A 57,058-nucleotide genomic window follows, 5' to 3' on the forward strand; every position below is an offset into this window, starting at 1 on the left:
CAGGAACACGACCATCGCAGCGTAGATGAACTGCTGCCAGAGCTCCTCGTGGAACGTCACCTTCTCCCCTGCCGGGTCGAAGATGGCCGCCACGCCGCTCGGATCGACCGCCCCGCCGGTCGACGTCGCGGCCTTCTCGAGGATCGCGAGCTCGGGCTCGAAGCTCGCGTACTCGCGCGGGTACGGGTTCGAGACGTGGCCGTAGCTGACGGCGACGGGCCGGAGCGAGCCGTCCTCGGCCTCGCGAAGGTGCTCCGCCCGCAAGAGGAACGAACCGTACCGATCCAGCGCAAGCGCCGTCTCGTAGCGCCCCGGCGCGGTCTGACGCATGTCGACGACCCGCGTCGCGCCGCCCGGCTCGGGCCCGATGATGCTGAGCCGGGAGGTCAGGTTGTTCTCGAACCGGTCGTCGGCCCCGAACGCGTCGACGGACGCGCGCAGCTCGCCGTCGACGATCTCGGCCTTCATGTCGAGCTCGCGCCGGTGCTTCTGGCGCATGTGCTCGTGGACGAGCTGCCCCCAGAATTTCTCGAAGCCTGGCCACCTCAGCCACTCGACGGCCCAGCGCGCCTTGACGTCGGTCGTCCAGGCCAGCGTCCACCCGAGGCCGACGCGCCAGCGCGCGAGGATCGGCTCCTCGGTGTCGCTCGTGAGCAGCTCCTGGGCTGGCGGCGGCTTCAGCTTGGTCGAGACGTAGCCGTGCAGGTTGGGCGCCGTGCGGACGTCGACGCCGCGGAGGAACGCCGCGTCGCCGACCTGGGTCACCGGGAACCACTCCTCGACGGCGGCGGCGCGCGCCACCATCTCGGTCTCCTTGGTGAAGATCCGCGGCAGGTTGTTCGGATCCGGGACCGCGTGGAAGCGCCCCCCGCCCACGTCGGCGATCATCTTGAGCAGCTGCTCGTCGAGATCGTTCCCGAGGCCCACCGTGGTCACGGTGATCGACTCGGCGATCATGGCGGACACGAGGTCCCGGATGCCGCCCGTCGACGCCTTGCCGTCCGTGAGGAGGATGACGTGCTTCTTGCGCGCCTGCGTGACGGTCATGTCCTGGTAGGCGGCGTCGAGCGCGGAGAAGATCTCGGTCCCGCCGCCCGGCTGGATGCGCGCGATCTCGCCCGCGATCCGCGAGCGGTTGCGCGCGGGCTGCATCTTCACGTAGCGCGTCGGCGCCGAGTCGAACGCGATCACCTCGATCAGATCGTCCGACGACAGCACCCCCGCTGTCGCCTTCGCCGCGGCCTTGGCCATCTCGAGCGGCAGCCCGGTCATCGATCCCGAGCGATCCATGACGAGCGCCATCGCGACGCTCGGCATGTCCTTCTTTCGCTCGTTGTCCATCCGAACGGGCAGGATCCGCTCGATGGTGGTGCGGTACCAGCCGCCGAGGCCGTACCCCGACTCGCCGCCGGCGAAGAGGAAGCCCCCGCCGAGATCCCGCACATAGCTCTCGATGATCTCCTGCCCCTGCAGGCTGAGCGCTTCCTTCGGGGTGTCGGACACGATCAGGAAGTCGTAGCGCTCCATCTCCTTGAGGGAGCCGGGGAAGCCTGCCGGCGGCCTGACGTCGACGTCGAGCTGCTGCGCGGTGAGCGCGCTCGAGAGCGGGCCGGCGTGCTGCGGCGTCCCCTCGACGTAGAGCACCGACGGGCGCCCTGGCACGTCGATGGTGGTCGCGTACCGGTTGTTCTCCTTGAACTTGTCGTCCGCGATCTGGTCGAGCTCGAGCGCGTAGGTCACCTGCCCCGCGATGCGCACGACGCTCTTGAACACGACGTCGTTCGGCCCTGCCTTGAGCTCGAGGTCCCGGATGCCCTCGAGGCCGTTCAGCGCCTCCCCCTGGAAGAGCCGCGCGCGCGCCTTGGTGGCGCGGCTGGCGTAGATGTCGGCGTGGATCTCGAACGTCTCCCCGACCTTGACCCGGTCGGGCATCCTGAGCTCTCGCACCGCGACCTCGGGCGGCGCGGGCCGCCGGTACGGGATGGAGAACAGCCGCACCCCGACGTCGCGCGCCCGGTTGGCCTCGGCGAGCACGTCGCCGTCCGTCTGCACGCCGTCCGACATCAGCACGGCGCGCTTGAGGTAGCCGGGCGGATACAGCCCGTACGCGAGCTGCAGCGCGGCCTGGAGGTTCGAGCCCGCGCCGAGATCGCCGCGCTGCCCGTTCGCGTCGGCGTGGCGAGCGATGGGCGGCGCGCGCCGCTCCTCCTCGCGACCTGCCGCCTCGCCGGCCGCGCGCTCGGCGAGCCGCGGCCGCCGCGCGAAGGTGATCACCTTGATGACGCCGTCCTCGGGCTTCTCGGCGAACGCCTTGTCGAGCGTCGCTCGCGCGTCGTCGAGCGCCTCGTCCGTGACCGACTCGGAGACGTCGATGAGGTAGATGGTGGCGACCTTCTCCGTGGTCGCGGACCTCGCGAGCCGCGACAGCCCGAGCGCGATCAGCGCGACGAACGCGACCCGCAGCAGCACCGAGAGCACGCGCTGCGGCAGGGGGAGGTCGGCGAGGGATCCCGCGAGCACCCCGACGAACCAGGGCGCGAGCAGGATCGCGCCGAGCATCTTCGGGTTGAGGAGCTCGTACGTCACCCCCTCGCGCACCCACGTCAGCGTCGGATCCGGGTGCAGGAGGACATACCTCCGGTACGCCCAGAACAGGATCCCACCGAGGGCGGCGCATGTGATGGCCCACGCGGCGATGCGCAGCCTGCGACCACGGAACGCGCTCACACCGTCACCCTCCTGTGGTACGTGAACCACTCGATCGCGGTCACGAGGAGCACCGCCGCGAGCAGGTAGACCCAGAGCTCACGGCGGACGCCGATCTTGAACTCGCTCACCGCGCCCGCGCCGCGGCCGTCGACCTTGAGCTCGGCGGCCGGGGCGATCGCGCTCTCCTCCGGCGCCGAGAGGTTCGCGGCGAACATGCTCTCCTCCTGCGCGCCCGCGGCGCCGACGCGCAGCGTGTAGAAGCCGGCGTGCTGCCCGAGGAACACGGCGCGCCCCTCCTGGATGGGGACCGCGCGCGTCGTCCCGTCCGGCTGCTCCAGGCTGGCCACCTCCGCGGACGAGGAGGCCGGGATGTGCCAGACGGAGCCCGTGCGGAACGAGGAGATGTAGCTCGTGTCCTCCTCGACGAAGTTGTTGATCGCGTTGAGCAGGAAGAGCGGCCAGGCGATGCGGAGCGGGAAATCGCTCTCGCGCACGTCGAAGCCGAGCGCGACGAATTTCACGCCGCTGCGCCGCCCCTCGAGCAGCAGCGGGCCCTTGTAGCTCCGGCCGACGACCCTGTCTTCCTTGTTGCCCTTGAGCACGCGGGCGCGCGCGACGTTCACGTCGCTGAGCGCCGTGTAGCGCAGGAGCGGGTGCTTCGCGTCGAGCTCGTCGAAGCCCAGGCGGTAGTTCGGGTCGTCGTCGAGGACCTCCTTGCCCACCTCGAACGGGACGCTGGTCCCGGTCGGGTTGAGGTAGAGCAGGCTCCCGCTCCCCGGCGCGACGCTCGGCGCCACGCCGTCGAAGATGGTCACGTCGAACGACGAGGCCGCCGGGTACCGCTGCGGATCGACGAAGGTCACGTCGAGGTACTCGTCGAGGAGCAGCGCCGCCTCGAGGAACATGTTCCCCGCGGAGACGACCTGGACGCGCGCGCGGCGCCGCTCGGGGAGGAGCGCGTAGGCGCGGTTGTCCGCGGGGAGGTCGTCCGAGCTGCCGTCGGCCAGCGCGAGCTTCGCCTCGAGCGTCTTCGACGCGCCGGAGAGGTTCGGGTAGAAGCGGGGCAGCTTCTCCTTGGGCTTGAGCCGGATGCGCGTCAGATCGGTGAGCTGGCCGTCGCCGAGCAGCGACAGCTCGAGATCGAGGGGCTCGTCGCTCGTGTTGGTGACCTCGAGCATCACCTCGTAGCGGCTCTTGTCGAGCGGGTAACGCCGCACCGAGAACTCGGTGATGGCGGCGTTCCTCGATCCCTTGCCGATCGGCAGGTACGAGAGCTTGATGTCGCCGAGGCGCACCTGTCCGCCGGCGTCGGTCGGTTCGCCGAGCGCGCCGTCGCTCACGACGATGACCTCCGGCGACGGGAGCCCGCTCAGGGTGTCGCTCGCGAAGCGGAGCGCGCGCGCGAAGTCGGCGGTGGCGTCGGTCGGCCTCACCGCCGCGACGGCCGCCTCGAGCTCCGAGATCTCTCCGGTGAGCGTCGACAGGGGCGTGATGGCCGCGTCCATCTGGGCCAGCAGCATGCGGTCGCTGCCGGAGAGGCCGCGGACCATCTTCCTGACCTCTTCCTTCGCGAGCTCGATGCGCGAGGGCGCGACGTCGATGGCCTGCATGCTCGCGCTCGCGTCGATGAGGACGACGATGTTGCGCCCCTCGACGAGGTTCGCCTGCGGGCGCGGATCCCCCAGCGCGAGCAGGAGCAGCGCGAGGAGCGCGAGCTGCAGCAGCAGCGACAGGAGCCGCTTCAGCTGCGAGAACAGGCTCGTCGCCTCCTTGTCCCGGAGGATGCGCTCCCAGATCCTCGAGAAGGGGACCGCGACGGGCCGCCGGCGCAGCTTGAGGATGTAGAAGACGACGACCACGGCCCCGGCGAGGGCGCCGATCTGGAGCAGTGTCTGCAGCGGAACGCCGGTGAAGTGCAGCATCGCTACCGGAGGAAGCCGCCCCTGCGGAAGACGCGAAGGATCAGCTCATCGAAGGGGACGGACACGTCCGCGCGGAAGTAGCTCACCTGCCGCGACGTGCAGAAGCGGCGGATCTCGTCGAGGTACTGCCCGTAGGCCTCGGCGTAGCGCTCGAGCACCTTGGGGGTCACCGTGACCTCGCGCTCGTCGCCGGTCTCGCAGTCGTAGACGCGCACGTCCCCGCGCAGCGCAGGCCGGGCCTCGCGCGCGTCGACGAGATGGAGCACGAACGGCTCGAACCGGTTGTACCGGAGGACGTTGATGCCGCGCTCGAAGCCCGCCGGATCGTAGAGATCGCTGAGGATCACGGCGAGGCCGCGCCGCTTGTGCTGCGCCACGAAGGTCTTCATCGCCTCGCCGAGGTCGGTCGGGCCCTCGGCGCGCGCCTGCCCGAGGAAGCGGAAGATCCTGAAGATGCGCGCCTTGCCGCGGGTCGACTGCATGCGCCCGCTGATCTCGTCGGTCGCGGTGACGATCGCGATGCGGTCGAGGTTGGCGAGCCCCACGTACGCCAGCGCCGCGGCGAGGCGCTTCGCGTGCCGCAGCTTCTCGCCGTCGCCGAACGCCATCGACGCCGACGTGTCGAGGATGAAGTAGATCGAGAGGTCTTCCTCCTCCTCGTAGAGCCGGATGAGGAGCCGGTCGAAGCGCTGGTACGCGGCCCAGTCGAGGTACCGGAAATCGTCGCCGGGCGCGTAGTCGCGGTGGTCGGCGAACTCGACCCCGGAGCCGGTCTTCTTGGTCCGCCGCTCCGCGCGCATCGCCCCCGAGAAGACGCGGCGGCTCACCATCGCGAGATAGTCGAGCTTGCGCTGGAACTCGTCGTCGAAGAGCTCCTCGTCGGGGGCGCTCGCGGAGAGCGCGGAGAAGCGGCGCAGCGGCGCGGCGGCCCTCTTGAACGCGTCGAAGAGCCCCATGCTACCTTCGACGGCGCCTCATTTGCTCTCCGGAAGGTGCTTGAGGATCGCCTGCAGCACCTCGTCGGTCTTCACGCCCTCCGCCTCGCCCTCGAAGTTGAGCAACACGCGGTGCCGGAGGGCGGGGAGCGCGCACGCGCGCACGTCGTCGACCGACGCCGCGAACCGCCCCTCGAAGAGGGCGCGGATCTTCGCGGCGAGCAGCAGCGCCTGCGCCCCGCGCGGCGACCCGCCGAACTTCACGAACCGCTTCACCTCGTCGAGGCTGCCTCCCTCGGCGGGGTGGGTGGCCTGGAGGAGCCGCACCGCGTAGTCCTGGACGTGCTTCGCCACGGGCACCTCGCGGACGAGCCGCTGCATGGCGATGATCCGCTCCTTGTTCAGGACCGGCCGCACCTCGATCGCGTCGGTGCCGGTCGTCCGCTCGAGGATCGAGTTCAGCTCGTCGCGGCTGGGGAACGGCACGTGCAGCTTGAAGAAGAACCGATCGAGCTGCGCCTCGGGCAGCGGGTACGTCCCCTCGCTCTCGAGGGGGTTCTGCGTCGCCAGGACGAAGAACGGCTCTTCCAGCGTGTAGCTCTGCCGCGAGACCGTGACCCGGTGCTCTTGCATGGCCTCGAGGAGCGCGCTCTGCGTCTTCGGCGTGGCCCGGTTGATCTCGTCGGCGAGGACGATGTTCGCGAAGATCGGCCCCTTGCGGAACGAGAACGACCGCTGCCCGCCGGCGTTCTCATCGATGACGGTGGTGCCGATGATGTCCGCGGGCATCATGTCGGGCGTGAACTGGATGCGCGAGAACTGGAGCTCGAGCGCCTCGGCCATGGTGCGGACGAGCATCGTCTTGCCGAGCCCCGGCACGCCCTCGAGCAGCGCGTGCGAGCCCGCGAGCATGCACGTGAGCACGCCGTCGACCACCTCGCGGTTGCCGACGATGACCTTCCCCACCTCCTCGCGCAGCTCTCCGATGCTCGCGCGGAACTCGTCCACCTCGGCCCGCGCTGCTTCCTTCGTCTTCTCGGCCATGACTTCCTGCTTCGCGCCCGCTGTCGCGGAGCGCCTGGTGAGGCGCGGTCGCGTTCGAGCCGCCGGCTCGACTCACTCGCGCGGCCTGATGAGCTGGAAATACCGGTTCACGTAGAACCGGTATCCATCAGGGATCTGATCCTTGTTGATCTGCTGCTCTGCGACCGTGTGATAGTCGGTGAAGACCTTCTTGTAGCCGGTCCCCTTGAACCCCCGCTCGGCCGCGCTGAGGATCACCTCGCTGTTCGACGGCCCTTGCTGCGTGTCGAGCCCCTGCGCCTGGACGTCCTGGGTCCCCATCTTCGGGTCGGTGCGCTTGCCCGCGACCTCGCCGCCGCGGCCGGAGCCGACGCCGTCACCCCCGGGCTGGTTGCCGCCGTTGCTGTTGCCCTGGCCGCTCCCCGACCCCTCCTGCCCCTGCCCCTGCCCGCCGCCGGGCATCAGGATCTTCTTTCCGCCGGGCCCGATCACCAGCTCCTGCCCCTGGCCTTGCCCGCCCTTGCCCTGACCACCCTGGCCTTGCTGGCCCTCCTGCCCTTCCTGCTCGCCGTCGCCCTGCCCCTGCTGGCCCTGCCCCTGCTGCTCCTCACCGCCGCCCTGGCTGCCGCGCGCGCGCTTTCCGAAGCGGAGCATCCTGGCCATCCGCTGCTTGCCCCCCTGCCCTTGCTGGCGCACGAGCTCCCGGAGCTCCTCGAGCCGCTGGCGCAGCTCTTCCTTCTCCTGCTCGGACATCTCCTCCTGCTGCATCCGGTTGATATCCTCGGCCGCCTGCTCGAGATCGTCCGCTGACATCCCGAGGTCGCGCATCAGATCCTCGGCGGCCTTGGCGAGCTCGCGATCGAGCCGGTCGAGCTGGCGCCCGGTCCGCTCCTTCTGCTCGGCCTCGCGGTCGAGCCGCTCCAGCTCCCGCTCCTTCTTCTTGAGCAGCCTCTCCTGCTCGGATCTCTGCTGATCGTTCGCGGAGGCCTTCTGCTTCTGCTTGAGGAGCTGCTCGCGCGCCTCGGCGCGCTTCTCGTTGATCGCGGCGAGGGCCTCCTTGCGGCGCGACGCCGCCTCGGCGAGCGCCTTGCGCAGCCGCTCGATCTCGGCCTTGTCGAACTTCTGCTTCTTGTCGCGGAGCTTCTCGGCGAGCTCCTTCAGGTCCTTCTTCGCCTTCTCGAGATCCTTCTTCTCGAGGGACTCCCCCACGCCCTTCGCCAGGTCGCTCTTCTTGAGGTCGAGCCCCGTCTCCTTCAGCGCCTCTTCGAGCGCCTTCAGGTCGGCCTCCGCGCCCTTGAGGAGCTCTCGCTCGAGCGCCTCCATGCGGCGGAACGCCTCGGTGCGATCGAGGCGCTTGTTGGCGATGTCCTCGATGAGCTGGTTGAACCGCTCGACCGCGGACTTCATCTCCGGGCTCTGGTCCTGCCGATCGAGCGCCTTGGCCGCGTCCTTGAAGAGCTCGATGTCGTCGGGCGACATGGTGAGCGCGTCGATGGTCGCCGCGACGGGCGCCTGCTTCCGCGGGGTGCGCACCTCCAGCAGCGCCACCGCCAGCACGCCGAGGCCCACCGCGGCGGAGGTCCAGAGCTCGCGAGGGAGCGCGAGCGGCGCGGCGCCGGCGGGGCGCAGCCCTGCCGCGTGCTCGCAGGCGTCGTCGATCGCCGCCTCCATCAGGGGGGTGCGCTGCGCTGCGGGCAGCGCGTCGAAGGTGAGCGCGATCGTCAGCCGGTCGTGGAGGCCGTGGTGCCGATCGAGGGCGATGGTGCCGGCGCGGGGAGGCAGGCGGCGCAGCATCGCCACGACGAGGGTGGCCAGCACGAGCAGCCCCGCGCCGAGGAGGAGCTGGCGCGCGCGCGGCTCGCCGAGGTACGCCGGAAGCGCCTTATGCACCGCGAGCGTCCCGGCGGCGAGCGCGAGCGCCAGGGTCAGCGCGCTCGGCAGCGCGCGCAGCGCGCGCCCGAACCGGAGCCTCAGCTCGACCGCGAGCGCGGCGCTGCGAATGCGGTCCAGTTGCTTCGTGCGAGAGTCGCTCACGGTGCTCAGCGCTCCGGGCGCCCCCCGCGGGGGCCCTCGAAGGGGAAACGTCGCAGCATTGTACCTGCTGACGGGTCAGGCGCCCGAAAGTTCCTGGGAGGCTCCGCGCGACGTACGTGGGAGGCTGCGCGCGACGTACGCGGGAATGACGCACGGCGAGCCCTGATGATTCCCGTGCAGGGCAGCCTCTGCGCTCAGCGCGCCGCCGGCATGGATGCGCGTTGCCGGTGGTGGGTGGGGGTCTTCCCTCGAGGCGCAGATCGGACGGCTCTTCTGCGCCCGGCTCGGCGGCGGCACGCGTACGTTGCGTGGGAACAAGGTGACGGGCCGCTGCGCACGGCGCCCGCCTCGGATTGGATCACTTCATCGACTTCTTCTTGGACGCCGCCTTCGTGGCGGCCGGCTTCTTCGCCGCGACCGGCTTCTTCGCCGCCTTGGCGGCCGGCTTCTTCGCCACATCCGGCTTCTTCGCCACAGCCGGCTTCTTCGCCGCAGCCGGCTTCTTCGCCGCCTTGGCGGCCGGCTGCTTCGCCGCAGCCGGCTGCTTCGCCGCCTTGGCGGCCGGCTTCTTCGCCGCAGCCGGCTGCTTCGCCGCCTTGGCGGCCGGCTTCTTCGCTGCAGCCGGCTTCTTCGCCGCGGCCGGCTTCTTCGCCGCCTTGGTGGCCGGCTTCTTCGTCACGGCCGAGCGCTTCGCAGCCGCCCGGCTCGCCGTGGCACCGTTTGCCGCCGACTTCTTCGCCCCCGTCGCCCGCTCTCTGGAAGACGGCTGCGCCGCGGCTTCACGCTCCTCGCCAACCGCGCCCGCCTGAGCCCTGGCGCCGTTCGCATCGGGGACCTGCTTCGCATAACGCGCGAGCGTCTCGCGCACCCGCGCGTCCAGATCCGCGAAATCGAACGGCTTGTTCAACCAGGCGTCCGCGGCGAAGAGCGGCGAGGTCATCTCGTTCAGGTTCTCGCCGATCCCGGTGAGCATGATGACGCCGGTGCTCGCGAACGGCCGTCCGTCGGACGTGTCGCTCTTCAGGCGCTTGCAGATCTCCCAGCCGCTCATGCCGGGCATCATCACGTCCAGGATGACCAGATCCGGCTGGTGCTCACGCGCGAGCTCCCAGGCGGCATCGCCCTCGGAAGCCTCGATCACGGAGAACCCTAGGTTCCTCAGGTGACGCGCAACGAGGCTCAACATCGCCGGTTCGTCTTCGGCCACCAGGACACGGGGCGGCATCGTGCTCGCGGAAGGCATCGTGGATGCGGATGAGAGTACGTGCGCGCGAACCGGTCAAGAGAGAACGAGAGCGCGCGGCCGCGGCGAGCGCTCTTCGTCGTCGCCGCCCGTCGCCGGGCTCCCGAGCGACCCCGAGCGCCCGGGAGGATGCGCTCACGCGGCGCGCGCGAGGGCGATCTTTTCCGTCTGCCCCGCCGCATAGAAGCGTCGCAGCGCCGCGAGCAGCTCGGCATGACGCCCGTGGCGGGCAAACTCGGCCTCGAGTCGCCCCGCGAACCGCGCCGCCAGATCGTTCGCGATCCGGTAGCGATCGCCGGTCTCCGTGCCCGGTGGATCCATGAAGGTGACCCGCTCGAAGAGATGGGCGCGGATCCGCGCGGCGCGCTCGGGCTCGAAGCGCCCCGCCCCATGTGGGGCCGCCTCGTGGCGGCGCCGGAGCGGCTCGACCTCGTCCGCCAGATCGCCATGAACAAGCAGCACGTATTTGTCGACCTCGGCCTGGAGCTCGAGCTCGAGCTGGGTCGCCGGCAGCTCCCTGCGGGCCCGCTCGGCCACATAGAGGAAGTGGCTCACGCCCTCGACGATCTGGCAGATCTCGTCGAACGTCCGCTCTCGCCCCGGCGTGATCGCCCGGCGGGGCAGGTGCAGCGCGATCTCGATATCCCCGTCGGCGTGCCGGATCAGCAGCGCTTCGCGTGCGCTGCCGTCCGTCAGCCGGATGAAATCGTCGACCGCGGGCGCGTCATCGAGCGCATAGGTGCGCGCCAGGTGCTGCTGGATCCGGGACGGGAAGGTCGCCCCCTGCATCAGTTGAGCCCGCCCGTACCACGGCTCGGCACGAGCCCTCGTGCCCCGAGCTCATCCGCGAGGCGGCTCGATCCCGTACGAACCCAGCGCTCGTACAGCCGGAGCACCGAGCGCTCGTCCCGAGCCCCCGACGCGAGCGTACCGTCGGCCACATCGTTCAGGACGCTCACGAACCGCTCGAATTTCTCGGCCATCTCCGAAAGAACGTCGGGCCCCTGGCCGACGCGCGCATTGAGGCGCAGCATAGCGGCCGCATGGTGGTAGGCGGTCGACCCGACCCCGACCACGTAGCCGCGATCGACCCCCTTGAGCTCGATGTGGCCGCCGAAGAAGCCGACCACGTAGAGCACGCTGTCTCCCAGGTTACGCAGCCGCTGGAAACGCTCGGCTCCGGAGGCTTCCAGCGCGTCGCGCAGAAGAAAGGTCAGGGGCTGGTTGAAGGCAGACTCGGCATGCTCGTCCGGGTGAGCAAAAGCACAGAGCAGACCGACGAGGTAACTCGACGCCGCCTCGGTGGCAGCGACGTTCCGAACTCGGAGCGCCTCGTCCACAACCTCCTGGAAATAGCGGGTCATGCTCGGGGAGAGAGAGATCGCTTGGCTCACAGCGGCACCTCACTTTTGCGGGTGCCCTGGATACCGACGTAACCCGGGCCACCGCGCGCTCAGGTCAACCAGACACGTCCTGACGGCCTCCCTCGGGCTGGAGGCCCTGAGGGCATCGCGTCACTGTGCTGCCGCAGCTTTGCCCTCATAAGCGCATTTTAGCCGAGGGGCTCCGCCGAGCCCAGCCTTGCGCCACGCACCTTCCCCTGCGATCTCCAGGACTTACAGCCACCTCTGCGCCTGGCTGCCAACGCGCAAAGTGCCGGCCTGGGGCCACTCTTGACACCCTCCAGGGGGTGGCTATCTTCGGCGCGCTCGCTAGCACTCGCCATAGGTGAGTGCTAGCAAAGTGCCCAGACTGCAATCGTAGGGGGCCTTCCGGTGCGCTCCGTTGTGCCGGCTGGGTCCGCCGTTCGTGGGACGCGGCGCTCGTCCCCGGAGGACTTGCAAAGATGAAGATTCGACCGCTCCAGGACCGCGTGATCGTTCAGCGCGTGAAGGAAGAAGAGAAGACCAAGGGAGGTCTCTACATTCCGGACACCGCGAAAGAGAAGCCGATCGAGGGGACCGTCGTCGCCGTCGGCAACGGCAAGGTCGCCGAGGACGGTACCGTGCGGAAGCTCGACGTCAAGGAGGGCGATCGCGTCCTCTTCGGCAAGTACTCGGGCACCGAGGTCAAGATCGACGGCGAGGAGCACCTCATCCTCCGCGAGGACGACATCCTCGGCGTGATCGAGAAGTGACGCGGGCGACAGAAGGAACTTAGGAGAGACACCATGGCAGCCAAGGAAATCATCTACAACGAGTCCGCCCGCAGCATGATCCTCGCGGGGGTCAACGCCCTCGCCGACGCGGTCAAGGTCACCCTCGGCCCGAAGGGGCGCAACGTCGTCATCGAGAAGAGCTTCGGCTCGCCGACGGTCACCAAGGACGGCGTGACGGTCGCCAAGGAGATCGAGCTCGAGAACCGCTTCGAGAACATGGGCGCCCAGATGGTCCGCGAGGTCGCCTCGAAGACGAGCGACATCGCCGGCGACGGGACGACCACCGCGACGGTGCTCGCCCAGGCGATCTACCGCGAGGGCTCCAAGCTCGTCGCGGCCGGGCACAACCCGATGGAGATCAAGCGCGGCATCGACAAGGCGGTCGAGGCGATCGTCGAGCACCTCCGCGGCTCCGCCAAGCAGACCAAGGACGCGAAGGAGATCGCGCAGGTCGGCACGATCAGCGCGAACGGCGACGAGACGATCGGCAAGCTCCTCGCCGACGCCATGGAGAAGGTCGGCAAGGAGGGCGTGATCACGGTCGAGGAGGCCAAGAGCGCCGACACGACCCTCGACGTGGTCGAGGGCATGCAGTTCGACCGCGGCTATCTCTCGCCGTACTTCGTGACCGATCCCGAGGCCATGAAGGCGAACCTCGAGGACTGCTACATCCTCATCTCGGAGAAGAAGATCTCCAACATGAAGGACCTGCTCCCGGTGCTCGAGGCGATCGCCAAGAGCCAGAAGCAGCTCCTCATCATCGCCGAGGACGTCGAGGGCGAGGCGCTCGCGACCCTCGTCGTGAACAAGCTCCGCGGCACGCTGCACTGCGCGGCCGTCAAGGCGCCGGGCTTCGGTGATCGCCGCAAGGAGATGCTGAAGGACATCGCCACCCTGACGGACGGCCAGGTGATCGCGGAGGAGCTCGGCCTCAAGCTCGAGAACGTCACGATCAGCGATCTCGGCCGCGCCAAGACCGTCATCATCGACAAGGACAACACCACGATCGTCGGCGGCCAGGGCAAGAAGGACAAGATCAAGGCCCGGCAGCAGGAGATCCGCGCTCAGATCGAGAACACGACGAGCGACTACGACCGCGAGAAGCTCCAGGAGCGGCTCGCGAAGCTCGTGGGCGGCGTCGCGGTCGTCAAGGTCGGCGCTGCGACCGAGACCGAGATGAAGGAGAAGAAGGCCCGCGTCGAGGACGCGCTCCACGCGACCCGCGCGGCCGTCGAGGAGGGCATCGTCCCGGGCGGCGGCGTGGCGCTCATCCGCGCGCAGAGCTCGCTCGAGAAGCTCAAGGTCAACGACGAGCAGCGGTTCGGCGTGAACATCATCCGCCGCGCCATCGAGGAGCCCCTCCGCCAGATCTCGGCCAACGCCGGGGAAGAGGGCTCGATCGTCGTGCAGAAGGTGCGCGACGGCAAGGACTCGTACGGCTACAACGCGGCGTCGGGCGACTACGGCAACCTGCTCGAGATGGGCGTCATCGATCCGGTCAAGGTCGTCCGGTCGGCGCTCCAGAACGCGGCCAGCGTCGCCAGCCTGATGCTCACCACCGAGGCGCTCATCGCCGAGCGGCCGAAGGAGGAGAAGCCGGCGGCTGGTGGCGCCCACGCGGGCCACGGCCACGACTTCTGATCGCGACGCGCCGCGCTGACCGCTAAGCCCGGCGGGCGAGGGCCGACTTCCTCCTCAGGAAGTCGGCCCTTCGCCATTTCGACTTCCGGCGGGCCGCGGCGCGTGATCTGATCCGGCGCAGGTTCGCGATGAGCACCCTGACTACCGAGCGCCTGGCGCTCACCCCGGTCTCGCTGCCCCTGCTCGAGGCGGTCATCCGCGGAGATCGCGCCGAGGCCGAGGCCCTGTCCGGCGCGCGCTTCCCTGGCGCCTGGCCCGGGCGCGCGCTCGTCGAGCGCGCCTTCAGCTCGCCGCTCGACCGGCTGCGCGACGATCCAGAGGCGTTCCTGTGGGGCACGCGGCTGATGGTGACGCGCGGGCAGGAGGAGCGCGTCGTCGTCGGCAGCGTGGTGCTGAACGGCCGGCCCGACGCGACCGGCACGGTGGAGATCGGCTACGGCGTCGAGGGCAAGTCCCAGGGCCAAGGCTACGCGACGGAGGGGTCGCGCGCCGTCCTGCACTGGACGCTGCAGCAGCCGGGCGTGAGGCGCGTCATCGCGACCACGCCGGCCTGGCACCGCGCGTCGCTCCGGGTGATCGAGAAGCTCGGGATGCGCCCTGCTGGAACGCTCGATCACGACCTCCTGGGCGAGCTCCTCGTCTTCGAGCGCTACCCCGAGTAACGCGCCTCCGCCCACGGACGGGGCCCGCCTCGGCGCCGCTCACCCTCCTGCGCGGCTCACGCCGCCGCGCGGGTCGCGCCGCCGAGCCCACTCGCACAGGGTCATGCCCGCCGCGATCGCCACGGGGTACGAGTGGTTGATCCCGTACATGGGGATCGCGATCACGTCCTCGCACGCGTCGAGCAGCGCCTGCGGCAGCCCGTCATCCTCGCTGCCGAAGAGGAACACGAGCCCGCGGGGGAACGGCGCCTCCCAGAGGGTGCGCCGCGCGTGATCGCGCTCCACGCCGATGAGCGGGCGGCCGCGCGCCGCTTCGAGGAAGCTCGCCTCGTCGGGGCACTCGACGATGGTCTCGTACTTCTGCATGCCCATCGAAGCGCGCTCGTAGTAGGGCTCGGTCCCGATCAGGAAGATCTCCCGCACAAGGAACGAGTGCGCGACGCGGATGATGGCGCCGATGTTGAACGGGTTCTTCGCGCGGCAGACGGCGACGGAGAAGTCGTTCCGCAAGGGGGCGAGCTCTTCGCGGATCTCCCGGGTGGTGAGCCCGAAGGGCGGGATCTTCACGGCGCGCTGGCTCCCCTACTCGGCGGCGAAGCGATCGAACAGCGGATAGATGGGCCCTTCGTGGACCCTGATCCGCTCCGTCGTGCCCGTGGCGTGCTTGACCAGGAGCACGAGCCCGGCGCGCGGCACGGCGTCGAGCGCGCCCCGGATCGCCGCGACGGACATGCGCCGCACTGGCTGCCCGGCGATCTCCAGCACCTCGTCGTCCTTGCGGAGCCCGGCGCGCTCTGCAGGCCCGCCCTCCATGGTCCGCGAGATGAATGCCGAGCCGGAATGCAGCTGGTACCAGAGGCCGAGGCCGAGCTTGGCGTGCGCCGGCTGGAACGCGAGCGTGAGCGAGCCGCCCGCGTCGAGCTCGATCTCGATCTCGCCTGCGGCCCGGTGCGTATCGCTCGGACGGCCGATGTCGCGCACCCCGATCGGCTTGTCGATGAGCGGATCCGCTTCCCAGACCTCCACCCGGAGCCGGTCCTCGGGCAAGATCTCGAAGTTTCCGCTGGGTCCTTCGGGCCAGGTCGGCTCGAGCGTGTTCGCTTGCTCCGCCGTCCGAAAGATCTCCGCGCCGTTGACGAAGACGCGGACATAGGGGTCCGGGAGGTCACCGGCGCCGGAATCCCAGGCTCGGCCGTCCCGAGTGCGCTCCGGGATTCTCGCCCGGACGACCCGCAGCCATCGGACGTTCTCGGGCGGCGGAGGATGCAGCTCCTGGTCTGAAGGAGGCTCGTGCAGGCGGGTCGAGAGCTCGGGATAGAGCGCCGAGCAGCCGCCCGCGGCGAGCGGCGTGCCACCTGCGGCGATCAGCAGGATGAACGCGGGCAAGCAGAGCGAGAGCGCGCGATGCCGTTGGAGGACCAAGATGGCGCCATTTTTGGCCGGAGCCGGCGTCAGCCGCAACTAAACCGTGCTATTTCGGGCGCCCATGCAGGATCAGCCCGTCATTGCTACCAGCGACCTCAGCGCGCACGTCGGCAGCACTGTCGTGCTCCGCGGATGGCTCTACAACAAGCGATCGAGCGGCAAGCTCCACTTCCTCGAGCTGCGCGACGGCTTCGGCACCGTCCAGTGCGTGATGGCGAAGAGCGACGTCGGCGACGAGGTCTTCGCGGCCGCCGACAAGGTCACCCAGGAGAGCGTGATCGATGTCGTCGGCGAGGTGAAGGCACACCCGAAGCGCGCCGGGGTCTACGAGATCGCCGCGTCCGGCTTCCGCGTGCTCGGCCCCACCGCCGGCGAGTACCCGATCTCCCCGAAGGAGCACGGGACCGACTTCCTCATGGATCACCGCCACCTCTGGCTGCGATCGAAGCGGCAGCACGCGATCTTGCGCGTTCGTCACACCATCATCCAGGCCATCCGCGACTTCTTCGACGGGCGCGGGTTCACGCTCGTCGATGCGCCGGTCTTCACGCCGAACGCGTGCGAGGGGACGAGCACGCTGTTCCAGACCGACTACCACGGCGAGAAGGCGTACCTCACCCAGTCGGGGCAGCTTTACATGGAGGCGGCGGCGGCCGCGTTCGGCAAGGCGTACTGCTTCGGGCCCACGTTCCGCGCGGAAAAGTCGAAGACCCGCCGCCACCTGGCCGAGTTCTGGATGGTCGAGCCCGAGGTGGCGTTCATGGACCTCGCGGGCGACATGGACCTCGCGGAAGACTTCCTCTGCTTCATCGTCGAGCGGGTCCTCGAGCGGCGCCGCCCCGAGCTCGCGGTGCTCGAGCGCGACGTCGGGAAGCTCGAGGCCGTCAAGAAACCGTTCCCGCGCATCCGCTACGACGAGGCCGTCGCCATCCTGAACGAGGCGCGCGCGGAGAAACGTAAAATGGCCGGAGAGGCTGAAATTCCGGATTTTCCTTGGGGAGAGGACTTCGGCGGCGAGGACGAGACGATCATCTCCGGCCGGTACGATCGGCCCGTCATGATTCACCGCTATCCGGCTCAGGTGAAAGCCTTCTACATGAAGCGCGATCCGACGGACGACCGGCTCGCGCTCTGCGTCGATGTCCTGGCGCCGGAAGGTTATGGAGAGGTGATCGGGGGCGGGCAGCGCGAGGATGATCTCGCCACCCTCGAGCGGGCAATCGAGGCGCATCGGCTGCCCCCCGAGGCGTTCGGCTGGTACCTGGATCTGCGCCGGTATGGCACCTTCCCGCATGCGGGCTTCGGGCTCGGCGTCGAGCGGAGCGTCGCCTGGATCTGCGGTCTGCCGCACGTGCGCGAGACGATCCCGTTCCCGCGCATGCTGAATCGGCTCTCGCCTTAGTGCCGTGCGTCAGAGATCCTGCCGGAAATTCTGGGCGCCGGTTGGCAGCGCCTCGTCCACGGCGCGATGCGCCACGGCGCCGACGCGGCGGGCCGACGCGTGGAAGCGTGGGAGCAGACGAGGCTAGCCGCTCCTCGCGCGCACCCACGCGTCGGAATCGCGACGCTGTGCGAGGAGCGTGAGTAAGAGGTAACGCGATCGGCAAGCCCACGCGACGCGCGACAACGGCGGGCAGTGTGGTCAGGCCGTGCCCGCGCCCCGCCTCGCCGCTGGGGATCCGTTTTTGCTCCGCTTGCAGGGCGACTCTGTCGTATCAAGAAAGCATAGGGCGCAACCCGCGACCCACGCTCACTCGGCCGACCGACGGAGCCACCCCTGCTTGCAGATGAGGGAGCGCTCTACCGGCGAGCCGGACCCTGCCCCCGCCTCCCCGACCCAACTCGCGAGGACAAAGCTATGGCTCGTCTCGTCGGCTTTATCGGTAACCGTCCGGATCTCGGCGCGCGTGCGATCGAGCTCGAAGAACGTGCCCTCACGGTTCGCCGAAGGGAGGGCGTGATCCCTGGCTGGGGGGTCGGCTTCTACCAGGGAGGAGAGATTCTCCTCAAGCGCCGGCCGATCGATGATCGACCGGAGATCAGCCTGGCCGACATGACCAAGGACGTGCGCGCCGACATCCTCGTGGCGCATGTCCGGGCTGCGACCGTCGGCAGCCTGCGCACCGAGAACACGCACCCCTTCCGTTATCGGCAGTGGCTGTTCGCCCACACGGGCACGGTCGAAGGGTTCGCCCGCCTGCGGAACCAGCTGAGCGACTCGCTGCCGCAGTTTCTCCAGCGCGACGTTCGCGGCGAGACGGACAGCGAGCTCCTCTTCCACCTGTTCCTGTCCTTCCTCCACGACAGCGGCCAGCTCGATCGACCCAACGTGGACGCGGCGAGCGCGCGGACGGCCCTCCGCTCCTCCATCGCGCTCGTGGACCGGCTCTGCGCCGAGGAAGGGGCGGGGCCGAGCGCGATGAACATCGTGGTCACGAACCCCGAGTACCTGCTCGCCGCCCACGGCGGCACGTCGATGGCGTACCGCATCTACCAGGGCAGCGACGACATGGAGCGGCTCCTCAGCGACGGCGGGTTGGGCCGAATGCGCATGCCCGACTATGCCGCGAGCCGGTTGACGCTCGTCGCGTCGGACTTCGATGACGACCAGGCCCCCGCGGGGTGGACCCACGTTGGCGAGCGTGCGATCGTGACGTTCACCCGCGCCGATGCTCCCGCGATCGAGCCGATCTGAACGCCCGGAGGGCCCGCAGGAGGCCAGGGCCCATGCACCGCCGGCCGGCGCTCCGGACGCCTCTCGGCCGTCGCGAGCGTGTCCATCGCTGCTCGTCGCCTTGATCGCGGGCTGGTCGCTCCTGGGGTGCGGCCGCGGAGAACCGGCCTCCTTTCCCACCGCCGCCGAGCTCTCCGACGAGCGCCGCCGCCCCGACGGCGTGGCGCTCGATCCGGCGAGCACCCCGCCGCCACCGACGAACCAGGCAGACGTCGAGGACAGCGTCGTGACCCTCCGGACGCCTCTCGGCATCGGCGCCGCGCTGGACGTCGTGGACGAGTTCTTCCGGCGGGTGGTCGCCGAGGACAGCGAAGCCTTGAGCGAGCTGCTGACGCGCGATGCCCTCGCGATCCACACCGGCTCGGGCGGATCGGGGCAGCCGCCGAGCGCCGGGCTCTGGTGGGAGCAGCGGTTCCGGCGACTCGAGTACGGAAAGCTCGCCGGAGAGCCGGTCTATCGGGAGTCGGAGCTCCAGATCTTCCGGGCCGAGGACGTGCTCGCGACGCCGCAACACCCCGCGATCCAGCCCGAGACGCTCGACGACCAGGACGTCGTGATCCGCGTGCCGATCGCGACCGCGCGGGTCGCCACGGATCGCCTGCTCGGCGACGAGATCGTCGTCTGGCTGCGCCGCGACGGCCCGCGATTCAGGATCTACCGGCTGCTCGAGGACTTCCAGTTACAGTAGGCTTTGCGCTTGTGCCATATCTCCGACAAGATCGGGGCTCGATGAGCCGCCTCAAGATCGCGTTCGTGGGCTCCGGAGGAGCGGCGCGAGGCCTTGCGCACCTCGGCGTGCTGAAGGCTTGCGAGGAGCTGGGCATCCATCCAGAGATCTACGTGGGCGCGGGAGCGGGCGCGCTGGTCAGCGCGACGTACGGGCAAGACATCCCGCTCGACGTGCTGCTCGACGCCTACCGCCTCCCCTGGAGACGACGTCACCGCGGGCCTCGCCTCCACGTGTCGAGCTTCTTCGGCGCTCCCGCCCTGCGCGATCTGCTCGACCCGGGATACCTCTGCTCGGGGGTGTTCTCGATCGACAGGCTCGAGCGCTACGTGCGCCGAACGCTGCCGATCAACGACTTCCGGCAGCTGCCGCACGCCGTCTACGTGACGGCGGTGGACGTGGACAGCGCGAAGCGCGTCGTGTTCGGCCCGGGCTACGACGAGGCCACGCCGATCAGCCAGGCGGTGGCCGCCAGCTGCTGCGTGCCCGGCCTGTTCCGGCCCTACCGCATCAACGGCCGCTATCACTTGAGCGGCGAGGTCATCCGGACGCTCTCCGCCGACGTGGCCGTGAATGCCGGCGCGAACATCGTGATCATCTCCAACATCTACCGTCCCGAGGAGCGCGACGGGTCGCAGCGCTCGATCGCGAGGAGCGGCGCGCCCAGCGTCGTCCGGCAGTCGCTCAGCATCCTTCTGGCCGAGAAGGAGCGCCGCGGCGTCGAGCTCCTCTCCAAGCTCTACCCGAGCGTCACCTTCCTGGACGTGGCGCCCGCGATCGGCCGGTACAGCTACATGAACCGGTTCGCCGCCAAGCCGCTCGTCCTGCGCGGCTACCGCACGGCGCTCCGCATACTCGCCGCCGCGAAGGAGAAGGGCGTGTTCGATGCCCCCTCCTCGAAGAGCGCGCTGAACTAGAGCGGAGAGCTACCGCCGCGCGCCCTGGCGTACGTCGACCGCGCCGTCGCGCAGCGACCGAGCGCTACATCCCCGCGACGATGCGGTACCCGTCCTGGTACTCCACCAGCTCCAGCCGGTTGTCGTCGACCTTGCGGCGCCACTCTTCGCCCTTGCCCCCCGGGATGCGGTAGCTCGCGCTGAAGGTGTAGTCGACGTAGATGACGTCATCACCCTTCAGGACGCGCCGGTAGCGGATCTCGTAGCGGATGGCGCGAGCGTCCTGGAACTTGCCGGTGAGGTACGCGCGCAGGCCGGCGTAATCGAGGTCGTCCGCCGCATCGATGTTGCCGCCGTCCTCGTAGTACTTGGGCGACGCGAGCTTGAGCAGCTCGCCCACGTTCTTGCTCTCCACCGCGTTGCGATACTTCTCGCAGAACGAGATGATCTTGCGGTTGTCGTCATTGTCCTCCACGTCTGTGTTCGGGATGTAGTGGGTCGCGCACCCGGCGAGGACGGCCGAAGCAACGACGAGGAGCGAAGCGACAGCTTTTGTTTGGCGGCAGAACATACGCGGACAGGACAACGCTCGGGGGAAGCGGCTGATTCCAGCTGGGAACCTTGCCAGATCGAGGCGCGGATCGGCAAGCGAAGCGATCACGACCACCAAGGATGACGGGGACGGGCGCGCCGCTACGCGTGCTCCTCGAGCCAGCGGAGGAGGGCGAGATGGCCAACCGGCCCGTCGTGGTCGACAGGGAGGTCCGGATCGACCTTGCGCAGGCGCTCTTCGTCGCCGGGATCCGCCTGCAGGAGGAGCGCGACGGCGCCGCTGGCGAGCGCGCGGGGCTGGGCGCCGGTGAGGCCGAGCAGCTCGCGCGCGACCGGCCCCGCGTCGTCGGCCGCCAGGACGACCATGCGGTCGGCGTCCGACGACGCGACGAGATCGGCCGCGGCGCGGAGCGCCTCGAGCGCGCCGCCGAGCCCAGCGCCGACCGCGAAGCTCGGCCCGGTGAGCTGGTACGCGATGGCGCACTCGCCCGCGATCGCGTTCGGCGACGTCGCAGGGAAGAGGCGCGGCTCGACGAAGCGGGCTCCGCGGGCGCGCCGGCGGGCGTCGTACACATCGTTGGTGTCGATCGTGGCGAACGCGTGGCCCGCGACGATGCCGGCCCCCCGCAAGCGATCGGCGCCGACGATGGCGGCGAGGGCTGCCACCGCGGTCAGCCCGAGCCGGCAGAGCGCGTCGAGGCGCGCGAGGCGGTCGCGCGCGATGCCGGTCGCCTCGGCGAGGCGCCCGAGATCGGAGCCCGTCACGTGCGCGTGCGCGCGGAGGACCACGGCGCGCGGGCGCCGCGGGCGGCGCCCGCTGGCCGAGGACGTGAGCAAGAGGGCGGCGTTGGCGCCGCCGAACGCTGCCGAGAGCTTGAGCGCCGAAGAGAGCGGGCGGGGCTCGGCGCGCTCGAGCAGGTGAGCCGGCGCGTCGGGGTCGAGCTCGCCTTCGGAGGCCGCCGGTGGAGCGATGGACGCCTGGAGGGCGGCCGCTGCGGCGAGCGCCTCGAGCACGCCGGCGGCCCCGAGCGTGTGCCCTATCTGAGCCTTGAACGGGTGGACCACCGGCGGAGGCGCATCCGCGCCCGGCAGCGCGTCCGAGCCCTCCACGGCGCCGCGCGGCGAGAGCAGCGCGGCGATCGCGCGCGACTCCATGGCGTCGTTGTAAGGCGTCGCCGTGGCGTGGGCGCTGATCAGGCCGACGCGCGAGGCAGGCCACCCGGCGTCGGCGAGCGCCGCGGCGCCGGCGCGCGCGAGCCCCGAGCCGGTTCGATCCGGGGCGGTGATGTGCACCGCGTCCGTGGAGGCGCCGAAGCCGGCGACGCGGACGATCACCGGGGCGCCGCGGAGACGATCCTCGCGGACGAGGGCGACGACGGCGGCGCCCTCGCCGAGCGCCATGCCGTCACGGCCGACCCGAAACGGGCGCGACCTGGACGCCGTGGTCGCGCGGAGCGCCTCGAAGCCGGCGGCGACGAAGATGCTGAGGGCGTCGTAGCCACCGGCGAGCACGAGATCGCAGGCGCCGCGATCGAGCCAGCGGAGACCGAGGCCGATCGCCAGGGTGCTCGCCGCGCACGCCGCGAGCAGGTGCGTGCGCAGCGGGGTCCGCTCGAGCCCGAACGCCGCGAGCGCGTCGTTGAACGGCGCGAAATACGTCGCGCGCGAGGCCAGCGCGGCGAGCGATCCGGCGTCGGCCCCCTCGGCGCGGGCGGCGAAGAACCGCTCCGCGGTGAGCATGCCGCCGCTGGAGGTGCCGAGGGCGATGCCGATGCGCTCGCCACGAAAGCCCGGACGCACGCCCTCCAGCGCCGCGAGCGTCTGTGAGAGCGCCGCCTTCAGCAGGTCCGTGGCGCGATCGGCGCCTGGAGCGACGCCGAGCTCCGCCGGCGCGCGCGCGGCGAAGGGCCGCAGCAGGCCGGCGCGAGCCAGCTCCGCGTCGCGCGCGATCGCGACAGGCGCAGGCTCGCCAGCCCGAGGGACGCGGTAGGCGAGAGGGCCGAGGCCGAGCGCCGAGACAGCGCCCGAGGCGATGACGCAGGCGTCGCTCATGAGCCGCCCCCCTGCCGGAGCGCGTCGGGATCGACGAACGCGCGTGGATCCGGCGCGCGATCCCGCTCCTCGGCCTCGCAGATCACCGTGATGAGCAGCCCGGTCGAGGCCTGCGCGTAACGGACGTTGCCGCAGCCCATGCCCTCGGCGATCACGACCTCCTCGTCGAGCCGGCGCCGGCGGGCGCCCTCCGCCGTCGACCACGTGGTGCGGCGCGCGCCGATCACGCCGCGGTCGTTGACCCGCAGATCGATCACGGCGTCGCCGTCGCGCAGGACGAAGGAATCCGTGCTCTCGGCGCGCGAGTACCAGAGCAGCGTCCCCGCCGCCGGGTGGAGCATCCACCAGCGCAGGAAATCTACCGGCAGACCGCGGAGTGCGGTCCGCGGCGTCGAGGCGTCGCCGCGCCTCAGCAGATCGAGCGCGGGAACGGCGAAACGGAAGCGATCGCCACGGGCCCACAGGTCGAGCGCGGTGGTGCCGCCCGGGCCGAGGAGGATCATCCGCAGCGCGCCCTCGGGCTCGAGGATGTCGCTCCCCGCCGCGCGTGCGCGCCCTTCGATCGCCGGCGGGGCGACCGCGATCGCGCCGCGCGCCTCGAGCACGTGGCCCGTGCGCGGCTCCCGCAATGCCAGGCGGACGCGGAGCGTGCGCGGGCCAGCCCCCTCGACCTCGCGGCGGAGACCTGCGAGGCGCTCGCGCCCCTCTCGCCACGCGGAGGGGTCGAGCCGCGCGGCGGACGTGCCCGCCGATGGGCCAGGCAGGAGGCGCGCTAGCTCGGCGTCGAGCGCGCCGCCGCGCAGGCGATCGAAGGGCGCGCTCGCGGCGCAGGCAGGGAGGCTCGCGAGCAAGAGCAGGAGGCGCCCGGCGCCGACGAGGTGCCGCGCGCGACGGCGGGGAGCAGGCGGCGACGTCGTCACGCGTCGCCGGGAGCGACCAGCAGGATGGCGTATCCCCGGTCGGGTGCGCCGCCCACGACGAGCACGCTCGCGAGGTCGCGGCTGGCGAGCGCCGCGACCGCTGCAGCAGCGGCGAACCCGCCGGCGCCCTCGTGATCACCTGAGCGCGACGCGAGCGTGGAGCGCCGCACCTCGGCCCACGGTGAGCCCTGCAGGCAGGCGACGAGGCGCTCCTCCTCCCGTCCGACGAACACGGCGGCTGGCGACGGGACGGTGGCCTGCGCTCGCAGGGCGACCTCTCCCGAAGCGCCGAGGCGCGCCGGCGCTGGCGCTCCCGCGAGCATCCCCACGCCGTCACCCCGCCAGGAGTTCCACCAGGACACCATCGCCACCGGGCGCGCCCCTCGCTCACGCACACGCGCGGCGCTCTCGAAGAGCAGCACGGCAGCGCCCTCGCTGCGGACACCGCTGCTGACGACTTGCGAGCAGATCGGACCGAGGCACCGCTCGATCATCGGGCTCGTCTCCTCGACGCTGCCTGCGGCGAGCGCCTCCCCCTCCCCGGCCGTGATGAGCTCGATGGCCGTGACCATGGCCGCTTCCGCGGTCGCTCCGAGATCGGCCATCGCGAACACCGGGCCACGGAGGCCCAGGTAGATGGAGGCATGCCCGACCGGCGACGAGGGGACCAGGTTCGGAAAATCGGCGGGGCTCGCGTACTTCGCGCCCTTGTCGTAGATGCGCCGCATGTAGGCGGTCGAGGCGTCGACGCTGCCAAAGGACGCGCCGACGATGGCGCCAGGCAGGGTGCGGCTCGGCGCGACGTCGGCCGCCGGATCGCCCGCGCCGGCCTCGGCCTGAACCGCGCCGCCGAGCCCGGCCTCCGAGAGGGCCGTGAGGATCGCGGCCGTCGTCAGCCGGCCAGCGCGATCGAGCCGCCTCGCCCGCGCGAGATCGAGGTGCGCGGCCGTGTTGAAGGCGATGGCCCCTTCCGCTGGCGGAGGGCCAGGCTCGAGATACGCGGCGCCGCCGCGGGACGCGAGGACGCCGAGCGGGCCGATCGTCGCGGCCGCCGTCACGACGACCGAGCGCCGCCGGGGCGCGCTGCCGGCGTCGAGCGGCGGAGGAAAACGGTCTGGCTGCGCGAGCACGAGCACGCTGTCCGTGCCGCCGAAGCCGAAGGAGTTCGACATCGCCGACCGGATCGGCGCCTCGCGCGCCTCCTTCAGGTGCGCGAGCTGGCACTCCGGATCGACCTCTTCGAGGCCGCCGGTCGGGGGCATCACGCCGCGCGCGATGGCGAGGGCGGTGATCGCGGCCTCGACCGCGCCCGCTGCGCCGAGCGTGTGCCCGATCTGCCCCTTCGATGAGGAGACGGCGATGCGGTTCACCTCGGGGCCGAGGCAGGCGCGCAGGGCGGCGCTCTCCATGACGTCGTTCAGCGGCGTCGCGGTGCCGTGCGCGTTGACGTAATCGAGATCCGAGGGCGTGAGCGCCGCGCACCGGAGAGCGTCGCGCATGACGCGCGCGGCGGTGCGCCCCTCGCGCTCGGGGTTGGTGATGTGATGCGCCTCGGCGCCGGTCGCCCATCCGCGGAGCTCGACGATCGGCTGCGCCCCGCGCGCGCGCGCGGCGTCCTCGGACTCGAGGAGCAGGAACGCCGCCGCTTCGCCGAGGTTCAGGCCGGCGCGCCGCCGATCGAACGGGCGGCACGGCGCCGGATCGACGGCCGCGAGCGCGCCGAAGCCGGTGTACGTCAGCCGGCACAGGCCGTCGGCGCCCCCCGCGAGCACGCGGGTGGAGAGGCCGGCGCGGAGCCAGGCCGCGCCCAGCAACACGGCGTTCGCGCCGCTCGAGCAGGCGCTGCAGACGCTCCTCACCCGACGGAACGGACCGACGGCGGCGCGGACGTGGTCGGCCGTCGAGGAGAGGGGATGCGAGAGCATCCGCTTCAGGGGGGCGATCGCGCTGGGGTCGTGCGACAGCCAGGCGAGCAAGTCCTCCGTCTCGAACATCCCGGCGGTCGTCCCGCCGACCACCAGGTCGACGGGAACGGCCCTCGGGTCGATGCCCGCGTGTCCGAGCGCCTCGCGGGCCGAGAGCACGGCCATCGCGTCGGTGCGAGACCACCCTTCCGCCTCGCCGGGCGGCGCGACCTCCTCGGGGGAGAGGCCGCGGACCTCCGCGGCGATGCGCCCGCGCGTCCCGGGGATCTCGAACAAGGAGAGCGGCGCGAAGGCCCGCTCTCCTGCGATGAGCCGGTCCATCGTCTCGCTCGCCCCGCGCCCCAGGGGCGAGACGATCCCGATGCCCGTCACCCAGATGCGCACGCCCGAACGGCTCTCTGCGGCGCGTTCACGCCGCTGCGGTCGACTTGACGATGTGGGCCACGAGCGCGTCCACCGATGCGAAGATCGGCCTCGCTTCGTCGCCCTCCGGGATGCGGACGCCGAAGCGCTCCTCCACGCTCATGGCGAGCTGGAGCGCGTCCAGCGAATCGAGGCCCAGCCCCGCGCCGAACAGCGGCGCGGCGTCGTCGATGTCGGCCGGCGTCTTCCCCTCGAGGTTCAGCTCCTCGACCATGAGTTCTTTTAACTTCTGCCGCACGTCCTGCGCGTTCATGAGCACGTCCCTGCGGGGTAGCACAATTCCGCGCCTTTCCACCAGGGGGCAGCGCTTTTTCTGACGGTTTGGTAAAGAGCGCCCATGGCCCTCGTCGACTACGCCACCTCTGCAGGCGTCGCGCTGCTCACGCTCAATGATCCGCCCGTCAACGGCTACACCCACGAGATGATGAAGGACCTCGACGCGGCCATCCTCGAGGCCCGCTTCGACAACGATGTCCATGTCATCGTCATCACCGGGCACGGCGAAAAGTTCTTCTGCGCAGGAGCGAACATCAACATGCTCCGCGAGTCGGACCCGACGTTCAAATACTACTTCTGTCTCCACGCGAACGAGACGTTGAGCCGCCTCGAGCACACGCCGAAGCTCTGCATCGCCGCGCTGAACGGCCACACGGTCGGCGGTGGTCTCGAGATCGCGATGGCCTGTGACCTCCGCATCGCCCGCAAAGGTGCCGGCCAGGTCGGCCTCCCCGAGGTCGCGCTGGGCGTCCTGCCAGGCACCGGAGGCACCCAGCGCCTGGCCAGGCTCATCGGCAAATCACGGGCGATCCAGCTGATGTGCGAGGGGCAGACGTTCGATTTCGAGACAGCGCTCGCGGTTGGCCTGATCAATGACGTCTGGGAGACGGCCTCCCACGACGAGTTCATGGACCGGATCCTCGCGTACAGCCACACGTTCACGCTGCCGGACCGCGCGGCGCTGGCGGTGGGGCGCATCAAGCGCGCCGTTCAGACGGGCTTCGAGGTAGGGCTCGAACAGGGGCTCGCCCTCGAGCGAGAGCTCCAGGCCGAGCTGTTCACGTCGGAGGACGCCCGCGAGGGGCTCGCCGCGTACATGGAGAAGCGGAAGCCGGTGTTCCAAGGCAAATGAGCGAATGAGCGCACGCCGCACGTCGAGCCATGCGCTGCCTCGCCGTTCTTCTCCGTGGGAGCCGGACCCAGGTTGAGGTCGCCTCGCCTCGAATGTATTAAAAATTACATTCTTGATGGCGACGTCGTAGGGGTGGACGATTTTCAAATCAGAGGGGGCTGCTGCACGTAAGTTCAGGCATGCAACAGCTTGCTGAGCATGGGCCCCTTCTGGAGCGGCCCAGCTTCGAGACCGTATACACTGCCGGGCTGTCATTCCTCCGACAAGCGCTCCGCTGGCTCGGGGTGGCAGAGCGCGACGTCGACGACGTCCTGCAAGACGTCATGATCGCGGCGTATCACGCGCTGGATCGCTTCGATCCGAGGCGCTGCTCAGACGAGGCGCGCACCGGGCACCCCTCCTGCGGCCACGCCCCAAGCCTGGAACGCGGGGCGCCACGAACGGCGAGCCCGCTCGGCGAGCCCCTCAGGCGCTGGCTGTTCGGCATCGCCTGGCGACAGGTCGGCCACTACCGCGAGCGCGCCCACCGCCGCCGGGAGATCGCGGTCGGCGCCGGAGCGACCTGGCCGTTCGAGCTCGCCGACCCCGGCTTGACCTCGGAACAGCTGCTCGCGCGCGAGCAAAGCGGCCAGCTCGTCGGCAGGCTGCTCGGCGGGATCGACAGCGAGCGACGCGTGGTCTTGATCATGCACGATCTGCTCGATGTGACGACCGCCGACATCGCGCGCGACCTGGACGTGAAAGAGAACACGGTGCGCAACCGCCTCCGGCTGGCCCGCGAAGACTTCCGCGTGGCGGTGAAGCGCATGAACGCCGAGGACCGACGCGCGCTCCACGATCCGTTGAGCCTCCAGGTCGCCGAGCGCTCCCGCGGGGCGGACGAAGAGTCGCTCATGAGCACCGCCAGGCTCATCCCCGAGGTGCCGGACGCTATCCGGCGCAAGATCTGGCTCGCGGTCACGCGCGCGATCGCCGAGGCGCGCGCGGCAGGCCCGACCCCCAAGGCTTGCGCCGCGCCAGCTCCGTAGGCGACCGCCGCACGCACCGAAAGGAGGCCGGCGCAACCGAGGCCCCGGGGTCGGCCGCCCTCAGCGCTCCAGCATCCTGCCGTAGTGCTCGGCGAGCGCCGTCCCGCCCAGGCGGGAGAAGAAGGAAGAATAGCATATCCAGATCGCCAGCCCGTTCATGTCGTCGAAGATCGGCGGGAGATACGGGGGCGGGCGGATGATCCCGTCGGTCACGTGCGCATGGAGGACAGGGACGTCCTCGTGCGCGACCTTCCCCACGAACAAGAAGGGAATCAGCATCGCCCGATCGTGCTGAATGGCCGCGCGCATGAAGGCGTAGTTGAGGACGATCCCCTTGCAGTAGCAGGCGTCCTTCGTGAACGGCGCCCCTCCCGCAAGCACGCCGCCGCGGAAGACGCGCCTGGCATTCTGGAAGCACTCGTCTTCTTCGTAACCTTCGGTGCGGTACCACTCGAACACGTCGAGGAACGACGCCCCGTCCTCCGCCTTGTCCACCGCGAGGATGCGGTCGTTCAGCTTCTTCGCGCGACGCGGAGTGCTCCTGAAGGTGAGGATCTCCACCAGAACGGCGAGACCTTCCTGCACCGCCGTGGTGCGCGGAGGCCCCTTCGCGAGCCAGCGCGCCACCGGCTGAGCTTGCCCGTTCAAGCTGGTCGCCACGTGCACCCACCCCTCGTGCGCCTCGAGGATGTCGACATCGCTCTTGGCGAACATCGCGCCGCTCCGGATCTTCACGTAGTCGCTGCCGGCGGCGGCGTCCGCGAGGAGCGAGTCGTCCACCTGCACGCGGATCGACGCGCCGCCGAAGAAGCGGTCGAAGCGGGCGTTCAGATCGAGCGCCGCCATCTCCGCCGTGATCTCCCGCTGCTGCGACGGGCCGAGCCGCTCACCGCCGATCGCCGTCAGGAGGTCGTAGAGCACGAACCCCATGTCCCGCACGCTCGTCTTTCCGTCTGGCAGCTTGTCCTTCGGGGATCCGTAGAGCTCGCGGGACAGCGCGTAGAACGCCTTCGTTCCCCGCCCGGTGAGCATGCTCACGACCTTCCGGTACTCGTCCGCCGTCGCGCGGAGGATCTGGCCGAGCCGATCGCGCTTGCCGAGCTCCCGCTCGGCGTCGCGCAGGATCTCCTCGAGCTCGCGCTGCTTGGCCTCCGGGTCGAACCCCAGATCGTCCGAGTAGGCGACCTGCGGCAGCTCGCGTTGCTTCGAGCGGAGAAATTGCTCTTCGACGTCCGCCTCCCAGCGGAGCGCCTGGAGGATGCGGATCGGCCGCTGCGCATCGAGCACGCGCTGAGCCAGCGTCGCGAGGATCTCCTTGTAGGAACGCCACGGCCCGGCGACCGGCGGGAGCGGCGCGTGCGGGATCGGTCCGTCGTGCAAGCTCAGGGACTCGAGCGGCGCCGAGGGCGCTTCACCGCTCTCCGCGCCGCCTTCCCCAGGGCCGCCCTGGCCGCCGATCGCGGCCGCTCCCGCGCCGTCCTCCGCCGCGCCAGCGCTGCCGCCGCGCGGCTCGTCCGCCGGCTCGCGCACCTCGATCTCGCGCTGCGCCTCCACGTCCGCCGCGTGCGCCCCTCTCCTCTCCCGGGCCTCAGAGCTCTGCGCCATTGCGATCGATTGCTAACACCGGCTCACCTGTCCGAGCAAACCTCCACGGGCCAGGACCAGCGCCGCGGGGACAGCCGGCTTCGCCGGATCCTTGTCGACATCGCGGCCTCGGGGTACGAGCCCTGCCCGTATGAGCGATCCCGAGCACAGGAACGACGCCGAGACGACCGCCGAGGAGGAATCGACCGCCCTCTCGGACGCCGCGCTCCTCGAGCGCACGGCGGAGGGGGCCAGGCGGCTCCGCTCGGCGATCGCGGCGGCGGTGGTAGGGCAGGACGATGTCGTCGAGGCCATGCTGATCACGCTCGCCGCGCGCGGGCATGCGCTGCTCGTCGGCGTCCCGGGGCTCGCCAAGACGCTGCTCGTGTCGTCGCTCGCGAGGGCGCTCGACCTCAGCTTCGGGCGCGTCCAGTTCACGCCTGACCTGCTGCCCGCGGACATCACGGGGACCGACGTGCTGCACGAGCAGCACGGGTCGCGGAGCCTGCGCTTCCAGCCCGGCCCCATCTTCCACAACCTCGTGCTCGCGGACGAGGTGAACCGGACGCCGCCGAAGACGCAGGCCGCCCTGCTCGAGGCGATGCAGGAGCGCAAGGTGACCGTCGGGACCACCACGCACGCCCTCCCCGACCCGTTCCAGGTGTTCGCGACGCGAAACCCGATCGAGCAGGAAGGGACCTACCCGCTGCCAGAGGCGCAGCTCGACCGCTTCTTGCTGGAGATCCACGTCACCTACCCGAGCGAGGCCGAGGAGCGCGAGGTGGCGCGACGGACGACCTCGGGGAAGCCGCCGGCGATCGCGGCGGTGCTCAAGGCGAGAGAGGTGCTGGCGATCGGGCGCCTCGTCCCGAGGATCCCGGTGACCGACGAGGCCGTGGACCTCGCGGTGCGCCTCGCCAGGGCGACGCGGCCGGGGGCGGAGCGCGCAGCGCAGGAGGTCCGGGACTACGTGCGCTACGGCGCGGGGCCGCGCGGGAGCCAGGCGCTCGTGATCGCGGCCAAGGCGCGCGCCGCGCTCCGCGGCGAAGCAGCCGCAGACGTGGACGACGTGAGGGCGTTGCTGATCCCGGCGCTGCGGCACCGGATCGTGCTGTCGTACCGCGCCGAGGCGGACGGCGTCCGCGACGTCGACGTGCTGAGCGCCGTGGAGAGATCGGTGCGCTGAGCGGCGCCGCGGCGCGGGCGCCCGTCGACGCCCATCACCGCGCGCGAGGCGCCTGTTGCTGCGCTTCCTTCACCGGCGTGACCGCCTTCATGGCCTTCAGATCCAGCGCGAAGCGCAGCGTCCCCGGCCCGCGCCCGTCCCAGCTCACCGCGACGACGCCGCTCTTCTTCAGGCTCAGGCCGGCCCAGCCGCCGTCGCCGAGCAGCGACGTCACCAGCGCCGACAACGAAGGCTCGTGCCCCACCAGCGCCAGCGGCTGAGCCCCCTGGTGCTGCGAGAGCCGGCGAAGGATCTCGGCCGTGTCGCGCGAGGGAGAGAGCTCGGCGACCACCGACACCTCGTCGGTCAGCCCGGCGGCATCGGCGATGATCTCCGCGGTCTGCACGGCGCGCACGAGAGGGCTCGTCCAGATCACCCCAGGACAGCGGTCCTTCTGCTTCGCGAGCCATTTGGCGACGCGCCGGGTCAGCTTGCGCCCCTTGCCCGTCAACCAGCGACCTGCGTCGCCGAGGTCCGGCGCGTCATCCACGGCATGGCCATGGCGGATGATCAGGATCTCCATGAGCTGACCTTAGCCCGGACGAGCGCCAGCCGGGGAGCGCCGCGCGCGCGAAAGAGGCGGCGGCGCCACCTCGGCGCCCATCAGAACTCGCACTGATGGGTCGCATCGTTGCAGTGCGAGCCCGGCGCCACGAAGGGACAGATGCTCCCGCGGAAGTTCTCGCACGGAAATCCGCAGGTGAATGAGGTGTGCGTGTAGCAGCGCTGCCCCTCGTCGCAATCGGCATCGGAGGCGCATCGGCAGTTGAAATCGTCAGGGAACCCGTTCCCGTTTTCATCAAGGCCGTTGCAGCACTCGGTCACGTAGACGTCGCTCGCGCTGCAGTCCTCGTCGGCGCAGTCCAGCGCGCCGTCGCAGTCGTTGTCGATCCCGTCGGTGCACGCGGCGGTCCCGAACTCGGGGCCAGGCGCGGCGCCGTTCGCGCAGCTCCGGCATGAGCCGAAGGTGGCGCAGCCGGGATCAGCGCAGTCGACGTAGTGATCGCCGTCGTTGTCGAGGTCGTCGTCACAGATCTCGCGCGGGTTCGGGGCGATCTCGACGTTGAGCACGAAGGGGCCCTCGTTCGGTCCGCTCGCGGGATCGATCGTGAAGCCGTCGAGGAAGACGAAATAGGTGCCGGGGTACAGGATGCTGAAATCGAGCAGGGAGGCCCGCGAGCCGCCGCTGTCGTCGTCGCAGCCGATCTCCCGGCCGGAGTTGCAGACGCCCGTGCGGACGTAGAGCGCCGTGTCGAAGGCCGACCCGCGCGAGTCGACGCGCACGCGCGACGGCGCGGTGAGCACGAAGAAGAAGACCGCCTCGCCGGCGTCGCCGCCGCACTCACCCCGGGTCTCGCTCACGTGCCCGGTGGTGTCCCCCGTGTAGGTGCCAGTCCCGGGGATGCGCTTCGGCGACAGGCAGTTGGCCTGCTCGAGCACGCACACCGGGCTGCTCGCGCAGTCCGGGTCCTGGCAGTCGACCAGGGCGTCGCCGTCGTCGTCGACGTGGTTGTTGCACCGCTCCGGCGTCGGCTCGCAGTTCGGCGCGAAGGCGCAGGCGCTGTCCGCGCAGTCGACGCGCTCGTCGCAGTTGTTGTCGACGCCGTCGTCGCAGATCTCCGGCACGCAGCGCGCGCAGGCCGGCGCGGAGACGCACTGCGGATCCGCGCAGTCGACGCGCCCGTCGCAGTCGTTGTCGGCGCCGTCCTCGCACCGCTCCGGCGAGCCGGGCGGCTCGCACGCGCAAGGGAAGATGCCGCGGCAGTCCGGATCGCCGCAGTCGACGAGGAGATCGCAGTCGTCATCCTCGCGGTTGTCGCAGCGCTCGCGCCGGGAGCTGCAGGCGCAGAGCGGCTCGGAGGCGCAGTCGGCGTCGTCGCAGTCGAAGGCGAGATCGCAGTCGTCATCGACGCCGTTGCCGCACTTCCCGGCCTCCGAGGTGGAGCAGCCGCAGGCCGGCGTTCCAGAGCAGTCCGCGTCGAAGCAGTCGACGATCGTGTCGCAGTCGTCGTCGACGCCGTTCTGACAGCGCTCGCCGGCAGGGCTCGGGGTGCAGCCGCAGATCTCCCCCCCTGCGCAGGCGGGATCGAAGCAGTCGCTGACGCCGTTGCAGTCGTTGTCCGCGGCGTCCGTGCAGATCTCCGGCGCGCCCGGGAAGACGGACGGGTTGAGGTCGTTGCAGTCGCTCCCGCCGCAGAACGTCGGGCCGACGCCGTCCCGATCGTCGTCGCGGGGGCGGTGGTCGCAGCGCCCGCCTGCGCAGTCGTCGCTCGTGCAGTCGTCGCCGTCGTCACAGTCCGTGGGGCCGCCGCACGCGTCGAAGCCTCCGACGCCCTCGCCTCCGTTCGATGAGGTCGACATGCTGCCGCTCGTCGCGCCACCGAAGCCGCCCCCTCCAGCGCTGGTGTTCGAGAGGTCGGGGAGGCTCGTCCGGCCGCACGCTCCCGCCAGGGCGCCGAGCGCCGCCCATGCGCCGAGCGCGATGAGGTACCGTCGAATCCGGGAAGGCCGCGGAAGCGCCCCCTCGACCCACGCTGAAGAGCCCGGCTTCATCTCACACCCTCTCGCGCCGGCCGCACGGTGCCTGCGCTTCGGTCCACTTTACAACCCCGAGTTTCCAGGAAAGCAAGTTCCGATCCGTTGGCGCTGTCCGGTCGGCGAGGCGTTGATCTGGAGCGCTCTTCCTCGCTCTGCGCGGTCGGACCGAGCAGCTGCCAGGGCTGCTCACGAGCCGGCCTGCTCGCCGAGCCGGCCTGCTCGCGCCACGGGATCAGTTGCGGGTCGGAGCATCCGCGTGTAACGAGGGCCGGTGGGCGCGCAGCTCCAGATCGAGTACGAGCGGCCGCCTCCTGGTCTTCAGCGCGGGCGTTACCCTGCGCCACAATGGGTCATCCTGGGGATCGGCGCCGCGGTGGTGCTCATCGCAGCCGCCGTCCTGATCTGGCGAGCGCGACGCGCCTTCAGCGCACGCGGGCGAGGCGGACCGCGCTCCTCGAGACGAGCGTGATGGGAAACGGGAAACCAGGCGATCACTTCAGGGGGAGGAGGAATGATCGACCGCGGTGCGATCGCGGGTTGACACCGAGCGGACCGGACCGGTAGGCACCATAGAGGGATGCGCACCCGGTCGGCCGATGTAGAGAGCCGACCGAGCGCGCGACGAGCCTGCAACAGCCGGGGCCCAGAGACGCGGCCCCAATGAGGCCCTTTGGGTCCTGATGAACGCCGCGCAACCGCGGCCCGTGGATACATGGCACCGATCGAACGTGGCGTTGAGCTTGTGCATCGCGTGATCGCGCAACTGAAGAAGCGCCCTTCCAGCCATACCGCCGTGGGAGCGAGCCAGGCGGCTCTCGATGCGCTCGAGTCGAGGCTGATGGTCGAGCTGCCGCCCACGCTGCGGGCGTTCCTCGAGTTCGATTTCACGCTCGATAGCCTGGGCCCGCGTTTCAAGGGGCGGCATCGCTTCGGCCAGGACCCGTCGGCGCCTCGACCGAAGCTCACCTCGGTCCGCAAGCTGGCCGAGGCGAAGACCGACCTCGGCTGGACCGAATCGCGACTCCGGGCCAAGGTCGTGAGGCTGCCCAACCTCCCCGGTCAGCCATGGAACGCGCTCTACCTCGGGGAGGCCAGGCGGGACGGCGAGCTCGTCATCCTCGGCCTCGACAACGAGGACACGAACGTCCGGGTCTTCCCGCGCTACACCGCGTTCGACCTGTACCTCGCCGAGCAGTGCGGCCTCATCAAGCTGCGCGAAGCGCAGCGGCTCGAGGACCTCGAGTCGCACGTGGCGCTCAACCCCGAGCTCGGGACCGCCGAAGAGGACGACGAGGGCGACACGGAGTATTGATCGCGCGGCCGCGACGCCCTCCCCCTGGCGCCGCTCGGCCGTGAACGACGTCCGTGACGAACGCGATGGCTGCCGGTGCAGGAGCGCTCCACTTCCGTTTCCGGGTGGACGACGGCGACCCTCGTGACCGGCTCGACAAGCTCGTCGTCCACCTGCTCGACCGCGCCGGCCATGCGGCCTCCCGCGCGGCGGTGCAGCGGTGGATCGCCGCCGGTCGGGTCCTCGTCGACGGGGAGCCCGCGCGCGCGTCGGTGGCGGTGCGCGCAAGCGCGCTGGTCGAGGTCCGCCCCGAAGAGCCGTCGCCCTCGCCCACCGCGGCCGAGCCCGACGTGGTCATCCCGGTGGTGTACGAGGATGAGCACCTGCTCGTCATCGACAAACCTGCCGGGCTCGTCGTGCATCCGGCCCGCGGCCACGCGTCCGGCACGCTGGTCAACGGGCTGCTCGCCCTGCCCGGGTTCGCCCTGGCGCCCGCCGATCCGCGCGATCCCATGGGCCATGTCCGCCCGGGGATCGTGCACAGGCTCGACCGAGGGACGAGCGGCCTGCTCGTCGTGGCGAAGGACGAGCCCACCCGCGAGGCGCTGAAAGATCGGTTCGCCAGGCACGCGATCGAGCGCGAGTACGCCGCGATCGTCGCCGGCGAGGCGCGAGACGCCACCTACGACACGCTCCACGGCCGGCACCCGACCGACAGGCTCCGGTTCACGTCGTGGATCCGCGGCGGCGCCGGCGCGCCCGGATCACACGTCGCCGCGCCGCGCCGCGCCGTGACGCACGTCCGCGTGATCGAGAGGCTCGGCGACGCGGCGACCGTCGTCGCGTGCTCGCTCGAGACGGGCCGCACCCACCAGATCCGGGTGCACCTCGCCGAGCGCGGCAGGACACCCGTCCTCGGAGACCCCCTCTACGGCAAGCCGCCGAAGAAGCCGGCGGTACGGGCGATCGCGGAGGAGCTGGGCCGGCAAGCCCTCCACGCGCGCGTGCTCGGGTTCATCCACCCCGCCACGCAAAAGCCCGTCCGCTGGGAGAGCGCGCTGCCAGCGGACATGCGCAAGGCGCTCGACCAGCTGCGGGCGCTCGCTACCAGATCTTCGATTTGATGTGGCCCTTGGACTTGATGAGGATGTCGACGAGGGCGCGGTCGTAGAAGTTCTTCTGGTAGAGGTCCGGCGAGACGCGGCTCTTGTAGAGGGCGCGCCCTTCCTCGATCTCTTCGGACAAGACCGTGAAGAGGTCATCCTGCTGGATGCCCTGCACGATCTTCTCCTCGTTGTAGAGCGAGAGATCGCTCGCGATGGCGCGCGCGAGGCGGCGCGCCGCCTCTTCCGTTTCAATCAAGGGCATCCGTCTCTCCTCCAGGTTCGCCAGCCGGGGGCACGCGCTCCCGAGCCGACGGGGGCCTAGGATGCAGCAGCCCAGGCGGCGCTGTCAAAGTAGCTCGTCGTCCGACGACCCGCCCCCCCACCCGCGCGGCGGCGCGAGGGGCGCGGCGCGCATGTGGGGGGTCGCGCCGGGCGCGCCGGCGGCAGGCTACTCCGCTTCCTGGCGCGCCGCGGCGAGGGCGGCGAGCCCCGAGAGGAGCGGGAACGCGACCAGCGCGTAACGCCCGGCACCGAAGAACACGGCGTGCGTCGCCGCGGTCGCAGCGAGGACGGCGAGCGCGGCGCCTACGAGCACCGGCGCCCGGAGGAGCGCGCGGCCCTTGAGCAGCGCGAGGCCGAGGAGCGCGAGGTAGCCAACCCATGCATGGACGTGCAGCGCGGCGACGACCCCCAGCGCGAACAGCGCGAGCCGAGCGATGTCGAGCGCGCGCTGCGCGAGCGAGGGACGGCGAGCTGCGCCGGGCGCCTGCGCGGGCCTGCGCGCCGCCCACACGAGCGCGGCGAGGAGGACGACGCGCTCGAAGACGGTCTCGACGGCGCCGAGCGCGACCTTGTCGGCCTCGCTGAACGCCGACGAGTTCGAGGCGTGGAGGTACCACCCGGCCGCGCCGCAGTAGTCGAACGTCGCCGCGAGCTTCCTGGGCACGAGCCCGAGCCATTCGCCCGGGTGCTCCGCGATGTACCGGCGCGCCTCACGGCCGAAGCAGGCGTCCTTGCCGGCTTCGTCGAAGACCTCGCGGCACGCCTCGGGGACCTGGACCGGCGCCCAGGCGCCGGTGGACGCGGGATCCGCTCCGATGAGGAGATTCCATCCTCCGTTCACGCTCACCAGGGCGCACTGGTTCATCCGCAGGCAGTTGCGCGCGGTCCAGGGCGCGCAGACGAGGAGCGCCGCGATGACGGCCAGCAGGACGGGCGCCGCGCGCGCGGCCCGCGCGGCCAACGAGGGGAGGAGCCGGGGACCGCCCGCAGGCGGAGAGCCCGAGAGGGCGAGGCCGGCGAACAGGGGCGCGAGCAGGAGCGCCTGCGGGCGGACGAGGGTGGCGGCGCCGATGAGCAGCCCGATGACGGCGAACGGGGCCAGCGCGGGGCGGCGCTCGCGCGCCCTCGCGGACGCCCACGCCGCGCAGGCGACGAGCGAACCGGTGACGCCCTCGGTCATGAGCGCCGGGGTATACGCCACGAGCCCGGGGTGGAGGGCGACGAGCCCGCCGGAGAGCGCCGGAACGGCGCGCGACCGCGGCGCGGCGCGGGCCGCCAGGCGATGGACGGCGAGCGCCGCGAGCGCGCCGAGCACGGCGTTCAGCAGCATCGCGACCGCGGGGTGCGCGCCGAGCAGCGCGTACAGCGCGCCGAGCGCGCCCGGATAACCCACCGGGTAGTGCGCGGCGTACGTGACGACGCCGTCCGGCCATAGCCACGTGTAGCCGAGCCCCGCCGCGATCCGCTCGGCGATGCGCTGGTAGTACGCCCCGTCGGCGGTGGGCGGGAAGCGCCCGGCCGCCCAGACGACCATGGCGAGCCGCGCGGCGAGGGCGAGCGCGAAGATCGCGCCCGCGTCGCGCCGACGCGCGGCGACCGAGGCGCCGTCGCTCATGACGAGCGCGCGAGCGACAGCGGGAAGCGCGCAAGCAAGCCGGTGGCCCGCAGCGCAGCGACGACCTCGCACGCGGGCAGACCGACGACGTTCGAGTAGGAGCCGTCGATGCGCGCGACGGCGAAGGCGCCGATCCCCTGAATCGCGTAGGCGCCGGCCTTGTCGAGCCCCTCGCCGGTCGCCGCGTACGACGCCACCTCGCCGTCGTCGAGCTCGCGGAAGCGCACCCGCGTCACGACCGTCTCGGCGTGGAGCGCCTCGGCGAGGCCCGGGGCGGATGCCGTCGCGACGTCGGCCCGATCGCCGCCGGCGATCGCGAACCTCGTCCAGACCTGGTGCTCGCGGCCCGAGAGGGCGCGGAGCATGGCGCGCGCGTCGACCTCGTCCCGCGGCTTGCCGAGGATGGAGTCGCCGAGGAGGACCGACGTGTCGGCGACGAGGATCGCGCCCGCCCCGGCCGCCTGGCGCAGGCGCCGCGCCGCCGCGAGCTTCGCCAGGGTGACGCGCTCCAGGTAGGCAGCGGCGTCCTCGCCGGCGCGCCCCGCCTCGTCGACCTCGGCTGCCGCGACGCGGAGAGGCAGGCCAAGCGTGGTCAGGATCTCTCGCCGGCGCGGCGAGCCGGAGCCGAGCAGGAGCGGGTGTGAGTCGTCGATCATGGTCGTGCGGACGCCGGCGGCGCCGGCCCCGGCCGGGCGTGGTCCTAGCACGGCGCCAGCGCGACCGCGGAGCACGACGCAATCCGACCCAATCCGACGCAAACCCAGCCTCGGACGCCAGCGGATCGCGGCGCGTCGATTGCTCTTTTGACTCTCCCCCCGGCAGTAGTAGAGGGTCGGGCGCGATGCGCGCCAACCGGAGGGAGCCTGCACGATCGAGCCTCCCGCTGCTGGTGGCGTCCGGGGTCGTCACGGCGGCCCTCCTTCTTCCGGCGCCGGTGCGCGCGGACGAGTGCGCGCCCGCCAGCGGGCTGTCGGGCTGTATCGATGCCGACAACCTCTGGCCTCACGCAGGCGGCGGCCCTTTCTTCGCCGTGGGGAGCACAGGGACGGCTCCGAGCGCGAAGGCCTCGTTCGGCCTCGTGGCGAGCTACCTGTCGCGGCCAGTGGGCCTGCGCACCGACTCGCCCGACCCCGAGGGGACGGTCATCCATGCGCTGGACAACATGGTCGACGCGACCTTCCTGGCGTCGTTCGGGCTCACCGATCGCCTGGAGGTCACGGTCGCCGCTCCCGTCACCCTGTACCAGGACGGGGCAGGCTTCTCCGACGTCCTCGGCACCGGCACGGAGCTCCAGCGCAGCGTGATGCGCGACGCTCGCCTGGGCGCCGCGCTCGCGATCGTGCCGCCGGCCCAGCGTGGTCCGCTCGACGGCTTCTCGCTGGCAGCGCGCCTCGATCTGGGCGTGCCGACCGGCGACGGGTCGGTGTTCGCCAGCGCCGGGACGGTGACGCTCGCGCCGAGCGTCACCGCAGCGTACCGGCTCGGCAAGCTCCTGCTCGCGACCGAGGTCGGGGCCCGGCTCCGTGGCTCGAGCACGCTGATCGACACCGAGGTCGGCCCACAGCTCCTCGGCGCCCTCGGCGCCTCGGTCGACGTGCTCCCGGACCGCTGGCTCACGGCGTCCGCGGAGGCGTTCGCCCTCTACACGCTCGCCGAGCAGCCCGCCGGAGCCCCGGCGCTGGTGCCGGCGGAGTGGATCCTCTCGGCCACGAGCGCCCCGCTGCTCGCAGGCGACGTCTCGCTGTCCGCGGGCGGCGGCGGCGCCATCCCGTTCGCCTCCGGCGGCGCGCTCACCGCGCCGCGCTTCCGGTTCAGCCTGGGGCTCCGCTATGCGCCGACGGGGCGCGATGCAGACGCCGACGGCGTCCTCGATCGCGACGACGAGTGCCCGCTCGTCGCGGAGGATCGCGACGGCTTCCGGGACGGCGACGGATGCCCCGATCCCGACAACGACGGCGATCGGATCCCCGACGGTCGCGACAGGTGCCGGGACGAGCCCGAGACGATCGACGGCTTCCAGGACGGCGACGGCTGCCCGGACGCGGACGACGACAGCGACGGCGTCCCGGACGACGCCGACGCCTGCCGGAACGACGCCGAGGACCGCGACGGCTTCCAGGACAGCGACGGATGCCCCGATCCCGACAACGATGGCGACGGGATCCTGGATGCGCGCGACATGTGCCCCATGGGCGCGGAAGACGTCGACGGCTTCAAGGACGACGACGGATGCCCCGATCCCGACAACGACATCGACCAGGTCCCTGACGCCAGCGACCAGTGCCCGCTCGTCGCGGAAGATCGCGACGGCTTCCAGGACGACGACGGCTGCCCCGAGCGCGACAACGACGAGGACGGCGTGGCCGACGCGGCCGACGCGTGCCCCATGACCGCCGAGACGATCGACGGCACGAACGACGCCGACGGCTGCCCTGAGCCGGCCGGCAGGTCCTTGCCGCGGTGGTCCGGCGATCAGGTCGTCCTCGACGGCCTGGCCCGCTTCCCGGCGGCGAGCGCCCGCGTGCCGCCGGCCCTCGCGGCGCAGCTCGGCATGATCGCCCAGCTCATGCGCGGGCGCATGCCCCTCGACATCGTCATCGTGGAGGCCTACGCCGATCGTCAGGGCGATCAGTCCGCGCGCGCCCTCGAGCTCGCGGGCGCGCGCGCGAGCGCCGTCAAGGAGCTCCTTGCAACCGCGGGCTTGCCGGCGGACCGGATCACGGCCGCCGCTGGCGACCCATCAGCCAAGCGCGCGCCTGGCGCGCCCCAGATCGAGGTGACGGCGACCCGCGCTCGGCGCTCTGAAGGCGCTTCGGGTGCTCCGGGCGCAGCCCCCTCGACGACCGGAGAGAAGAAACAGAGATGAATGTCCTCGAGGCACGCCGTGCCCGCCATTTGATCATCCGCCTCGACCGGGGCGAGGAGCTCCCTGCAGCGCTGGTGCGCGCCCTTGATGAGGCCGAGGCGCGCGCCGGCTGGATCGAGGGGGTAGGCTCGCTGGAGAAGGCCGAAGTGGCGCTGTTCGATCAAGCCTCCCGCACCTACGCCAAGACGCGCGTCCTCGACGGCCCGTGCGACGTTGTGGCGCTCTCGGGGAACATCGCGCTCCAGCAGGGAGAGACCTCGCTTCGGCTGTCGGCCACGCTCGCCCGCGAGTCGGGCGTCGGCCTCCAGCTCGCCGCCGGCGAGCTCGTGTGGGCGCGCGTCTACGGGCTCGAGCTCCGCGTCACGGCGTTCGACGATCTGCCCCTGGTGCGGGTGTTCGACGATCGAACGGGCACGATGCAGCTCGCGACCCAGTCGTCCGCCATCCCCGCGCTCGCGGGCGAACCGCCCCGCCTGGCGCCTCCGGCGCACGCCCCGGAGCTGCCGCGCGCGACGCCCCCGGCGCTCGCCGTGGAGCCGCCTCGCGCGACGCCCCCGGCGCCCGCCATCGAGCCGCCGCGCGCGACGCCTCCGGCGCCCGCCGTGGAGCCGCCGCGCGCGGCCTCAACGGGCTCCGCGGAGCTCCCCGTCGCGCCGCTGCCGCAGCGCCCGGCCCGTCCTCGCCAGGAGGACGAGCCCTATCCGGAAGTGGGCGACAGCGTGACCCACTTTCACTTCGGCGACTGCACCGTGATCAGCTCGGATGGCGAGCGGATCCGCCTCCGCCAGGAGCGCGACGGCCGCGTGCGCGAGGTCTCGCTGACGATGCTCCGCATCGAGCCTCCCACCGTCGACGCGGCGACAGGCAGGAAGCAGTTCCGCCTCGCGCGGAAGAACTGAGAGCGACCGCGCCACCTCGGTCGAGAGGTGGCGGGCGGCGCCCGCGCGCTCAGAAGACGCGCTGGGCGATGTGGATCGAGTCCCCTGCCTGGAGCGGCACATCGGGGATCTTGTTGTCGATGATGTCCTCGACCGAGACGGTGGTGAACACCGTCTTGCCCTGAGACTTCCTGCGGATCGTGACCCGATCCTTGTCCGCGATGCTGTTGAACCCCCCCGCCATCGAGATGGCGCGGAGCAGCGTCATGCCGGGCTGGAGCGGCAGGGACCCGGGCTTCTGCACCTCGCCGAGCACCTCGACCCGCTTCGAGTTGTACTCCTTGATGCTCACGCTCACGCTGGGATCGGTGAGGACCTGCCCCTCCATGAGCTTCGCGCGCACGAGCTCCGCGACCTCCTGAGGCTCGAGGCCCGACACCTTGAGCCGCTTCACGTAGGGGAAGTCGACGGTGCCATCCGGCGCGACGGTGAACGTCGAGGGCAGCTTGTCTTCTCCGACGATGCGGAGCTCGAACACGTCGCCGACCCCGATGGTCGTCGCCTCCACCGGCGCAGGCAGGTTCGCTGGCTGGGGCGTTCGCGAGGAGCACGCGGCGAGCGCCAGCGCGAGCACGGCGGCGGTCCACCGGCCAGAGCGCCGCATCACATGAACCAGCGCACGCCCAGGTACGCCTCGAACTGCTGCCATCCGAGGTAGTTCGGCGTCGTCTCACCGAGAGGCGTCAGAGGTTTGCTGCTGATGTTGTTGCCGTAACGCAGCGTCGAGTTGATCCCCAGCGAGTCCCCTATCCGGTACTCGCCGAACAGAGACGCGTCCACGCGGACGTCTGTCCAGGGATTCGAAGACGTGGAGTTTGCGCCGTTCTCCGGAATCGCAGGATACACATGGGCCGCCACGCCGCCATCGGCGATCAGCAGGAAGCGTCCGCCGAAGAAGTAGGTGAGCTTCAGGTAACCGCGATCGCGCTCGTAGTAGGTCGAGAGAAAACTGTCGTGGAAATCGCGCGTGAAGCCGGCCGACAGCGACGACAGCGCGAGCGTCGCAGCCTCGGGATCGGCCGACGGGTTCGGCGTCAGGTACCACTTCAGCTCAAGCTGACCGATGACGCTGTCGAAGTCGTGCACCTCGGCCTGGGTGTCTGACGTGTAGAAGCTCGCGCCCCAGCCGGCCATCGCGAGGAGGCCAAACGACGATGTCACGAGACCGTTGATGCCGAGCTGGGCACGCAGCGGATGAGAGGAGAGCTGGGCGGCGGGGTTCGGGTAATTCACGAACCCGAGCGACGCGTCGTAGATGAGCGCGGTGCGGGGCAAGAAGCGCCAGCGACCCCGCGTCCGGATCGTGTGGTGCAAGTTCGTCAGGCTGTCGAACTCATCGACCTCGAAGAACGTGCCCAGAAAGCGATAGCCTAGACGCCAGTCGAGCAGCCCCCCGCCCGGCGTCCACACCAGCTCCGCTCCGGCGTCGGCGTGGACGCGCCGAAAGCTCTGGTTGGAAATCCCGAGATCCGAAGAGGCGATGGTCCGGCCGAGCGACGCATCGACGATCCCGGACCAGGGGCGCCGGGGCAGGATCGTCAGCTTGGCGTCGAGCAGACCGCCGATGTTCCGCTGATCCCTCAGCCGCTCCTGCCCGACCTCGCTGCCGGATACAGGGAAGAACTCTTCATAGGTCGCGGCGATGCCGGCGCGAAACTCGACGTCTGGCGGCGGCGCGTCGGGCGTCACCTCGTAGCGCTGCTGGCTCAGCGTCGAGAGAGAAAACGACGGCGTGATCCGGAGCCGCAACGACCCAACAGGCCCGCGATCATTGAGGCCTGCATAATCGTTTTCGTCTCGGCGGAAGAAGTTGGAGTCATAGCCGAACTCCGCAGCGACTCCGGGATGCAGCTCGAGATCGCCGGTGCGTATCCCGATGCCCTCGGTGTAGCGCCGATCCTTGAGCCACGGCTGATCCTGCGCCAGGGCCAACGCCGGGGACAGAGTGAGTGTGACTGCGGCAGCGGCTATGGTTTCACGAAGTTTCATCGCCTATTGGGCAGTGGCAATCCGAGAGAGGCGGTCGCCTACCGAAAACAGCTACTGCACGCAGGCGGCTCGATGATGATCTGGCTGACGGGATACTCGGAAGGATCGTCCTTGGGGAGGTTCGGATCGATCGTCGCCGTCACGGCGCTGTCGCCGATAAAGCCCGCTTCCTGTCCGATGCACTGGTTGGCCTCGGCCGTCAGCTGCTCGGTCCGCTGCCGCAGCACCGTCAGGATCGTGAACTCATGGTTGGAGAGATCGACGTCACGCCGATTCACGGCGAGCTCCAGGCCCTGCCGCCGCTCGCGGGCGGAGCGGATGGCGACATCGATCTGATTCAGCTTGTCGTCAAGACAGAGCGTCTTCACGACGTCGCGCTGCGACCGGGCCGTCTCCAGCTGGCGACGAACCGACGTGCGGGCGCCGTCCATCCGGGCGAGGTAGGTCTCGCTCTGCGCGAGCTGCTCTGCGGGCGAGAGCGTCACCTGACGCGCGAGGCCGGCGGAGGCGTCCGGCGGAGGCGCCGTCTGCGCCTGCGCAGCGGCGATCCCGTGGCCGACCACGACCGAGATCAGCGCCACTGCGGCGAAGCCAGGGATCTGTTCACGCTTCATCGAAGCCTCCGGAAGTCAGACCCGCGCAGTATAGGTGCGGGTAGACGTAATTGTCAAAACGCAATGAACATGCCGAGCAGCCAGCAGCGCGCGTCCATCGGGAGCTCCCGTACGGCGCTCTCTCCGTTCGATGCGCGACGCCAGCACGCCATTCACGTGCAAGCGAGGAGAGAGGATTGCGTCTTGTCCACGGACCCGGAAAGCATCGGGGGCTATTGGCTCACGAAAGTGACAGGAATCACAACCGTCGCGCCGCCGCCCTCAGGCGGCGCGAACTGCGCGCTCTGGACGCGCGCGACGACGCACGAGACCACCGTACCGGAGAGCCCGCCGCCGCCGGAGGGGGTCGCCGAGAGCACCTCGCCGTTGGGGCCGATCTTCGCGGTGATCCGGACCGACCCCTTCATGCTCGGGTCCTCTTGAAGACCTTTGTTGTAGCAACGACGGAAGCCGGCGGTCATCCCGGCCACGACGGAGGGCGCGTTCGAGACGCTCCCGCCGGAGACCGCGGCGCCGCCCACCTGGGCGTTGCCCACCGGGCCCTTGACCGTCTGTGCCGAGCCGGCCGTCGCAGGGCCGCTGGTCCCGGTGTTGCCAATCGTGGCGAGGCCACCACCGCCGGCCGCGCCAGGTCGCACAGTGCCACCCCCGGCGCCGCCCATGTTCAATCCCGCCACACCGCCCTTGCCGACGCCGGCCCCCGAGGCGGCCGCGTTTTCGAGCAAGCCGGTGGGCACGTCGCCCGAGCTCAGGACGCTGGCGGTCGCGTTCCCGCTCGAGTTGAGCGCGCCCAGCATCTGCATGTCGAGCTGCGCGAGCTCGTTGGTGAGCGCCGACGCGCGGGCGTCGCTCATCCCGCCAGAGCCCTTCCCCGGGCTGGCGGCCGCCGCCCCCTTGCTCCCTCCGCCAGCGGCCTTCGGCGCTTCGGCAGCAGGCGCCGCCGTCGCGGCCGGCGTCTCGGCGTCCTCCTTCGGCGGCAGCTCCACCGGCGGCGGGGGCAGCTGCTTCACGGACTCGAGCAGCTGCGCGACGTCGAGCTCATCGTCGACCACCGGGTCCATCCAGTCGGAGTAGATCGACCCCACGGCGCCGAAGTGGAACAGGAACGAGAACGCGGCGATGATCGTGGTCGTCCAGTCGATGTCGTTCGCGATCCCCGACCTCACCGAGACGGGCAGCTGCGGCTTGGGCTGCACCGGCGGCGGCGCGACGAACTGGAAGAGGAACGTCGTCTCCCCCACGACGAGCTTGCCGCGCGCTTCCTCGCTGAGCTGGACCTGGTAGGCCTGGACATTGCCGACCGCCACGCGCTTGGCCGATGACTTGAGCGCGGAGAGCTCGGAGACACCGGCCTTGAAGGCGACCCGACCGGTCATCCCGTCCAGGAAGTTGAGGAAGTACTCGCCCCCCACGAGCTCGAACACCCGGAAATTCGGCGGGATGCTCTTGCTCGGGATGACGAACATGCTCTTTTCGCTGGGGCCGATGGTGACGTGGGTGCGCTGCTTGATGACGCGCTCCTCGATCACCTTTCCCCCCTGAACCAGGCCGATCCTGAGGACCTTCGGGCCGGTCACCGGTGCGACCGCCCGCATGACCGCGGTCATCTGCCCGGGCTGCCCGGGGCGCGACGGGGTGGGGTGCGGGTGCTGCTGGGTCATTCCAAAGGGCTCCGGGAGAGGGGGGACGAAGCGGGCGCCGATCGCGATCGCGCGCGGCTTGCGGAGCCGCGCTCCGGGGCCCGGCAGGCCCCGGGCCCGGGTCCGCCAGCGACGCGCCGCGCAGCGGAGGGCACCATAATTTGCGAGGGTACACGGACAGCTCGGGGCGGTCCAGGAGAGCGCGCCGCGCTCACCGGGGCGCCCGGCGAGAGCGTCGAGGCGATCCGGAAGGGCGCCCGGAGCCCCCGGCGCCATCGACGTTACCGGCGCTGTCGGCCCTACCGGCGCTGTCGGCGTCATCGAGAGATTCCAGGGCGACCCGCACGAGCGCGTCGATCGCCTCGCGACCTCGCGCGGCAGCGGCGCGGCCGGCCCGCCCAGCGGCCGCGGACGCGATCGCGCCGGCGCCCCCCGCGCCCAGGACGAGCGCGATGACCGAGGGCCCGGCCTGCGCGAGGTACGAGAGCGTGGCGAGGAGCAGCGCGGCGAGCGCCGACAGGCGCGCCGCCGCGCGCGGCCACCCCGCGCCGGCGTCGAGCCGCTGCTCGATCTCGGCGAGGAGCTCGTTCGCCGCCGCGATCTTCGCGCGCGGGTCGGCGGCGGCCATGACCTCGAGCGCGAGGCGGCGCTCCCAGCTCTCCGGCGGCGACCGCCTCGCGAGCTCCGCCAGCCGCGCCTCGCCGGGCAGCGCGCGGAGCGAGCGCGCGAGCGACATCAGGTCGCCGCCGGTCGCGCGCGCGACCTGCGCGGGGTGCTTCCACGAGATCGCGGCGCAGGCGGCGCTCGACGCGATCGACAGCGCGCTCAAGAGCACGGCGACGGCGGACACACCGGCCGCCTAGAACGGCTCCTTGAAGATCGCCTGCTCGATGCGGTCCAGGAACGGCTGACGCAGCTCGGCGAGCGTGAGCTTCGGCTGGATCCGGCTGACGTCGACGGCCGCGATGGGCTTCTGGATGCGGCCCGTGATCGTCACCTCCGCGAGCGTGATGACCCCGCGCTGCTTGCCCTTCTCCTGCGCGCTCGCCGGCGCGCCGTGGCCGAGGATCGCGAGCAGGACCGAACCCAGCGCAAGTGCCTTGTACATGCTCATGGTCTCCCTCACGTGTCGGTCGCGGCGTCGGCGACGCCTCCATCCGGCGCGGCGGCAGGAGGAGCCGCGGGCTGAGCCGCGGCGGCAGCCGCGTTCAGCTCCCCTTCCTTGAGCTTGGCGCGGTTCAGGAGCTCCTCCGAGTCGTCTCGCTGCCCCTTGTTGCGCAGCTCCTGGAACCTCGTCAGCGATTTGATCGCCTCCGCCACCTGCTGCTTCGGCGTCATGCCGGGGACGGCGGGGGCGAACAGGTAGAGCAGGCCGAGGTCGTAGTGGACCTGGGCCAGGTTCGGGTCGCGGGCGAGCACCCAGTCGAACTCGCGCTTCGCGTCGGCGTAGCGCTCGAGCAGGCGGTACGCGTCCCCGAGGTTGAGGTGCGCGGCGAGGTGCTCGGAATCGAAGCGGACGGCGCCCTCGAGGAGCGGCAGCGCCTCCTGGGCGTTGCCCGCCTCGAGCAGGTAGGTCGCGAGCTGCACCCGCGCCTCGACGAGATCGGGGCGGCGCGTCACCGCCCTGCGGAACTCCTCGAGCGCCGCGGCGCGCTGCCCCTGCTCCCGGTAAATCAGGCCGCGGAGCAGCAGCGCCTCGGCGTTGTCCCTGTCGCGCGGCGGGTTCTCGCTGACGGGCTCGAACCCGTCCAGGATCGCCTGGAGCGCGTACAGCGCGAGATCGAGGCGCCGGTTCCTGTAGTGATCGCGGGCGATGATCACCATCGCCGGCCGGTAGTCGGGGTTGATCTTCAGCGCCTCCTGCGCGATCCGCTGGGCAGAGCCGGTATCCCGCTGGAGCGACTTGACCTCCGCGAGCGTCGCCGCGACGGCCGCCGACTTCGGCATCTGGCCGCGCTTCTCGTTCAGGAGCCGCTCGGCCTCGCCGAGCTGGTTCTTCCTGGCGAGCAGCATCGCGTACGCGATGATGGCGGGCTCGTAGTCCGGCACGATCGTGAAGGCCTGGCGGTAGCTCGCGCCGGCGCCCGCGTCGCGGAGCCGCTCCTGCACCACGCCGAGCGAATAGAAGGCCTGGTGCGCGCGCGGATCGGCCTGCGTCGCCTGCCCGAACTGGGCCCTCGCGTTGACGAGATCGCCGGTCGCGAACGCCTGCAGGCCGCCTTGGTAGAACGCCGCCGCCCGGGCGTTCATGGCCGGCGCAGCCGTCTGGGCGGGCAGATCGTAGGGGCGCGCCGAGCTCGGCATGTCGTTCATGCCGTACGGCGCCTGGACGGGCGCGGTCGCGGCGGGCCCCGCTGGAACCGTGGGCACCTTGGGCGGCGGCGTCGCCTCCTCGCCGCAGGACGCGAGGGCGAACGGCGACATGACCGCGAGCAGGCTGGCGAAGAGGGTGACAGGGAGGCGGCGCATCATGGGACGACCGGCAGGGGCAGGGGGAGGCCGTCGGGCGCGAGCGGCGGGGTCATGCCGGGCCGCGTCCGGAGGAAGAGGCCATCCTTGTACTCGAACGGGCGCTTCGTCTCGGGATCGATGACCCCCTGGCTCCACTCGCGGAGCTTGGCGTCGCCGAGGATGTCCGTGAAGAACGCGAGCCGCTGGATCGCGAGGTCGACCGCTGGATTCCGGACCTTCCACGCCTTCGCCCAGACGACGGACTCGACGTAGAACTTGACCATCGCCTTGTCGGCATCGTTGAGGAGCCGCTCGCGCGCCGCGCGCCACTGCTCGCGCCGGTTCTGCCGGAGCGCGTCGGCCGTCTCCTGGAGATCCTCGCGATCGCTCGTCTCGGCGAGCTTGAGCAGCTTCTCTTCCTTGTCCGTGTACAGCCTCAGCCCCGGCGGGCGGGCATTGTAGAGGCCGGTGCGGCACGAATCGTAGAGCGAGCCCTGACGCGCGCGCGCGGCCACCGACCACGGCCGCGACTCGTAGGTGGTGATGACCTCCTGGAGCTCCTTCCAGTACCTGTCGTTGGCCTTGGTGATATCCGCCTCGAAGGCCCTCTTCACCTGATCGATGACCCCCTCGTAGCGGTGATGGCCGGTGTCGTAATCGAACTCGGCCTTGATGCGATCGTCGATGGCCTTGTAGGCGCACTCCGCCGCCATGTCGGCCTGCACCGAGCCGAGGGCCTTCACCTTGTCGCCGGACGCCGAATTCCGGAAGGACGTGAACGCCGTCATGGTGTTCTTGCACCAGTCCCGCGCCTTCGGATCTCCGCCGGCGGCGCGCATCTTGGATGCATGGTACGCCGCCTGGACGACATACCCGCTCGCGGCCGGGTTGTTCTTGTTGGCCGCGTAATAGGCCTCCATCGACTGCGTGGCCTTGGTCCGGGCGGCGCGGTTCGGGCCCTCGTCGGCCCCGCGCTCGTCCCAGGCCTTCAGGTCCGCCGAGGCGACGAGGAAATCGATGTCGGCCTTCTGCTCGGGGGGCGGGCTCAGGCTCATGAAGGTGGCGCGCGAGGCGGTCATCTTGTCGCGCTCCCCGATGTTCGCGTAGAGCAGCACCGAGTTCCTGGCGGCGTCCCGGCGCGCCGCCTGCTCGAACCGGCCGTTGCGAGCGATGGTGTCGTAGGTCTCGGCCGCGCTGCGGTAGTTGAAGAAGAGCACGTACGCGGCGGAGAGCGCGTCGTAGGCCTGCTTCAGGTACTTCACCCGCTCGGCGTAGCGCTTCGGATCGGGGTTCTTCGGAGGGTTCGCGCCCGGATCGCCCTTCTCGAGCTTCGACAGGTTCTCCTCGCTGCCGTACTCCTTGATGAACAGGGAGTACATCTCGATGGCCTGGTCGTAGTCGCCCACCTGCTTGTAGCAGTAAGCGCCGTTCATGGCGGCCTCCGGCGCCTCGTCGCGGGCCGGCGCCTTCTCGAGCGCGACCTTGTAGAGCGCCGCGGCCTCGCGCCAGGCGGCGACGCGCGCGGGGCCGTCCGGCATCTTCTCGGCCTTCTCGAAGGCCCGGGCGGCGTCGATGTAATAGCCGCGGGAGATCGTCGGCCGGGCGATGTCGCCCTCCTTCAGCTTCTGCTCCTCGCTGACGGCGCAGCTCCGCGTGAGCGCCGCCTCGGCGAGCTTGCGGCTCTGCTCGACGTTGTTCTCGAGGTTCGACATCGTCGTGAGCCGCTCCCACGCCTTGTAGCCGAACTCCGTCTTGCCGCACTGCGCTTCGTAGATGGGCTCCATCCGCTTGCGCGCCTCGGCGAACTGGCCGTAGAGGAAGTAGTAGTCGGCCGCCTGGAACGCGTAGAGGTCGATGTTCTTCGGGGCGTCGAGCGCGGGAGGGACCCGCTGGATGTACTCGTCCCGCGCGGTGACGGCCGCCTGGACCTGGGGGGGCAGCGGCTCGGCGACGACGCGCTGCTGATCGCCCTCGCCGACGATCTTGACCTTCTCGCGCGGCTCGATGCCCTCTGCGCCGCTCGTTCGCTTGAAGAGCTTGTGTCGATCCAGGAGCGCCTGGTGGGCGGTGTCGACAACCATGTACGCCGCGGGCTGCAGGTACTTGTCGTCCTCGTTGGAGTCCCGCACGCCGACCGCCGAGCTCCTCGCCTGCTCGATCTCGTGCGTCGCGGGCGAGCGATCCATCGCCACCGTGATGACCACGACCATGTGGTGCGCGTCGGCGAGCCAGTACCGGCTCTCGTACGCGTCCGGGGCGTTCTCGTCCTGGGCCAGGTAGCCGGCCCAGCCCTGCGCGGCGAGGCGGTACTCGCCGAGCGCCCGCTCGAAGATCGGGTCGCGCGTCTCCTTGTCGCCGACCGTCAGCGCCTGCTGCACGAGCGCGCTTCCGGCGTTGGTGTGATCGGCGGCAGCGCGGCGCAGCCCGCCGCGCACGAGCCGCTCGGCGGTCTGGATCGCCTCGGGATCGTCCTTGTTCGCCTCGACCCACGGGGTCGTCCCGACGTACTGGGCGAGCTTCGTGCGCGCCTCGAGCGCCTTCGCCGAGTTCATCGCCCGCTCGGCCGTCCCCTCGCGCGATTGCGAGGTGAGCGTGTCGTAGATGTCCGCGATCTGGTTCTGGACCACCGGCGCGTCGCGGTGCATCGGCCACTTCTTGAGGAGGATCTCGCTCACCTCGATCGTGTTCCGATACTGATTGAGCTCCTTGAACTCCAGCGCGAGCGCCTTGTAGATCTCGACCGTCCACTTCTGATCCTGCGGGATCAGCTTGGGATCCTGGACGCGCTCGATGGCGATCCGCATCTTCTGCTCGGCCATGCGCGGGTCGGTCTCGACGTCGAGGACGTCGTTCCGCGGGACGTAGGGCTCGTCCGGTCCGGGGCCGACGAAGTCGAGGTACGTGAGCGAGCCGGCGATGTAGGTGTACGCCTCCGCGCGGAAATCCGCGCCGGGATCGCCCGTCAGCTTCTCCTGTTCGTCGGTGTAGCGGAGCAGCTCGATGAACTGGCGTACCGAGGTCTCGTAACGCTGCTGCTTGAAGTACGTCCAGGCGAGCTTGTACATCGCGACGCCGTGGACAGGGGGCTTCTTGTACTTGATGGACTGCCGGTATGCCGACTCCGCCCTGTTGTAGTTGAACGGGCCGCCGGCGCGGTCGATCTCGTTGAAATGGTAGTCGCCGATCTGCCACCAGACCTCGGCGATGTAACGGGGCTCCGCGCCGAGCGCCGTCTTCTGCGGGATCGGCTGGCAATCGTCCGGATACGGATCGACGTACGCCGTCTCGTCCTCGGTGACGGGCGCCCGCCCCCGCGCGCCCTTTCGCGGGAGCGCCCGGCCGCCCGGCGTGGACCCGATGGGCGTCGGGTGGCGCGCCTCCCAGCCGGTCCAGTAATCGTTGTCGTGGTCCTGCGGGAGCTTGCCGACGGTGTCGCGCGTCGGATCCTTCGGGTCGGTCTCGACGGGATAGGGATACTTGTCGTGGCACACGAGCGAGCGCCACACCTGTTGCGCCTCGGGAAACCGGACCGAATCGTTCAGCGCATGGCCGAGGTAGTAATAGATCCCGGCGAGCTCACGGTACTGGGGGAACTCGCGGATGACGCGCTTGTAGAGCGCGATGGCCGGGAGCAGCGCGACGCTGAGATCCTCGCTCGCGTCGTTGTCGGTGCGCGCGCGCTCCTCGTAGAGCGCGGCCAGGCGGAACATCGCGTCGGGCGTGTTCTCGGGGTGGGCGTTGGGGCCGCTGTAGCGCTCGACGAACACCTCGAGCCGGCGGATCGCCTCTTCCCGGGCGTCGCGGAGCCCCTTCCTCTCGATCTCGATCTCGCGGTCGAGCGACGAGAGGATGCGGCGGCGCCTGTCCTCGTAGTGGTGCTGCACGATGCGGGTGATGGCGCTCCGGTAGTCGCGCGCCGCCTTCTCGTAGGCGGCCGCCTCTTTCTCGAGCGCGGCGAGCGCCGCCAGCTGGGCCGGCGTCGGAGGAGGAGGCGGCGGCGCCTGCTTGCGCCCGACCGACATCGGCGGCGCGAAGGGTTGCACCGCTGGCGCAGCCGGCGCCGTGGCGCCAGGCGCAGTCGGCGCAGCCGTGGCGCCAGGCGCAGGCATGGTCGGTGCAGCCGCGGGAACGGCAGACGCCGCCGGCGCTGGCTGGCCACCCGGCTGAGAGAGCGCGAGCGGCGCGACCGCCAGCACCAGGGCAAGGCTGGCAAACCCGAGCGCGCCGCGCGGGCGACGGCGCCCCGCTCGCACAGCGCCGAGCGGCGCGCCAGAGATCTGCGGCGCGCTCGCGCCACCACGCTCCTTGCTCACTTCTCGTCCTCCGGATCGCCGCTGTCGTCGAGGACCTCGTTGAGCTCCTCCTTGAGGACCCGATCCTCACGGGCGCGCTCGACCTGCAGGCTGCGAACGCGCGTCATCTGCTCCTCGCGGACCTCCCACGCCTCCTCGGTGATGCCGACGTCGGCGCGCAGGATGATGTTCTTCAGCCGGTCGCGGACGAGGCCGAAGTTTCGCATCGCGACCTCGCCGACGACGAGGCGCGCCTCCCTGTCGAGCCCGTCGAGCTGCACCGAGTAGTGAACGACGTTCGCCGTCTCCCGGCCGACGATCTGCCGGAGCCCCGCGGACTTCTGGGCGACCTCCCCCTCGATGTCGCGGAGCGCCGCCTCGACCCTCGCGTCCGCCGCGTCGCCGGCGCGGAGCACCGGCGTGATGCGCTGCGCGTACGCCGCGAGCTCCGCGCCGCCGGCGCCCGCCGCGGCCAGCTCCACCTCGCGCGTCAACGCGTCGCGGTGGGCCTTGCGCACCTGCGCGTCCTCGATGAAGCGCTGATCGCCGAAGCCGACCTGGACCCGGCCCGCGCTGACCTGCTTGCGGAGCACGTCCGCCTGCTGGCGGTAGAGCGCGAGGTCGCGCTCGTTCTGGGCGAGCTCGATCTCGAACCGGGCGATGCTCGCTGGATCCCGGACGACCCCGGCGTGCGGGCCATCGCGGAGGAGCCGCCTGAGGCCGTTGACCGTCGCCTGCAGCGAGTCCATCTGCAGCGTGAGCTGCTGCAGGCGCTGCGACTGGGTGTTCCACTGCTTGAGCGCCTGCGCCTCGCGATCCTGGAAGTCGGCGTCCGTGACGGGCACCCGCGCGAGGCGCTTCTCCAGCGCCCTGCGCCTCGCGCGCGCGCCGCCGATCTCGCCCGAGAGCGAGTCGTCCTCCACGTCATCCATGCCCTGGCCGAGCGCGAGGCGCGCCAGCGCGACCCGGTTGAGCAGCGCGAGCGCCTTCTCCTCGCCGGCCTTGAGCTCCGGGAACGCGCGCACCCGGTTGGGCGAGCTGAGAACGGCGTTCAGCTTCTCGATGAGCTCGTTCGACTGCTTGATCAGCTCGCGGCAGTGGTTGATGTCGTCGATCACCGCGAACGCGGCCGGGCCGTCCTCGGCCTCGCGCGCCCACTGCACCGTGAGCGGCGGGAGCGAGGTGGCCGTGTCGAGCGCCTCGAGCTGCTCCTGGCTCAGCTTGTCGTAGTAGACCGCGGGATCGCTCGTCGAGCCGAGGAAGGCGTCCACGCGCGCGCGCATCGGGTCGTAGGTGGCGCGGACCCCCTCGTACACCTTCAGCGCCTTCTCGAAGCGGCCCGCGCGCAGCATCAGGTCGCCGCGGAGCAGCGAGCCGTCCGCGATGTTCTGGCTGTCCGGCTCGGCGATCGCGAGGATCTCGAGCGATCGCTGGGCGCGATCGACGTCGCCCAGGCGGACATACACCCACGCGAGCTCGTAGAGCATCGTCCCGAACTCGGGCGAGACGCGGTCGATGTGGCCGTAGGCCTGCACGGCCTGGGACCACTGGTCGGCCTCGTAGAAGAGCCGCCCGATCGCGAGCCACGCGAGGTCGATGACGCGCCGGTGCTCCGGGGTGTCGGCCGGCAGCTGCGTCACCTTCTGGAACAGATCGATCGCGGCGACGTAGCGGGTCTTGGGCACCGCCGGCGGCGCCTCGCCCTCCTTGAGCGGCTCGGGCGGGGGCGTCGCCTCCTTCACCGCGATGAGGCCGAGCAGGTACCTCGCCTGGTGGAAGTACTCGCTCTGCGGGTCGACCGCGCCGAGCGAAGCCTTCGCGCCGCCGAAGTCCTTCTTCACGTAGAGGCCCTTGCCGCGCGCGTACGCGAGGGCGCTCCCCGCCGTGGAGGCCGGGACGCTGTTCATCGACGCGAAGACGGCGTCGAGCGCGTCGTAGTCCTTGATCCGGAGGCAGATGTCCACGAGCCGGCCGAGCGCCTTCGCCTGGTAGGTGGCGAAGCGCGGCTCGGCGCCGCTCGCGACGATCCGCTGGAAGACCCGGCGGGCCGAGAGGTACTGCTTCGAGCGGAAATAGGTCTCCCCGAGCAGCGTGAGCGCGTCCGGGAACGCCGTCGGATGGTCGGGGTACTTCTCGACGACCTGGTTCAGCACGTTCGCCGCCCGCTCGTAATCCCTGGAGCCCATCAGGAGCTGGGCATCCGCGATGCGCTGGGCCGGCGTGCGCTGCTCGCCGCGGGACTTGTGGATCGCCGCCTGGATGGCGCCGAGCCCGGAGGTGACGCTGCCGATCTGCTGAGAGGCGCTCGTGTAGGCGCGCTCAGCGTCCAGGGCCCACGCTTCGGCGGAGGCCGCGGTCGTCGCCGCGCCGAGCGCGAGCACGCCAAGCAAGGCAGGGAGTACCCGCGATCCGGTGTCCCAGGTCATGGTGGCTTGTCCTAACGAGCTCGAACCTACTTCCCACCCGCGGCGGCGGACGGCTGCCCGGGAGCATCCGAGAGGCCGCTCACGATCTTCTCGACGAAGCGGACGGCTGGCCGCTCTTCGAGCGGGGTCGTGACGCCGCCCTTCTCGAACGCGACCGCCTGAAGGTTGATGGTCTTGCCCTCGACCGCCGTGAAGGAATGGCTGGAGCGCACCTCGAAGCGGTAGCCCCGGAGGTAGGAGAACACCCCGTAGCCGTTGCCCTGCAGGTTCACGAGCACCTGGAGCGTGTGATCCCCCGGCGGAACGGAGCCGTTGAAGATCGGGATCTCCGTCTGCTCGGCGAGGGCGCCCGACTGATCGGTCTTGTTGTACTGGACGGCGCCATCCAGGACGATCAGCACGCGCGTGACGCGGAACGCGGACGACAGCTCGTTGTTGAATCGGATCGAGGCGCGCGAGCCGGCGCCGCCGCCGGAGAGGATCGTGTCGCTGAGGAGCGAGAGCCGCGTGTGGCTGCGGCGGATCTGCTCCTTGAGCTCGTCGATGCGCTGCTCCAGATCGCGCAGCCGCACCGCATAGGTCGGACCATCCATCGCCGGAGCGGCGGCCGCGCCCGCAGCCGGGGCGCTCGTCGGGGCAGCCGTCGCGCCGGGCGCCGCCGTCGCGCCCGCAGCGGGGGCGACCGTCGCGGCAGGCGCCGCCGCCCCCGCAGCCGGCGCGACCGTCGCGGAAGCCGGCGCAGGAGCCGCTTGCGCTCCGTTGACCGGCGCAGGCGCTGCGGGGACAGCCGGCGCTGTGGAGGCCGCCGGCGCCACGGAGGCGGCGGGAGCAGCGGCCTTGCCCCTCGCGCCGCCCGGGGCCTGCGCGAAGGCGGGCATCGACATCAAGAACGAGGCTCCCACCCCCACAGCCAGCATCCTGATAAGTCGCATCGAAAGGTAACCTCGTGGTTGAACCCTCGTCAGCAGAGGGGGGCGACCTCACGCCCGGTGCCGGGGAGTCTAGTGGCGGCGGGCTTCCGAGCGCAACGACATGGACACCTGCCTCGTCCCCCGGCGCAGGCTCCCGTCGCTCGCGGCGTGAAGACAGCACGGCGCAGCCGAAATCGTGTGAGGGCCCTCCCGCAGCGGGCGCGGACGGCGTCCTCGGCCGGTCCGCAGGGCGCTGCCCCGAGAACGTCACGCGACCGCGACCGGCTCTCGCCACCGGCGGCGCGCGGCGCGCGTAGAGGTCAGCGCACGCCCGGTCCCCTGCCCTTCCCCGGCCGCGGGCGCCGCGGGCGAAGGGGGCTCGCTCGCTCGGGGGCGGATCCGCTAAGGTGCGCTTGTGTCAGGGGAAGGAGTGCTCCTCAGATCTTCGAGCCGCGCCGCGCGTCCGATCCGACGCTGCGGCCGCCGCCGCGAACACCCCGCCGCCCGGGCCGCCGAAGGAGCGCCGCAGAGGCTCGGCCGCTCCGGGAGCTAGGATGGTCCCGATTTCTCGAGAGGAGGTCACGGACGAAGCCCTGATGATGCGCTTCCAGGGCGGCGACCGCGCGGCGTTCGCCGGGCTCGTCCGGCGGCACAAAACGTCCATCTACAACTTCATCCTGCGACAGGTCCGCGGGCCTGCGATCGCCGAGGATCTGGTGCAGGATGTGTTCGTGAAGATCGTGCAGAGCGCCTCCGACTTCAAGCACGAGGCCAGGTTCACCACCTGGGCGTTCGCCATCGCGCGCAACGTCTGCATCGATCACCTGCGCAAGATGTCGCTCCGGCGCCACCCGTCGCTCGACCAGGGCTCCGGGGAGGGCGGCGACGGCCCGACGCTCGGCGAGCGGACCGCGGACCCGGCGCCCCAGGCCGCGGTGGACCGGGTCGCGATCGGGACCGAGATGGGGCAGCGCATCGTCCGCGCCGTCGAGGGTCTCCCGCACGAGCAGCGGGAGGTCTTCCTGCTCCGGGAGATCGGGCACGTGCCCTTCAAGGACATCGCCCACATCGTGGGGGTGCCCGAGAACACGGTGAAGAGCCGGATGCGCTACGCCCTGGAGCGGCTCCAGGAGGCCCTCTCGGAGTACGAGG

At 70.8% G+C, this 57,058-nt stretch carries 46 protein-coding genes (2 of these 46 cut by a window edge); 15 read left to right on the forward strand and 31 right to left on the reverse strand.

Annotated elements, in window-relative coordinates:
* From WMF34_RS30360 to WMF34_RS30395, 8 genes are all read right to left on the reverse strand, one after another.
* Positions 1-2,727, reverse strand: partial view of a VWA domain-containing protein gene (locus WMF34_RS30360; protein WP_012238531.1) — the 5' portion only. 96 nt of this gene lie to the left of the window's left edge; 2,727 of the gene's 2,823 nt are visible here — the first part of the coding sequence; its start codon is at positions 2,725-2,727; its stop codon lies beyond the left edge, outside the window.
* Positions 2,724-4,631: a vWA domain-containing protein gene (locus WMF34_RS30365; RefSeq protein WP_012238532.1), complete on the reverse strand. Its 1,908-nt coding sequence runs from the start codon at positions 4,629-4,631 to the stop codon at positions 2,724-2,726. The genes WMF34_RS30360 and WMF34_RS30365 overlap by 4 nt, the downstream gene beginning before the upstream one ends.
* Before the next feature lie 2 nt (positions 4,632-4,633).
* On the reverse strand, positions 4,634-5,587 hold the full coding sequence (locus WMF34_RS30370; protein ID WP_012238533.1) for a DUF58 domain-containing protein: 954 nt from the start codon (positions 5,585-5,587) through the stop codon (positions 4,634-4,636).
* An 18-nt stretch (positions 5,588-5,605) separates the two neighbouring features.
* Positions 5,606-6,610, reverse strand: a complete 1,005-nt coding sequence (locus WMF34_RS30375) for an AAA family ATPase (protein WP_012238534.1) — start codon at positions 6,608-6,610, stop codon at positions 5,606-5,608.
* A 72-nt stretch (positions 6,611-6,682) separates the two neighbouring features.
* Positions 6,683-8,623: an exported glycine/glutamine-rich protein gene (locus WMF34_RS30380; RefSeq protein WP_012238535.1), complete on the reverse strand. Its 1,941-nt coding sequence runs from the start codon at positions 8,621-8,623 to the stop codon at positions 6,683-6,685.
* Positions 8,624-8,981: 358 nt separating this feature from the next.
* Entirely contained in the window at positions 8,982-9,866 is an 885-nt protein-coding gene (locus WMF34_RS30385; protein WP_338055630.1) for a response regulator transcription factor, read from the reverse strand.
* 135 nt (positions 9,867-10,001) lie between these two features.
* Positions 10,002-10,655, reverse strand: coding sequence for a hypothetical protein (locus WMF34_RS30390; RefSeq protein WP_437989992.1), 654 nt, complete (start codon positions 10,653-10,655; stop codon positions 10,002-10,004).
* Entirely contained in the window at positions 10,655-11,260 is a 606-nt protein-coding gene (locus WMF34_RS30395) for a hypothetical protein (protein ID WP_437765560.1), read from the reverse strand. The genes WMF34_RS30390 and WMF34_RS30395 overlap by 1 nt, the downstream gene beginning before the upstream one ends.
* 452 nt (positions 11,261-11,712) lie before the next feature.
* Here WMF34_RS30395 and groES point away from each other — a divergent pair, with 452 nt between their 5' ends.
* The 3 genes from groES (at position 11,713) to WMF34_RS30410 (ending at position 14,327) form a co-directional block, all read left to right on the forward strand.
* Positions 11,713-12,003: a co-chaperone GroES gene (gene groES, locus WMF34_RS30400; RefSeq protein ID WP_012238539.1), complete on the forward strand. Its 291-nt coding sequence runs from the start codon at positions 11,713-11,715 to the stop codon at positions 12,001-12,003.
* A 33-nt stretch (positions 12,004-12,036) separates the two neighbouring features.
* The gene (gene groL, locus WMF34_RS30405; protein WP_012238540.1) at positions 12,037-13,665 is read left to right on the forward strand and encodes a chaperonin GroEL; all 1,629 of its coding nucleotides are present in this window, start codon (positions 12,037-12,039) and stop codon (positions 13,663-13,665) included.
* Between the two features lie 128 nt (positions 13,666-13,793).
* The gene (locus WMF34_RS30410) at positions 13,794-14,327 is read left to right on the forward strand and encodes a GNAT family N-acetyltransferase (RefSeq protein WP_012238541.1); all 534 of its coding nucleotides are present in this window, start codon (positions 13,794-13,796) and stop codon (positions 14,325-14,327) included.
* A gap of 39 nt (positions 14,328-14,366) precedes the next feature.
* Here the strand turns inward: WMF34_RS30410 and WMF34_RS30415 are convergent, their stop codons facing one another.
* Positions 14,367-14,894 (reverse strand): TrmH family RNA methyltransferase, encoded by a 528-nt coding sequence (locus tag WMF34_RS30415; protein WP_012238542.1) that lies wholly within the window; start codon positions 14,892-14,894, stop codon positions 14,367-14,369.
* A 15-nt stretch (positions 14,895-14,909) separates the two neighbouring features.
* Entirely contained in the window at positions 14,910-15,749 is an 840-nt protein-coding gene (locus WMF34_RS30420; RefSeq protein ID WP_437989993.1) for a PDZ domain-containing protein, read from the reverse strand.
* Positions 15,750-15,813: 64 nt separating this feature from the next.
* Here WMF34_RS30420 and asnS point away from each other — a divergent pair, with 64 nt between their 5' ends.
* From asnS to WMF34_RS30440, 4 genes are all read left to right on the forward strand, one after another.
* Positions 15,814-17,154 (forward strand): asparagine--tRNA ligase, encoded by a 1,341-nt coding sequence (asnS, locus tag WMF34_RS30425; protein ID WP_437989994.1) that lies wholly within the window; start codon positions 15,814-15,816, stop codon positions 17,152-17,154.
* A 555-nt stretch (positions 17,155-17,709) separates the two neighbouring features.
* Positions 17,710-18,447, forward strand: coding sequence for a class II glutamine amidotransferase (locus tag WMF34_RS30430; RefSeq protein WP_231864318.1), 738 nt, complete (start codon positions 17,710-17,712; stop codon positions 18,445-18,447).
* Between the two features lie 100 nt (positions 18,448-18,547).
* Complete coding sequence (locus WMF34_RS30435; RefSeq protein ID WP_231864319.1) at positions 18,548-19,174, forward strand: hypothetical protein; 627 nt, start codon at positions 18,548-18,550, stop codon at positions 19,172-19,174.
* A 41-nt stretch (positions 19,175-19,215) separates the two neighbouring features.
* On the forward strand, positions 19,216-20,130 hold the full coding sequence (locus WMF34_RS30440) for a patatin-like phospholipase family protein (RefSeq protein WP_012238547.1): 915 nt from the start codon (positions 19,216-19,218) through the stop codon (positions 20,128-20,130).
* A 64-nt stretch (positions 20,131-20,194) separates the two neighbouring features.
* On the opposite strand, the gene WMF34_RS30445 is transcribed toward WMF34_RS30440, so the two are convergent.
* The 5 genes from WMF34_RS30445 to WMF34_RS30465 form a co-directional block, all read right to left on the reverse strand.
* Positions 20,195-20,584 carry a nuclear transport factor 2 family protein gene (locus WMF34_RS30445; protein ID WP_231864320.1) on the reverse strand — a complete coding sequence of 130 codons (390 nt, stop codon included), beginning with the start codon at positions 20,582-20,584 and terminating at the stop codon, positions 20,195-20,197.
* Between the two features lie 218 nt (positions 20,585-20,802).
* Positions 20,803-22,713: a beta-ketoacyl synthase N-terminal-like domain-containing protein gene (locus tag WMF34_RS30450; protein ID WP_437989995.1), complete on the reverse strand. Its 1,911-nt coding sequence runs from the start codon at positions 22,711-22,713 to the stop codon at positions 20,803-20,805.
* Entirely contained in the window at positions 22,710-23,633 is a 924-nt protein-coding gene (locus WMF34_RS30455) for a hypothetical protein (RefSeq protein ID WP_437989996.1), read from the reverse strand. Before WMF34_RS30455 ends, WMF34_RS30450 begins: the two co-directional genes overlap by 4 nt.
* Positions 23,630-25,942 carry a beta-ketoacyl-[acyl-carrier-protein] synthase family protein gene (locus WMF34_RS30460; protein WP_012238551.1) on the reverse strand — a complete coding sequence of 771 codons (2,313 nt, stop codon included), beginning with the start codon at positions 25,940-25,942 and terminating at the stop codon, positions 23,630-23,632. The genes WMF34_RS30455 and WMF34_RS30460 overlap by 4 nt, the downstream gene beginning before the upstream one ends.
* A gap of 25 nt (positions 25,943-25,967) precedes the next feature.
* Positions 25,968-26,234, reverse strand: coding sequence for a phosphopantetheine-binding protein (locus tag WMF34_RS30465; protein WP_044969499.1), 267 nt, complete (start codon positions 26,232-26,234; stop codon positions 25,968-25,970).
* Positions 26,235-26,318: 84 nt separating this feature from the next.
* Here WMF34_RS30465 and WMF34_RS30470 point away from each other — a divergent pair, with 84 nt between their 5' ends.
* Positions 26,319-27,110, forward strand: a complete 792-nt coding sequence (locus tag WMF34_RS30470; protein WP_437989997.1) for an enoyl-CoA hydratase/isomerase family protein — start codon at positions 26,319-26,321, stop codon at positions 27,108-27,110.
* A 179-nt stretch (positions 27,111-27,289) separates the two neighbouring features.
* Positions 27,290-28,138 carry an RNA polymerase sigma factor gene (locus WMF34_RS30475; RefSeq protein WP_437989998.1) on the forward strand — a complete coding sequence of 283 codons (849 nt, stop codon included), beginning with the start codon at positions 27,290-27,292 and terminating at the stop codon, positions 28,136-28,138.
* Between the two features lie 60 nt (positions 28,139-28,198).
* On the opposite strand, the gene WMF34_RS30480 is transcribed toward WMF34_RS30475, so the two are convergent.
* Positions 28,199-29,743: a flavohemoglobin expression-modulating QEGLA motif protein gene (locus WMF34_RS30480; protein ID WP_012238555.1), complete on the reverse strand. Its 1,545-nt coding sequence runs from the start codon at positions 29,741-29,743 to the stop codon at positions 28,199-28,201.
* A 130-nt stretch (positions 29,744-29,873) separates the two neighbouring features.
* On the opposite strand from WMF34_RS30480, the gene WMF34_RS30485 reads away from it, so the two are divergent.
* The gene (locus WMF34_RS30485; protein ID WP_012238556.1) at positions 29,874-30,908 is read left to right on the forward strand and encodes an AAA family ATPase; all 1,035 of its coding nucleotides are present in this window, start codon (positions 29,874-29,876) and stop codon (positions 30,906-30,908) included.
* 34 nt (positions 30,909-30,942) lie between these two features.
* Here WMF34_RS30485 and sixA read toward each other — a convergent pair whose 3' ends face one another.
* Positions 30,943-31,470 carry a phosphohistidine phosphatase SixA gene (gene sixA, locus WMF34_RS30490; RefSeq protein ID WP_437989999.1) on the reverse strand — a complete coding sequence of 176 codons (528 nt, stop codon included), beginning with the start codon at positions 31,468-31,470 and terminating at the stop codon, positions 30,943-30,945.
* A gap of 80 nt (positions 31,471-31,550) precedes the next feature.
* Positions 31,551-33,500 (reverse strand): MopE-related protein, encoded by a 1,950-nt coding sequence (locus tag WMF34_RS30495; RefSeq protein WP_012238558.1) that lies wholly within the window; start codon positions 33,498-33,500, stop codon positions 31,551-31,553.
* 736 nt (positions 33,501-34,236) lie between these two features.
* On the opposite strand from WMF34_RS30495, the gene WMF34_RS30500 reads away from it, so the two are divergent.
* Complete coding sequence (locus WMF34_RS30500; RefSeq protein WP_157907006.1) at positions 34,237-34,797, forward strand: SMI1/KNR4 family protein; 561 nt, start codon at positions 34,237-34,239, stop codon at positions 34,795-34,797.
* 65 nt (positions 34,798-34,862) lie between these two features.
* Positions 34,863-35,900, forward strand: coding sequence for an RluA family pseudouridine synthase (locus WMF34_RS30505; RefSeq protein WP_437990000.1), 1,038 nt, complete (start codon positions 34,863-34,865; stop codon positions 35,898-35,900).
* Here the strand turns inward: WMF34_RS30505 and WMF34_RS30510 are convergent.
* The 3 genes from WMF34_RS30510 to WMF34_RS30520 all read right to left on the reverse strand — a co-directional run bounded on the left by WMF34_RS30510 (position 35,881) and on the right by WMF34_RS30520 (position 38,435).
* Entirely contained in the window at positions 35,881-36,144 is a 264-nt protein-coding gene (locus WMF34_RS30510) for a hypothetical protein (RefSeq protein WP_012238561.1), read from the reverse strand. The genes WMF34_RS30505 and WMF34_RS30510 overlap by 20 nt on opposite strands.
* A gap of 186 nt (positions 36,145-36,330) precedes the next feature.
* Positions 36,331-37,779, reverse strand: a complete 1,449-nt coding sequence (locus WMF34_RS30515; RefSeq protein WP_437990001.1) for a hypothetical protein — start codon at positions 37,777-37,779, stop codon at positions 36,331-36,333.
* Positions 37,776-38,435 (reverse strand): Maf family protein, encoded by a 660-nt coding sequence (locus WMF34_RS30520; RefSeq protein WP_437990002.1) that lies wholly within the window; start codon positions 38,433-38,435, stop codon positions 37,776-37,778. The genes WMF34_RS30515 and WMF34_RS30520 overlap by 4 nt, the downstream gene beginning before the upstream one ends.
* A 185-nt stretch (positions 38,436-38,620) precedes the next feature.
* Here WMF34_RS30520 and WMF34_RS30525 point away from each other — a divergent pair, with 185 nt between their 5' ends.
* Both WMF34_RS30525 and WMF34_RS30530 read left to right on the forward strand, forming a co-directional pair.
* Positions 38,621-40,645 (forward strand): OmpA family protein, encoded by a 2,025-nt coding sequence (locus tag WMF34_RS30525; protein ID WP_437990003.1) that lies wholly within the window; start codon positions 38,621-38,623, stop codon positions 40,643-40,645.
* The gene (locus WMF34_RS30530) at positions 40,642-41,544 is read left to right on the forward strand and encodes a PPC domain-containing DNA-binding protein (protein ID WP_437990004.1); all 903 of its coding nucleotides are present in this window, start codon (positions 40,642-40,644) and stop codon (positions 41,542-41,544) included. The genes WMF34_RS30525 and WMF34_RS30530 overlap by 4 nt, the downstream gene beginning before the upstream one ends.
* Before the next feature lie 49 nt (positions 41,545-41,593).
* Here the strand turns inward: WMF34_RS30530 and WMF34_RS30535 are convergent, their stop codons facing one another.
* From WMF34_RS30535 to WMF34_RS30580, 10 genes are all read right to left on the reverse strand, one after another.
* Complete coding sequence (locus WMF34_RS30535) at positions 41,594-42,187, reverse strand: polysaccharide biosynthesis/export family protein (RefSeq protein WP_044966164.1); 594 nt, start codon at positions 42,185-42,187, stop codon at positions 41,594-41,596.
* Positions 42,187-43,572, reverse strand: coding sequence for a hypothetical protein (locus WMF34_RS30540; protein WP_012238567.1), 1,386 nt, complete (start codon positions 43,570-43,572; stop codon positions 42,187-42,189). The genes WMF34_RS30535 and WMF34_RS30540 overlap by 1 nt, the downstream gene beginning before the upstream one ends.
* A 38-nt stretch (positions 43,573-43,610) precedes the next feature.
* Positions 43,611-44,186: a hypothetical protein gene (locus WMF34_RS30545; RefSeq protein ID WP_012238568.1), complete on the reverse strand. Its 576-nt coding sequence runs from the start codon at positions 44,184-44,186 to the stop codon at positions 43,611-43,613.
* Between the two features lie 212 nt (positions 44,187-44,398).
* Positions 44,399-45,847 carry an AgmX/PglI C-terminal domain-containing protein gene (locus WMF34_RS30550; RefSeq protein ID WP_157907007.1) on the reverse strand — a complete coding sequence of 483 codons (1,449 nt, stop codon included), beginning with the start codon at positions 45,845-45,847 and terminating at the stop codon, positions 44,399-44,401.
* A gap of 190 nt (positions 45,848-46,037) precedes the next feature.
* Positions 46,038-46,676, reverse strand: coding sequence for a hypothetical protein (locus tag WMF34_RS30555; protein ID WP_012238570.1), 639 nt, complete (start codon positions 46,674-46,676; stop codon positions 46,038-46,040).
* Between the two features lie 9 nt (positions 46,677-46,685).
* Entirely contained in the window at positions 46,686-46,934 is a 249-nt protein-coding gene (locus WMF34_RS30560; RefSeq protein WP_012238571.1) for a hypothetical protein, read from the reverse strand.
* A 14-nt stretch (positions 46,935-46,948) separates the two neighbouring features.
* Positions 46,949-48,298 carry a tetratricopeptide repeat protein gene (locus WMF34_RS30565; protein WP_437990005.1) on the reverse strand — a complete coding sequence of 450 codons (1,350 nt, stop codon included), beginning with the start codon at positions 48,296-48,298 and terminating at the stop codon, positions 46,949-46,951.
* Positions 48,295-52,299, reverse strand: a complete 4,005-nt coding sequence (locus WMF34_RS30570) for a tetratricopeptide repeat protein (protein ID WP_437990006.1) — start codon at positions 52,297-52,299, stop codon at positions 48,295-48,297. Before WMF34_RS30570 ends, WMF34_RS30565 begins: the two co-directional genes overlap by 4 nt.
* A gap of 287 nt (positions 52,300-52,586) precedes the next feature.
* Positions 52,587-54,995, reverse strand: coding sequence for a tetratricopeptide repeat protein (locus WMF34_RS30575; protein ID WP_012238574.1), 2,409 nt, complete (start codon positions 54,993-54,995; stop codon positions 52,587-52,589).
* A 26-nt stretch (positions 54,996-55,021) separates the two neighbouring features.
* On the reverse strand, positions 55,022-55,927 hold the full coding sequence (locus WMF34_RS30580) for a hypothetical protein (RefSeq protein ID WP_437990007.1): 906 nt from the start codon (positions 55,925-55,927) through the stop codon (positions 55,022-55,024).
* 533 nt (positions 55,928-56,460) lie between these two features.
* On the opposite strand from WMF34_RS30580, the gene WMF34_RS30585 reads away from it, so the two are divergent.
* Positions 56,461-57,058: the 5' portion of an RNA polymerase sigma factor gene (locus tag WMF34_RS30585; RefSeq protein ID WP_012238576.1), read on the forward strand. Its footprint extends 23 nt past the window's final position; only the first 598 of its 621 coding nucleotides appear in the window; the start codon lies at positions 56,461-56,463; its stop codon lies off the right edge, out of view.

Origin of the sequence: Sorangium sp. So ce145, assembly GCF_051525985.1 — a bacterium.
Taxonomy (GTDB): Bacteria; Myxococcota_A; Polyangia; order Polyangiales; family Polyangiaceae; genus Sorangium; species Sorangium cellulosum_B.

What these genes read in the sequence shown, in the direction of transcription:
- WMF34_RS30440 (WP_012238547.1), top strand. Translation starts at nt 19,216, where the DNA reads ATGAGCCGCCTCAAGATCGCGTTCGTGGGCTCCGGAGGAGCGGCGCGA.
- WMF34_RS30385 (WP_338055630.1), bottom strand. Translation starts at nt 9,866, where the DNA reads ATGCCTTCCGCGAGCACGATGCCGCCCCGTGTCCTGGTGGCCGAAGAC.
- WMF34_RS30475 (WP_437989998.1), top strand. Translation starts at nt 27,290, where the DNA reads ATGCAACAGCTTGCTGAGCATGGGCCCCTTCTGGAGCGGCCCAGCTTC.
- WMF34_RS30515 (WP_437990001.1), bottom strand. Translation starts at nt 37,779, where the DNA reads ATGAGCGACGGCGCCTCGGTCGCCGCGCGTCGGCGCGACGCGGGCGCG.
- WMF34_RS30525 (WP_437990003.1), top strand. Translation starts at nt 38,621, where the DNA reads ATGCGCGCCAACCGGAGGGAGCCTGCACGATCGAGCCTCCCGCTGCTG.
- WMF34_RS30520 (WP_437990002.1), bottom strand. Translation starts at nt 38,435, where the DNA reads ATGATCGACGACTCACACCCGCTCCTGCTCGGCTCCGGCTCGCCGCGC.
- WMF34_RS30470 (WP_437989997.1), top strand. Translation starts at nt 26,319, where the DNA reads ATGGCCCTCGTCGACTACGCCACCTCTGCAGGCGTCGCGCTGCTCACG.
- WMF34_RS30550 (WP_157907007.1), bottom strand. Translation starts at nt 45,847, where the DNA reads ATGACCCAGCAGCACCCGCACCCCACCCCGTCGCGCCCCGGGCAGCCC.
- WMF34_RS30510 (WP_012238561.1), bottom strand. Translation starts at nt 36,144, where the DNA reads ATGCCCTTGATTGAAACGGAAGAGGCGGCGCGCCGCCTCGCGCGCGCC.
- WMF34_RS30450 (WP_437989995.1), bottom strand. Translation starts at nt 22,713, where the DNA reads ATGAGCGACGCCTGCGTCATCGCCTCGGGCGCTGTCTCGGCGCTCGGC.
- WMF34_RS30575 (WP_012238574.1), bottom strand. Translation starts at nt 54,995, where the DNA reads ATGACCTGGGACACCGGATCGCGGGTACTCCCTGCCTTGCTTGGCGTG.
- groL (WP_012238540.1), top strand. Translation starts at nt 12,037, where the DNA reads ATGGCAGCCAAGGAAATCATCTACAACGAGTCCGCCCGCAGCATGATC.
- WMF34_RS30570 (WP_437990006.1), bottom strand. Translation starts at nt 52,299, where the DNA reads ATGTCGGTCGGGCGCAAGCAGGCGCCGCCGCCTCCTCCTCCGACGCCG.
- WMF34_RS30485 (WP_012238556.1), top strand. Translation starts at nt 29,874, where the DNA reads ATGAGCGATCCCGAGCACAGGAACGACGCCGAGACGACCGCCGAGGAG.
- WMF34_RS30495 (WP_012238558.1), bottom strand. Translation starts at nt 33,500, where the DNA reads ATGAAGCCGGGCTCTTCAGCGTGGGTCGAGGGGGCGCTTCCGCGGCCT.
- WMF34_RS30480 (WP_012238555.1), bottom strand. Translation starts at nt 29,743, where the DNA reads ATGGCGCAGAGCTCTGAGGCCCGGGAGAGGAGAGGGGCGCACGCGGCG.
- WMF34_RS30580 (WP_437990007.1), bottom strand. Translation starts at nt 55,927, where the DNA reads ATGCGACTTATCAGGATGCTGGCTGTGGGGGTGGGAGCCTCGTTCTTG.
- WMF34_RS30545 (WP_012238568.1), bottom strand. Translation starts at nt 44,186, where the DNA reads ATGAAGCGTGAACAGATCCCTGGCTTCGCCGCAGTGGCGCTGATCTCG.
- WMF34_RS30560 (WP_012238571.1), bottom strand. Translation starts at nt 46,934, where the DNA reads ATGTACAAGGCACTTGCGCTGGGTTCGGTCCTGCTCGCGATCCTCGGC.
- WMF34_RS30540 (WP_012238567.1), bottom strand. Translation starts at nt 43,572, where the DNA reads ATGAAACTTCGTGAAACCATAGCCGCTGCCGCAGTCACACTCACTCTG.
- WMF34_RS30530 (WP_437990004.1), top strand. Translation starts at nt 40,642, where the DNA reads ATGAATGTCCTCGAGGCACGCCGTGCCCGCCATTTGATCATCCGCCTC.
- WMF34_RS30410 (WP_012238541.1), top strand. Translation starts at nt 13,794, where the DNA reads ATGAGCACCCTGACTACCGAGCGCCTGGCGCTCACCCCGGTCTCGCTG.
- WMF34_RS30505 (WP_437990000.1), top strand. Translation starts at nt 34,863, where the DNA reads ATGGCTGCCGGTGCAGGAGCGCTCCACTTCCGTTTCCGGGTGGACGAC.
- WMF34_RS30535 (WP_044966164.1), bottom strand. Translation starts at nt 42,187, where the DNA reads ATGCGGCGCTCTGGCCGGTGGACCGCCGCCGTGCTCGCGCTGGCGCTC.
- WMF34_RS30375 (WP_012238534.1), bottom strand. Translation starts at nt 6,610, where the DNA reads ATGGCCGAGAAGACGAAGGAAGCAGCGCGGGCCGAGGTGGACGAGTTC.
- WMF34_RS30370 (WP_012238533.1), bottom strand. Translation starts at nt 5,587, where the DNA reads ATGGGGCTCTTCGACGCGTTCAAGAGGGCCGCCGCGCCGCTGCGCCGC.
- WMF34_RS30565 (WP_437990005.1), bottom strand. Translation starts at nt 48,298, where the DNA reads ATGATGCGCCGCCTCCCTGTCACCCTCTTCGCCAGCCTGCTCGCGGTC.
- asnS (WP_437989994.1), top strand. Translation starts at nt 15,814, where the DNA reads ATGCAGGATCAGCCCGTCATTGCTACCAGCGACCTCAGCGCGCACGTC.
- WMF34_RS30465 (WP_044969499.1), bottom strand. Translation starts at nt 26,234, where the DNA reads ATGAACGCGCAGGACGTGCGGCAGAAGTTAAAAGAACTCATGGTCGAG.
- WMF34_RS30365 (WP_012238532.1), bottom strand. Translation starts at nt 4,631, where the DNA reads ATGCTGCACTTCACCGGCGTTCCGCTGCAGACACTGCTCCAGATCGGC.
- groES (WP_012238539.1), top strand. Translation starts at nt 11,713, where the DNA reads ATGAAGATTCGACCGCTCCAGGACCGCGTGATCGTTCAGCGCGTGAAG.
- sixA (WP_437989999.1), bottom strand. Translation starts at nt 31,470, where the DNA reads ATGGAGATCCTGATCATCCGCCATGGCCATGCCGTGGATGACGCGCCG.
- WMF34_RS30390 (WP_437989992.1), bottom strand. Translation starts at nt 10,655, where the DNA reads ATGCAGGGGGCGACCTTCCCGTCCCGGATCCAGCAGCACCTGGCGCGC.